This window comes from Hymenobacter sp. PAMC 26628 (genome assembly GCF_001562275.1).
Taxonomy (GTDB): Bacteria; Bacteroidota; Bacteroidia; order Cytophagales; family Hymenobacteraceae; genus Hymenobacter.
Genome location: NZ_CP014304.1, coordinates 3188406 through 3242738, shown reverse-complemented (window position 1 = coordinate 3242738; position 54333 = coordinate 3188406). Strand labels below are relative to the sequence as shown.

57 protein-coding genes and 2 pseudogenes (1 of these 59 cut by a window edge) are annotated in these 54333 nt (G+C 67.3%); 22 read left to right on the top strand and 37 right to left on the bottom strand.

The genetic code is table 11. From position 1 onward, the window contains the following. Nucleotides 1–329: the final stretch of an SMP-30/gluconolactonase/LRE family protein gene (locus AXW84_RS14185; RefSeq protein WP_068234436.1), read on the top strand. 697 nt of this gene lie to the left of the window's left edge; only the last 329 of its 1026 coding nucleotides appear in the window; its start codon lies beyond the left edge, outside the window; the stop codon is at nt 327–329. A gap of 44 nt (nt 330–373) precedes the next feature. Further along, complete coding sequence (locus AXW84_RS14180; RefSeq protein ID WP_068234433.1) at nt 374–916, top strand: 2'-5' RNA ligase family protein; 543 nt, start codon at nt 374–376, stop codon at nt 914–916. Here the strand turns inward: AXW84_RS14180 and AXW84_RS14175 are convergent. The 3 genes from AXW84_RS14175 to AXW84_RS14165 all read right to left on the bottom strand — a co-directional run bounded on the left by AXW84_RS14175 (nt 874) and on the right by AXW84_RS14165 (nt 3508). Beyond that, entirely contained in the window at nt 874–1575 is a 702-nt protein-coding gene (locus AXW84_RS14175) for a DNA-3-methyladenine glycosylase family protein (RefSeq protein WP_082773902.1), read from the bottom strand. The genes AXW84_RS14180 and AXW84_RS14175 overlap by 43 nt on opposite strands. Before the next feature lie 59 nt (nt 1576–1634). Continuing rightward, nucleotides 1635–2291: a metallophosphoesterase gene (locus AXW84_RS14170; RefSeq protein ID WP_068234430.1), complete on the bottom strand. Its 657-nt coding sequence runs from the start codon at nt 2289–2291 to the stop codon at nt 1635–1637. A 167-nt stretch (nt 2292–2458) separates the two neighbouring features. Beyond that, nucleotides 2459–3508, bottom strand: coding sequence for a threonine aldolase family protein (locus tag AXW84_RS14165; RefSeq protein WP_068239449.1), 1050 nt, complete (start codon nt 3506–3508; stop codon nt 2459–2461). 180 nt (nt 3509–3688) lie between these two features. On the opposite strand from AXW84_RS14165, the gene AXW84_RS14160 reads away from it, so the two are divergent. From AXW84_RS14160 to AXW84_RS14150, 4 genes are all read left to right on the top strand, one after another. Next, a complete protein-coding gene (locus tag AXW84_RS14160; RefSeq protein ID WP_068234429.1) occupies nt 3689–4381 on the top strand; it encodes a hypothetical protein in 693 nt (230 codons plus the stop codon). Between the two features lie 216 nt (nt 4382–4597). Further along, complete coding sequence (locus AXW84_RS14155; protein ID WP_068234428.1) at nt 4598–4819, top strand: hypothetical protein; 222 nt, start codon at nt 4598–4600, stop codon at nt 4817–4819. A gap of 6 nt (nt 4820–4825) precedes the next feature. Then, the gene (locus tag AXW84_RS26255) at nt 4826–4957 is read left to right on the top strand and encodes a hypothetical protein (protein ID WP_257722065.1); all 132 of its coding nucleotides are present in this window, start codon (nt 4826–4828) and stop codon (nt 4955–4957) included. Between the two features lie 30 nt (nt 4958–4987). Further along, a complete protein-coding gene (locus AXW84_RS14150) occupies nt 4988–5215 on the top strand; it encodes a hypothetical protein (protein WP_068234426.1) in 228 nt (75 codons plus the stop codon). A 76-nt stretch (nt 5216–5291) separates the two neighbouring features. On the opposite strand, the gene AXW84_RS14145 is transcribed toward AXW84_RS14150, so the two are convergent. Continuing rightward, entirely contained in the window at nt 5292–5801 is a 510-nt protein-coding gene (locus tag AXW84_RS14145; RefSeq protein ID WP_068234424.1) for a metallophosphoesterase family protein, read from the bottom strand. A gap of 105 nt (nt 5802–5906) precedes the next feature. Between AXW84_RS14145 and AXW84_RS14140 the strand changes: the two genes are divergently transcribed. Both AXW84_RS14140 and AXW84_RS14135 read left to right on the top strand, forming a co-directional pair. Beyond that, nucleotides 5907–6614: an NUDIX hydrolase gene (locus AXW84_RS14140; RefSeq protein ID WP_068234422.1), complete on the top strand. Its 708-nt coding sequence runs from the start codon at nt 5907–5909 to the stop codon at nt 6612–6614. A gap of 15 nt (nt 6615–6629) precedes the next feature. After that, nucleotides 6630–7103 carry a hypothetical protein gene (locus AXW84_RS14135; RefSeq protein WP_068234420.1) on the top strand — a complete coding sequence of 158 codons (474 nt, stop codon included), beginning with the start codon at nt 6630–6632 and terminating at the stop codon, nt 7101–7103. A gap of 117 nt (nt 7104–7220) precedes the next feature. On the opposite strand, the gene coaD is transcribed toward AXW84_RS14135, so the two are convergent. From coaD to AXW84_RS14115, 4 genes are all read right to left on the bottom strand, one after another. Continuing rightward, nucleotides 7221–7691, bottom strand: coding sequence for a pantetheine-phosphate adenylyltransferase (gene coaD, locus AXW84_RS14130; protein ID WP_068234417.1), 471 nt, complete (start codon nt 7689–7691; stop codon nt 7221–7223). A gap of 92 nt (nt 7692–7783) precedes the next feature. Next, the gene (locus tag AXW84_RS14125) at nt 7784–8665 is read right to left on the bottom strand and encodes a DUF3822 family protein (protein WP_157887027.1); all 882 of its coding nucleotides are present in this window, start codon (nt 8663–8665) and stop codon (nt 7784–7786) included. 56 nt (nt 8666–8721) lie between these two features. Then, nucleotides 8722–9234 carry an NUDIX domain-containing protein gene (locus AXW84_RS14120; protein WP_068234412.1) on the bottom strand — a complete coding sequence of 171 codons (513 nt, stop codon included), beginning with the start codon at nt 9232–9234 and terminating at the stop codon, nt 8722–8724. Between the two features lie 6 nt (nt 9235–9240). Then, nucleotides 9241–9927, bottom strand: a complete 687-nt coding sequence (locus AXW84_RS14115) for a DUF4126 domain-containing protein (RefSeq protein ID WP_071891346.1) — start codon at nt 9925–9927, stop codon at nt 9241–9243. 198 nt (nt 9928–10125) lie between these two features. Here AXW84_RS14115 and AXW84_RS14110 point away from each other — a divergent pair, with 198 nt between their 5' ends. The 4 genes from AXW84_RS14110 (at nt 10126) to AXW84_RS14095 (ending at nt 13239) form a co-directional block, all read left to right on the top strand. Continuing rightward, entirely contained in the window at nt 10126–10566 is a 441-nt protein-coding gene (locus AXW84_RS14110; protein ID WP_068234410.1) for a PaaI family thioesterase, read from the top strand. Then, nucleotides 10563–11039: a hypothetical protein gene (locus tag AXW84_RS14105; RefSeq protein ID WP_157887026.1), complete on the top strand. Its 477-nt coding sequence runs from the start codon at nt 10563–10565 to the stop codon at nt 11037–11039. Before AXW84_RS14110 ends, AXW84_RS14105 begins: the two co-directional genes overlap by 4 nt. Nucleotides 11040–11195: 156 nt before the next feature. Further along, complete coding sequence (locus AXW84_RS14100) at nt 11196–12626, top strand: ATP-dependent DNA helicase (RefSeq protein WP_068234405.1); 1431 nt, start codon at nt 11196–11198, stop codon at nt 12624–12626. A gap of 166 nt (nt 12627–12792) precedes the next feature. Beyond that, nucleotides 12793–13239 (top strand): DUF1573 domain-containing protein, encoded by a 447-nt coding sequence (locus AXW84_RS14095; protein WP_068234402.1) that lies wholly within the window; start codon nt 12793–12795, stop codon nt 13237–13239. Between the two features lie 92 nt (nt 13240–13331). On the opposite strand, the gene AXW84_RS14090 is transcribed toward AXW84_RS14095, so the two are convergent. From AXW84_RS14090 to AXW84_RS14075, 4 genes are all read right to left on the bottom strand, one after another. Next, a complete protein-coding gene (locus AXW84_RS14090; protein WP_068234400.1) occupies nt 13332–13706 on the bottom strand; it encodes a DUF423 domain-containing protein in 375 nt (124 codons plus the stop codon). A 136-nt stretch (nt 13707–13842) separates the two neighbouring features. After that, nucleotides 13843–14514 (bottom strand): YggS family pyridoxal phosphate-dependent enzyme, encoded by a 672-nt coding sequence (locus tag AXW84_RS14085; RefSeq protein WP_068234395.1) that lies wholly within the window; start codon nt 14512–14514, stop codon nt 13843–13845. 219 nt (nt 14515–14733) lie between these two features. Then, a complete protein-coding gene (locus tag AXW84_RS14080; RefSeq protein ID WP_068234392.1) occupies nt 14734–15762 on the bottom strand; it encodes a vWA domain-containing protein in 1029 nt (342 codons plus the stop codon). A gap of 213 nt (nt 15763–15975) precedes the next feature. After that, the gene (locus AXW84_RS14075; RefSeq protein ID WP_068234390.1) at nt 15976–16626 is read right to left on the bottom strand and encodes an MOSC domain-containing protein; all 651 of its coding nucleotides are present in this window, start codon (nt 16624–16626) and stop codon (nt 15976–15978) included. A 107-nt stretch (nt 16627–16733) separates the two neighbouring features. Between AXW84_RS14075 and AXW84_RS14070 the strand changes: the two genes are divergently transcribed. Then, entirely contained in the window at nt 16734–17459 is a 726-nt protein-coding gene (locus tag AXW84_RS14070; protein WP_068234386.1) for a CPBP family intramembrane glutamic endopeptidase, read from the top strand. Nucleotides 17460–17477: 18 nt separating this feature from the next. On the opposite strand, the gene AXW84_RS14065 is transcribed toward AXW84_RS14070, so the two are convergent. Together AXW84_RS14065 and AXW84_RS14060 are read right to left on the bottom strand one after the other, a co-directional pair. Continuing rightward, complete coding sequence (locus AXW84_RS14065) at nt 17478–18413, bottom strand: hypothetical protein (RefSeq protein ID WP_068234383.1); 936 nt, start codon at nt 18411–18413, stop codon at nt 17478–17480. Further along, nucleotides 18406–19308 (bottom strand): DUF58 domain-containing protein, encoded by a 903-nt coding sequence (locus AXW84_RS14060; RefSeq protein WP_068234381.1) that lies wholly within the window; start codon nt 19306–19308, stop codon nt 18406–18408. Before AXW84_RS14060 ends, AXW84_RS14065 begins: the two co-directional genes overlap by 8 nt. 37 nt (nt 19309–19345) lie before the next feature. Here AXW84_RS14060 and AXW84_RS14055 point away from each other — a divergent pair, with 37 nt between their 5' ends. Together AXW84_RS14055 and AXW84_RS14050 are read left to right on the top strand one after the other, a co-directional pair. Further along, the gene (locus AXW84_RS14055) at nt 19346–19750 is read left to right on the top strand and encodes a DUF4296 domain-containing protein (RefSeq protein ID WP_068234379.1); all 405 of its coding nucleotides are present in this window, start codon (nt 19346–19348) and stop codon (nt 19748–19750) included. 2 nt (nt 19751–19752) lie between these two features. Then, complete coding sequence (locus AXW84_RS14050) at nt 19753–20094, top strand: tRNA-binding protein (protein ID WP_068234376.1); 342 nt, start codon at nt 19753–19755, stop codon at nt 20092–20094. 106 nt (nt 20095–20200) lie between these two features. Here AXW84_RS14050 and AXW84_RS14045 read toward each other — a convergent pair whose 3' ends face one another. The 12 genes and pseudogenes from AXW84_RS14045 to paaA form a co-directional block, all read right to left on the bottom strand. Then, nucleotides 20201–20764: a DUF922 domain-containing protein gene (locus AXW84_RS14045; RefSeq protein WP_157887025.1), complete on the bottom strand. Its 564-nt coding sequence runs from the start codon at nt 20762–20764 to the stop codon at nt 20201–20203. 168 nt (nt 20765–20932) lie between these two features. Continuing rightward, entirely contained in the window at nt 20933–22321 is a 1389-nt protein-coding gene (locus AXW84_RS14040; protein ID WP_071891344.1) for an MATE family efflux transporter, read from the bottom strand. A gap of 179 nt (nt 22322–22500) precedes the next feature. Next, nucleotides 22501–26055, bottom strand: a complete 3555-nt coding sequence (locus tag AXW84_RS14035) for a PAS domain S-box protein (protein ID WP_068234370.1) — start codon at nt 26053–26055, stop codon at nt 22501–22503. Nucleotides 26056–26171: 116 nt separating this feature from the next. Beyond that, nucleotides 26172–28238 (bottom strand): phenylacetic acid degradation bifunctional protein PaaZ, encoded by a 2067-nt coding sequence (gene paaZ / locus AXW84_RS14030; protein ID WP_068234367.1) that lies wholly within the window; start codon nt 28236–28238, stop codon nt 26172–26174. Nucleotides 28239–28363: 125 nt separating this feature from the next. After that, nucleotides 28364–29572 carry a 3-oxoadipyl-CoA thiolase gene (gene pcaF / locus AXW84_RS14025; protein ID WP_068239445.1) on the bottom strand — a complete coding sequence of 403 codons (1209 nt, stop codon included), beginning with the start codon at nt 29570–29572 and terminating at the stop codon, nt 28364–28366. Between the two features lie 148 nt (nt 29573–29720). Beyond that, nucleotides 29721–30023 (bottom strand): annotated as a pseudogene (locus AXW84_RS14020) (hotdog fold thioesterase); the annotation flags it as partial. Between the two features lie 15 nt (nt 30024–30038). Beyond that, nucleotides 30039–30167: a hypothetical protein gene (locus AXW84_RS26250; protein ID WP_257722064.1), complete on the bottom strand. Its 129-nt coding sequence runs from the start codon at nt 30165–30167 to the stop codon at nt 30039–30041. Beyond that, nucleotides 30145–31323, bottom strand: a complete 1179-nt coding sequence (locus AXW84_RS14015) for a 3-hydroxyacyl-CoA dehydrogenase NAD-binding domain-containing protein (protein ID WP_068239441.1) — start codon at nt 31321–31323, stop codon at nt 30145–30147. The genes AXW84_RS26250 and AXW84_RS14015 overlap by 23 nt, the downstream gene beginning before the upstream one ends. Nucleotides 31324–31518: 195 nt before the next feature. Next, complete coding sequence (gene paaD / locus AXW84_RS14010) at nt 31519–32031, bottom strand: 1,2-phenylacetyl-CoA epoxidase subunit PaaD (protein WP_068234362.1); 513 nt, start codon at nt 32029–32031, stop codon at nt 31519–31521. Then, complete coding sequence (paaC, locus tag AXW84_RS14005) at nt 32025–32837, bottom strand: 1,2-phenylacetyl-CoA epoxidase subunit PaaC (RefSeq protein ID WP_082773899.1); 813 nt, start codon at nt 32835–32837, stop codon at nt 32025–32027. The genes paaD and paaC overlap by 7 nt, the downstream gene beginning before the upstream one ends. A gap of 11 nt (nt 32838–32848) precedes the next feature. Beyond that, nucleotides 32849–33136 (bottom strand): 1,2-phenylacetyl-CoA epoxidase subunit PaaB, encoded by a 288-nt coding sequence (paaB, locus tag AXW84_RS14000; RefSeq protein WP_068234359.1) that lies wholly within the window; start codon nt 33134–33136, stop codon nt 32849–32851. 174 nt (nt 33137–33310) lie between these two features. Then, on the bottom strand, nt 33311–34273 hold the full coding sequence (gene paaA, locus AXW84_RS13995; protein ID WP_068239435.1) for a 1,2-phenylacetyl-CoA epoxidase subunit PaaA: 963 nt from the start codon (nt 34271–34273) through the stop codon (nt 33311–33313). A gap of 131 nt (nt 34274–34404) precedes the next feature. Between paaA and AXW84_RS13990 the strand changes: the two genes are divergently transcribed. After that, nucleotides 34405–35397 (top strand): DUF1028 domain-containing protein, encoded by a 993-nt coding sequence (locus AXW84_RS13990; protein ID WP_068234356.1) that lies wholly within the window; start codon nt 34405–34407, stop codon nt 35395–35397. A gap of 117 nt (nt 35398–35514) precedes the next feature. Here AXW84_RS13990 and AXW84_RS13985 read toward each other — a convergent pair whose 3' ends face one another. Continuing rightward, the gene (locus tag AXW84_RS13985) at nt 35515–36588 is read right to left on the bottom strand and encodes an AI-2E family transporter (RefSeq protein WP_068234353.1); all 1074 of its coding nucleotides are present in this window, start codon (nt 36586–36588) and stop codon (nt 35515–35517) included. 140 nt (nt 36589–36728) lie between these two features. Here AXW84_RS13985 and AXW84_RS13980 point away from each other — a divergent pair, with 140 nt between their 5' ends. The 3 genes from AXW84_RS13980 to AXW84_RS13970 all read left to right on the top strand — a co-directional run bounded on the left by AXW84_RS13980 (nt 36729) and on the right by AXW84_RS13970 (nt 38616). Beyond that, nucleotides 36729–37124: a hypothetical protein gene (locus AXW84_RS13980; RefSeq protein WP_157887024.1), complete on the top strand. Its 396-nt coding sequence runs from the start codon at nt 36729–36731 to the stop codon at nt 37122–37124. Nucleotides 37125–37135: 11 nt separating this feature from the next. After that, complete coding sequence (locus AXW84_RS13975; RefSeq protein ID WP_162268269.1) at nt 37136–37378, top strand: hypothetical protein; 243 nt, start codon at nt 37136–37138, stop codon at nt 37376–37378. A 128-nt stretch (nt 37379–37506) separates the two neighbouring features. After that, nucleotides 37507–38616, top strand: a complete 1110-nt coding sequence (locus AXW84_RS13970; RefSeq protein ID WP_068239433.1) for an alpha/beta fold hydrolase — start codon at nt 37507–37509, stop codon at nt 38614–38616. Here the strand turns inward: AXW84_RS13970 and AXW84_RS25930 are convergent. From AXW84_RS25930 to purU, 5 genes and pseudogenes are all read right to left on the bottom strand, one after another. Continuing rightward, nucleotides 38579–40312: pseudogene (locus AXW84_RS25930) on the bottom strand (Na+/H+ antiporter). The gene AXW84_RS13970 and the pseudogene AXW84_RS25930 sit on opposite strands and share 38 nt — an antisense overlap. Before the next feature lie 65 nt (nt 40313–40377). Then, on the bottom strand, nt 40378–41457 hold the full coding sequence (paaE, locus tag AXW84_RS13950) for a 1,2-phenylacetyl-CoA epoxidase subunit PaaE (protein WP_068234333.1): 1080 nt from the start codon (nt 41455–41457) through the stop codon (nt 40378–40380). A gap of 91 nt (nt 41458–41548) precedes the next feature. Continuing rightward, the gene (locus tag AXW84_RS13945) at nt 41549–42133 is read right to left on the bottom strand and encodes a TetR/AcrR family transcriptional regulator (RefSeq protein WP_068234330.1); all 585 of its coding nucleotides are present in this window, start codon (nt 42131–42133) and stop codon (nt 41549–41551) included. A 53-nt stretch (nt 42134–42186) separates the two neighbouring features. Beyond that, entirely contained in the window at nt 42187–43527 is a 1341-nt protein-coding gene (locus AXW84_RS13940) for a phenylacetate--CoA ligase (RefSeq protein WP_068234325.1), read from the bottom strand. Nucleotides 43528–43608: 81 nt separating this feature from the next. Then, nucleotides 43609–44442, bottom strand: coding sequence for a formyltetrahydrofolate deformylase (purU, locus tag AXW84_RS13935; protein WP_068239430.1), 834 nt, complete (start codon nt 44440–44442; stop codon nt 43609–43611). A gap of 82 nt (nt 44443–44524) precedes the next feature. On the opposite strand from purU, the gene AXW84_RS13930 reads away from it, so the two are divergent. Then, nucleotides 44525–44908 carry a nuclear transport factor 2 family protein gene (locus AXW84_RS13930; protein WP_068239426.1) on the top strand — a complete coding sequence of 128 codons (384 nt, stop codon included), beginning with the start codon at nt 44525–44527 and terminating at the stop codon, nt 44906–44908. Nucleotides 44909–45139: 231 nt separating this feature from the next. Here the strand turns inward: AXW84_RS13930 and AXW84_RS13925 are convergent, their stop codons facing one another. Then, nucleotides 45140–45940: a head GIN domain-containing protein gene (locus AXW84_RS13925; RefSeq protein ID WP_068234323.1), complete on the bottom strand. Its 801-nt coding sequence runs from the start codon at nt 45938–45940 to the stop codon at nt 45140–45142. 254 nt (nt 45941–46194) lie between these two features. On the opposite strand from AXW84_RS13925, the gene AXW84_RS13920 reads away from it, so the two are divergent. After that, nucleotides 46195–47457, top strand: a complete 1263-nt coding sequence (locus tag AXW84_RS13920) for a hypothetical protein (protein WP_157887023.1) — start codon at nt 46195–46197, stop codon at nt 47455–47457. A gap of 195 nt (nt 47458–47652) precedes the next feature. Next, nucleotides 47653–48528 (top strand): oxidoreductase, encoded by an 876-nt coding sequence (locus AXW84_RS13915; protein ID WP_068234317.1) that lies wholly within the window; start codon nt 47653–47655, stop codon nt 48526–48528. Nucleotides 48529–48589: 61 nt separating this feature from the next. On the opposite strand, the gene AXW84_RS13910 is transcribed toward AXW84_RS13915, so the two are convergent. The 4 genes from AXW84_RS13910 to AXW84_RS13895 are packed head-to-tail and all read right to left on the bottom strand — an operon-like array spanning nt 48590 to nt 54240. Further along, on the bottom strand, nt 48590–50395 hold the full coding sequence (locus tag AXW84_RS13910; protein WP_157887022.1) for a hypothetical protein: 1806 nt from the start codon (nt 50393–50395) through the stop codon (nt 48590–48592). Between the two features lie 4 nt (nt 50396–50399). Further along, nucleotides 50400–52361, bottom strand: a complete 1962-nt coding sequence (locus AXW84_RS26310) for a DUF4175 family protein (protein ID WP_068234311.1) — start codon at nt 52359–52361, stop codon at nt 50400–50402. Between the two features lie 2 nt (nt 52362–52363). Beyond that, a complete protein-coding gene (locus AXW84_RS25005) occupies nt 52364–52696 on the bottom strand; it encodes a hypothetical protein (protein ID WP_068234309.1) in 333 nt (110 codons plus the stop codon). Beyond that, on the bottom strand, nt 52693–54240 hold the full coding sequence (locus AXW84_RS13895; protein WP_071891341.1) for a BatA domain-containing protein: 1548 nt from the start codon (nt 54238–54240) through the stop codon (nt 52693–52695). The genes AXW84_RS25005 and AXW84_RS13895 overlap by 4 nt, the downstream gene beginning before the upstream one ends. Nucleotides 54241–54333 lie beyond the last annotated feature (93 nt).

The window sequence follows — 54333 nt, the reverse complement described above, 5'->3', positions numbered from 1 at the left end:
AGGTGCCGCTCAGCGACCCCAGCACCTTCAGCCGCGTGGCCACCACCGGCCTGAACCTGACCGGGGCCGACGGCATGCGCCTGCAAGACAACAACACGCTGCAAGTGAGCACCAACGCCCAGGCCAAGGTGCAGCGCCTGACCACCGCCAACGGCTGGGGCGCCGCCGCGCTCGGCGGTACCTTCGCCACGCCGCCGCAGTACCCCACCACCCTGGCCGCCCGCACCGGCACCGACGGCTACGTGCTCTATTCCAACCTCAACGCCTTGCAGGCCAACCAACAGCCGCCGGTGAGCCAGTTCACCATCGCCCGGCTGCGGTTCCAGTAGGGGCCCGGGGCCCCAGGTTTTTGTCCGCTTTTTTGCCCGTTGCAATGCTCGCCATCACGTCCATGCTGCACCCGCGCAATGCCCAGCGGGTCAACAAAATCATTACCGAACTCGAAGCCAAGTTTGGCCTGAAGGCCGTGCAGGCCACGCCTGCGCCGCACTTCACGTTCATGCTGGCGGGGGTGCGCAGCATCGGCACGCTGCACCACTCCCTGGTTGAAGTGGCCGCCACCACGCCGCCGTTTTCGGCCTACACCACGGGCATCGGCATCTTCCCGGGGCCCAAGCCGGTGATTTACATCCCCGTGCTGCGCTCGTTCGACCTCAACCACCTGCACCAGCGGGTGCTGGATGTGACGCAGCCGCTCTGCAAGGGCACCGACCGCTTCAACGCGCCCTCGCGCTGGCTGCCCCACCTCTCGCTGGCCCTGCACGACACCACGCCCGAAACCCTGGGCCCCGTGTTGCACTTTTTGAACGAGAGCACCTACAACATGCGTCTGAACATCAACAACATCGGCATCATGCAGAAAAAGGGCAGCCACTACAAATGCGTCGAGCAAATCGAGCTGACGGGCCGGGACTGAGTGGGGTCAATTTTTAATTGCCTCGCACCCGTAAGCGACTCTAGTTCGGTTTTCTGGTCGAGGCTCTGCCAGAGGTACTTGCAGGCCAGGGTGCGGTAGGGGCGCCAAGCTTCGGCCAGGGCCAGCATTTCTTTTTGCAGGGCCCGCCCGGTGGTTTCGAGGCCGTAGTAGCGGCGCATGGCGTTTTGAACCCCCAAGTCGCCTTCGGCGAACACGTCGGGCTGGTCGAGGGCAAACATCTGCAGCATCTGGGCCGTCCAGCGGCCCACGCCCCGGATGGCCGTCAGGTGCTGGGTAAAGGCTTCCTCCGAAAGGCTGGTGAGGTGCTCGTAGTCGAGCAGGCCGCGCTCGTTGTACGCGGCAATGGCCTGGAGGTAGCCGGCTTTCTGGCGCGAGAGGCCCACCTGGCGCAGGTCGTCCTCACTCATTTCCAGCAAGATGCGCGGCTCGGGGTAGCCCTCGGGCCGGAACAGGGCTGTGAACCGCCCCCAGATGGCGGCCGCCGCTTTGGTTGAAATCTGTTGGCTGACGATGGCCCGCAGCAGGGCCAGGTACAGGTCTTCGTGGGCGCGGGGCGCAATGGCGGGGCCCCGGGCAATGAGGGCGGCCAGCACCGGATCGGTGGCGCTGAGGTGCTGGAGGGCGGCGGTTTGGGACATAAAACGGCGAATAAACGGAGCCTTGGTAAACCCCAACCCCCGCAAAATTGCTCCCGGCGTCAGGACAAATCGCGCGGGTCGGTGGGCAAGGAGATGATTTCCAGCACCTCGCCCGTTTCGCTCAGGCGCACGCCGGTGAGGGACTGGCCGCGGTAGGCGCCCGTGTCGAGGTACAGGGCCTGGGCGGCGGCGTCGAAGCGCGGGTGGCCGTCGTCGGTGGGGGTGTGGCCCACCACTTGCAGCTTGCCCAGGTTCAGCAGGGGGCCCCGGCGCCAAAGCGAGCCGTCGGAGTTGGTAGGGTCGAAAGGAAAAGCGGTGTCGGCCCGGCCGGCGTGCGAAATCAGCAGGTGGTCGCTCTCCCAAAAGTAGGGCCGCTCGCCGAGCCAGGCCGTGTGGGGCCCCAGCCAGGCTGGGTGGTTGAATTGGTATTGGTGCAGGGTTTCGCGCCCGCCCCAGCCCAGCCACTCGGACAGCGGCCCGCCGGGGCCCAGGTGCTGGGCCATGCCCCAATCGTGGTTGCCCATCAAAAACACCGCGTTGGCAGGGTTGTGCTGCTGGAGCTGGCGGGCCAGTTCCACTACGCCGGGGCTGTCCGTACCACGGTCCACGAGGTCGCCCACTTGCACGAGGCGCTCGGTGGCCGGCCGCCAGTGCCGCAGCAAGGCGCTGAACGTGTGGAAGCACCCGTGCACATCGCCGATAACAAATAAATTCATGCAGCCTTATTAACGGCAACGAAGAAAAAATGGCCGGCCCCGCGCCCCGCAGGCGCCGCAACCAAGGCCGCGCGCAGCCCCGGCTGCCCAACGGCGAGGTACCCTGGCAACTCGCGCCAGGGCAAGCCACTGCGCAACACCAGTTACCCATTCTTCCAATCACCAACTCAGTCCTTCACCAACTCACTCATTGCCAGCGCGGCTTCCACCCGGGCCAGGCCGGCGTCGTCCACGTCGAGATGCGTTACGAAGCGCACCCACTGGGGGCCAAACTCGCTGGCTTTGATGCCGTGGGCTTCCAAATGCGCCAGGAAGGTGGCGGTGGGCAGCGTGGCGTGCAGGCGGAAAATGACGAGGTTGGTTTCCGGCGCCAGCACCTCGGCCACGTAGGGCTGGCGGGCCAGGGCCCCGGCGAGGCGAGCGGCGCGGGCGTGGTCGTCGGCGAGGCGGTCCACGTTGTGTTCCAGCGCGTAGAGGCCCGCCGCGGCCAGGTAGCCGGCCTGGCGCCACCCGCCCCCGAAGGCCTTGCGCAGCCGCTTGCACTTCTGAATGAACGCCGCCGAGCCCAGCAGCACCGAGCCCACCGGGGCCCCCAGCCCCTTGCTCAGGCACACCGAAATGGAGTCGAACAGCTGGCCGTAGTCCTCGGTGCGCTGGCCGGTGGCCACGGCGGCGTTGAACACCCGGGCCCCGTCGAGGTGCAGCGGCAGCTGGTGGCGGCGCGCCACCGCGGCAATGGCCACCAGCTCGGGCCAGGCGTAGCAGCTGCCGCCGCCGCGGTTGTGGGTGTTTTCGAGGCAGATGAGGCGCGTGGTGGGGTAGTGGACGTTCGCGGGCCGGATGGCCGCTTCCACCTGCGCGGCCGTGAGGCGGCCCCGCTCGCCGGGCAGCAGCGCCACGCTGGCCCCCGAGTGGAAGGCGATGCCGCCCACTTCCCACAGGTACACATGGGCCGTCTGTTCGCAAATCACTTCGCTCAGCGGCTCGGTGTGGGCCTTGATGGCGATTTGGTTGGTCATGGTGCCGGAAGGGCAAAACAAGCCGGCTTCCAGGCCGAAGCGGGCGGCGGTGGCGGCTTCGAGGCGGGCCACGGTGGGGTCTTCCTCGTACACGTCGTCGCCCACGGGGGCCCCGAACATGGCTTCGAGCATGGCCGGGGTGGGGCGCGTCACGGTGTCGGAGCGCAAATCGACGAGGGGTAGGGCGGGGGAGGACATAGCGGGAGCAGCGAAGAAAAATCGGGCAATGGGCCAGCGGCGGCCCATTGCAAAAGTAGCCCGTGGGGCCCCAGGCCGGGCCCCAAACCCGTTAAATGCCCCCTCGTTTTTACTTTCCGAATTAAAACCGTACTTTTGCCCTCCATTTCCTAAGCAATAAGACCTTAACCGCCCGGCACCATGTCCGTTACCCGCCTCAAGCGCAAGCACCGCAAAAACATTGCCCGCGCCAACAACAAGCAGCACATCATCAAAAACCTGCTCCGTACCCCGGTGCTGAAAAACGTGGACCTGGACGAGCTGAAGAGCCGCTTCACCACGCCGGCGGGCGCTGCCCTGGCCGCTAAAGCCGATTCGCTGGCCGCTAAAGCCGATTCGCTGGTTGACAAAGCCAAGCAGGTCGTTACCGATGCCGTGGAAACCGTTTCGAACTCCGAGGTGGTCGGCAAAGCCAAGCAGGCGGTGAGCGACGCAACGGACGCCGTGGTGCACGCGCCCGTGGTTGAAAAAGCCAAGGACCTGGTGAGCGAAGCTGCTGCTCCGGCGGCCGGCGGCGAGTCGTTTTTTGACCGAGCTAAGCACGCCGTGAGCGATGCCGTGGAGGCCGTATCGAGCTCCGAAGTGCTGGAAAAAGCCAAGCACGCGGTGAGCGATGCCATCGACGCGGTTAGCCATTCCGAAGTGCTGGACAAGGCCAAAGAGGTGGCTGGCACCGTAATGGACACCGTAAAGCACGCCGTGGGCGCTGACGCCCCCGCCGCTGACAAAACTGCTGAGAACGCCGCCGATTTCGACGCCGCCGAAGCCGTAACCAAGCCCGTGAACGAAGACGGCCAGAGCGGCGAGCACCCCAAGCCCGAAATCGCGCTGTAAGGATTTTTGCCCAGCAGCTGCCATCGTTTAAAAGCGCCTTTCCCACGCGGGAAGGCGCTTTTTGCGTTTTATTCAGGCTCCTTACTTCCGGGGCCCCATTCCCGAAAGCGAACGAAGGAGCCGGGCAAGAACGCTTGGCCAGTTTTTCGGGCGCGAGGTCTTAATTTGGGTAAATAAAAATCCTTCGTTCACGCTGCCCTGCTCAGCGCGCTGGCCTTGCCGGCGGCAGCGCAGGCAAAGCTCAACCTCCGGCTCAAGCACGAGCTCGACAGCATTTACGCGGTGGACCAGCGCTACCGCGCCATGCTGTTTGACCCGCGCATCAACCGCAACCCAGATTCGTTGGCGGCCGCGCTGGGAGTGACGAAAGCCGTGCTCAACGCCACCCTCATGGACCGGATGCACCGGGTGGACGCCACCGACTTGGGGCGCATATAAGCCATTGTGAAGCAGGACGGCTGCCCTGGCAAGTCGCTGGTGGGCGCACCTACCAATGAGGCCGTGTGGAGCGTTATCCAGCACACCCCGGCCACAATCCCCCAGTACTTGCCGATGATGAAAGCGGCTGCCGAATAGGGGGAGCTGCCCTTCTTCCGGTAAGCCGCGATGCTGGACCGCCAGCTGATGAACGATGGCAAAGAGCAGCTGTACGGCACACAGGCGAGGGGCTACAACGGGCAGCCGCCCTTCGTCTGGCCCATCCAGAACCCGGCGCAGGTGAACCAGCGCCGCCGGCAGGCCGGGTTTAAAGACACGGTGGAGGAAAACGCTGCCGTGCTGGGGGTTGCCTACAAGGTGCTGACCCTTGGCGATGTAGCAAAAATGCCCAAGTAGGAACGCTCGTCCTCTGGCAAGCCAATCGGCTCCTGTCCGCGTGCCGTTTGCCTGGCCGCCTGCCCAAACTGCGGCACTACTCCAGGGCCCCCCGCTTGCCCAGTTCTACGGCCTGCAAGTCCACGACTTTGCCGGCCTCGACGCCGAAGCGCAGCAGCGTGCGCACCTGGTGGAAGCCGTGGCGGCCGGCCGCGCCGGGGTTGAGGTGCAGCAGGCCGCGGGCCTTGTCGGGCACGACGCGCAGGATGTGCGAGTGGCCCGTGACGAACAGGCCGGGCCGGGCGGCGTCGAGCAGGGGGCGGGCCGCCGGGGCGTAGTGGCCCGGGTAGCCGCCGATGTGGGTGATGAGCACGCGCAGGCCCTCGACCACAAAATCCTGCACCAAGGGCTCGGTGCGGCGCACGTCGGCCCCGTCGATGTTGCCGTACACGCCCCGGAACACGGGCGCCAGGGCTTCCAGGGCCCCCACCACGGCGGCGGTGCCGAAGTCGCCGGCGTGCCAAATTTCGTCGCAGCCGCGCAGGTGGTGCGCGATGCGCTCGTCGAAATAACCGTGGGTGTCGGAGAGCAGGCCAATGCGTTTCATGCGGCAAAGATGGGCCCCGGCCCACCCAAAGCGGCGCGGCCCCGTATCTTGCGGGGCGGGCCCCACGGCGGCCCGCGGCCCATTCATTCCCCGACCTTTGCTCCGATGAATCTCTTCATCAACGATATTCCGCTGGTTATCAAAAAGCTAAGCGAGAAAGTGTACAAGCACAAATACGACCTGGTGCTGGGCCCCGAGCAGCAGTTCACATCCAAGGACTTGGTGGGCGACGTGCTGGTGCGCGACGCCACCACCGCGTTCCTCGACCGCTTGCTGCGGCTGATGGAGGTGAAAAAGCTCAAAAAGCTGACCTCCCTCACCATGCTGGTGCGCAAGAAAAGCCTGCTCATCCAACACCTTAAGGACCAGTTTAAGATTGCCAAAGCCGCTGGTGGGCTGGTGGTGAAGAATGGCCAGGTACTGATGATTTACCGCCTCGGCAAGTGGGATTTGCCCAAGGGCAAGCTCAAAAGCGACGAAGACACCGTGCTGGGGGCCCTGCGCGAGGTGGAGGAGGAAACCAACATCAAGCTGGCCATCGGCGAGGAGCTGCCCAGCACCTGGCACAGCTACGCCTACAAGGGCAACAAGATGCTCAAGAAAACCAGCTGGTTTGTGATGCAGTGCCTCGACGACTCGGTGATGAAGCCCCAGGCCGAGGAATACATCGAGGAAGTGCGCTGGATGACGCCCCAGGAGGCCCTGGCCAAGCTCGACGATTCCTACGCGTCCATTGCCCTGGTGATGCGCCACTACCTGAGCAAGGCCGGCGGCGGCAAGTCCTCGAAAGAAACCGCCACCGCCGGGAAATAAATTTATCTTGCCGCCATGCGCCGTTTTGCTAAGTTCCTGCCGTTGCTTTTGCTGGGGGCTGCGGCGCAGCTGGCCTGCTCGCGGGCCCGCGAACGAGAAGATAGCTCCACTGCGCGCGTATCGGTACCGCCCGCCCGCACGGCGGCGGCCCCGGCTGTGAACCTGGCGGCCGTGGTGGGCCGTTCCATTGACGAAGTGCGCCGGCAGCTGGGGCCCGCCCGGGCCCTGCCCGCCGGCTTCCAGGACCCCGTGCGGCGGTCCGGGACCGACTCGACGCTGGCTTTCCAGCCGCGGGGCCTGACGGTGGTGGCCAGTTACGACGCCCGCACCCGCCGCGTGCTCGATTTGCTGGTGCTGGGCAACGACGAAGAGGCCCTCATGCGCCGCACCGGGCTGCTGGCCGAAGCCCCCGGCTACTTACTGTTGCCCGTGTTCGCCGTCAACCGCAGCACCCGGCTGGTGGGCCTGCGCATCGTGCCCCGCGGGTAGCCGGTAGGTTCTGGCTGGTTGCGGCATCAAAAGCAAGCAACAAGGCCGTCGTGCTTAACCTGGCGTCCACGCAGTGACGCACGAGTGTTCTCCGGGTTTGATGATTCAAAAACAGCGCTAAAAAGGCGGCGCGGGCGGCAGGGGGTAGGGCACAAAATCGTGCACGTCGCCGCCGTAGCGGTGGATGTCGCGGATGATGGTGCTGCTAATAGCCGCCAGCGGCGGGGCCGTGATGAGGAACACCGATTCCAGGCCGGGGTTGACGTGGCGGTTGGCTTGGGCGATGGTGTTTTCGTACTCAAAATCGGTGGTGTTGCGCAGCCCGCGCAGCAGAAACTGGGCCCCCACCTCGCGGGCGTACACCGCCGTGAGGCCCCGAAATGTGCGCACCGACACCCGCGGCTCGTCGGCAAACACGCCTTGGATGAGCGCCAGCATCTGTTCCAGCGGCAAGTAGCGCTGCTTGCTACTGTTGGTGCCCAGCGCCACAATCACCTCGTCAAACAGTGCCGTGCCGCGCCGCACCACATCAAGGTGCCCGTTGGTAAACGGGTCGAACGAACCGGGAAAAAGGGCAATGCGGGGCACGGGGAAGGGGTATGGGCCGGTGGGTTGTAAGCTGGGCGCGACGTGTTTAGCCGGGGCCGATGCCCCGCGCCTGGCCTACGCTCCACAGCCGGTTAGACAAAGTGTAGGCTGAACAAGTCGAAGTAGCGGTGCTCGAACACCTCGTTGAGGCGGTAGCTGTAGAACAAGTCGTAGGGCCGGGGCCCAAAGCGGACGTTGCGCACGTAGTTGCGCAGCAGCGTGAACAAGGCCGAGTCGTGCGTGAGCTCGCCCCACACGGTCAGCTCGTCTTGGTCGGGGTTCAGGCCCAGCTCCTGCATCACCAGCACGGTGTAGTAGAGCACGTCCTCGGCGGTGGCGAAGGGGAATACGTTGCAGTACTGGAGTTGGGGCCCCAGCACCACCAGCGTCAGCTCCTGGGCCCCCAGGCAGAGGTAGAGCCGGCGCGGGGCCCCGGCGTCGCGCTGGTGGGCCAGGCCCGCCAGCAGGCCGCTGGTGTGGTGCAGCAGCTGGCCGCTGGGCCCGTGGGTGGCGGCCAGCCAGGCGGCCAGGTCCGCGTCGGCGGCAAACACGTTCACCAAATCGAGGCTGGGGTGGGGGCGGGCGTAGGTGGCCTCGGCGGGCCCCAGGGTGTGGTGCAGGCGCAGGGCGGCGGCCTCGTCGCCGGGCCGGAACAGGGCCGCGGGCAGCAGCGTGAAGGCCCGGCCGGTGGTGGCCAGGCGCACGGCGTGCCAGCCGGCGCGCCCCAGGCAGTCGTGGGCGGCGGCCAGGGCGGGCAGGCCCCCGGGCGGCAGGGCGTAGTCTTCGAGCAGCACAAACGACTGGCGGGCCACCTCCACGGCGGCCACGCGCAGGCGGCCGGCCCCCACGGTCAGGTACAGGTTGTAGGCGGCGCGGTGGTTGGGGTCGAAGCTATCGTCGCGCAGGCGCAACAGTGCGGCCGGGGCAACGGGCGCGGCCGAAGAAGCAGGGAAAGGAGCGGTGGAAACGGGCACGGGCAAAGCAAAAAGCCGAACGGCTCCGCAAGATACAGCCGCGCGCCCCGCCCGCTTTACCCCCCAAACCGCAGCTGCGGCACAAATACGTCGTCGATGCTGAGCAGGCCGCGCAGCACCGGGTGCACGTGCGCCGGCGGCAGGGCCAGCAGCTGCCGGGGGGTGTGCCAGGCCAGCTCGGTGAGCAGCTGGGCATCGGGGGCGTGCTCGGGGTCGTGGCCCAGGCGCGGGGCGGGCGGGGCCCCGTCGGTGGTCAGCACCTCAAAAAACAGCTCCAGCGCCTGCAAGCCGTCGCGCCGAAACTCGTGCAAATGCAGGAAGCGGCCCACCCGCACCGCCAGCCCGGTTTCCTCCTGAAATTCGCGCACCAGCCCCTCGTGCAGGCTCTCGCCAAATTGCCAGCCCCCGCCCGGCGGCGACCAAAACGGGGCCCCCACGGGCAGCAGGCCCCGGTGGGCGGCCAGCAGCAGGCGGTTGTCGTGCAGCAGCAGGCCGCCCACGCGCACGCGCACCTGGCCGGCATACAGCGCCAGCAGCGTGTCAGATGGCGGAACGGAATAATCGGTCATTGCAACTCAAAAGAAGCCCGGCAGTTGGCCAGGCGCGCAGGCTGTACGCAAAAAATGCATACAAGGTGGCAAAACAGCCCCGGGGCCCTGCGCCGCCGGGGCCCCGGCGCGGCGCACCGCCCGCCGCTGCCGCCAGCGCCGCAGCCGTCCCAGCCCAAATAGTACCAGGGCCACGGCCCCCACGCCGGCCACCAGCGGCAGCGCCAGGGCCAGCACAGCGCCGCCCACGGCCAGCACGTTTTCGAGGGTGGATAATACCGGGTTGGCCAGGCCGCCGGTGGTGGCCGTGGCGCCGGCCCGCAGCAGCGCCGTGCCGCCCTGCACCAGCCCGGCCGTGCCGCCGCCCACCACAATGCCCAGCCCCCAGCGCAAGGCCGGGTCGAGGTGGGGTAGTGAGGAGGTCATCAGCAGGGCCCCCGCCACCACGGCCGCCGGCGTGGTAAGCGCGTCAAGCACGTTGTCGACCACCGGCAGGTAGTAGCCCAGCACCTCGAACACCGTGGCCGCGGCCAGCGCCAGCATGGCCGCCCACGAGCCCAGCCACGCGAAGCCCGGCGCCGCCGGTAGCCACCCAAAGTGGTGCGCCACGCTGGCCGCCAGCAGCGGCACAAACACCCGGAAGCCGCTGCTGGCGGCCAGGCCCAGGCCCAGGGCCCCGGCCACAATGTATTCGGTGAGAGGGAGGGTTTCCATGCCCGTTAAAGTAGGAAAAAAGCCACCGTTTCGCCGCTGTTCTACCGCGGCCGGCCCGCCACCTATCTTTGCCCGGGGCCCCCAGGGCGGGGCGAAATTGCAGAAATCCGCCGCGATTCAGTTCTTAAACGCCCTTAAAAATTACGACAAGTACAAAACGGTACATAGTCCCGTACCTCCACCCGCTCCGCTTACGCCTTGACACCTGACCTACCCAACCCAGCCCTCGCCGACGACCTCGAAGCCCGCATCCGCCGCAAGCTGCTGCGCCAGAACTTCATGCACCACGTGGGGGCCGACCTGACCCTAATTGCCCCCGGCCGCATCGAGGCCGAGCTGCTCATCGGCGAGCAGCACAAGCAGCAGCGCGGCTTCGTGCACGGCGGCATGGTGGCCACAATGGCCGACCTGGCCGCGGGCTTCGCCGCCGTCACCCTCGTGCCCGACGACCACGGCGTGGTCACGGCCGACTTGCGCGTGTCGTACCTGCACCCCAGCGTGGGCCACAAGCTCACCGCCGTCGGCTGGGTACTGAAGGCCGGCCGCCGCCTGCACTTCTGCGAAGCCGAGGTGTGGTGCGACGGCCTGCTGGTGGCCAAAGCCTCGGCCACGATGGCGGTGATTGAACCGGTCGCGTGAGCCAGTCGTTTGAAAATCCTCCGGTTGGCTACTTTCGGTTGTTTCAGGGGGACGATGGCAGCTTCGTCGATATGCACGAAACCCACGGCAAGCTGGAAAGCCGCCAAAATATTCCCATTGCCTTATTCTTAGCGGCTCTTGGGGAACGGGTTCGGCTGCTGCCGGTATACGATTTGCAGGGAGTCAAAAGCCCGGACGCCACCCGCGACGGAATGGAATGGGAATTTAAAGTACCTGAAGGCCGTACTGCCAATGCTATTGACAAAGCCTTGCGCGGGGCCAGCCGTCAAGCGGCCCGCGTGCTGATTCAGGTAGCGGAAGAGCTTGACCGCCAGTTATTGGAGCAGGCCATCCACGGCCGCGTTAGGCGCGCCGTAAATATTGCGGAAGTAGCCATCTTACTGCCTGGTGCGTTGCACCATTTCACGCGACAGGAAATCTTAAACAACACCTTCCGCGGAAAAATTGGCTAAAAAAATGGGGAGCGCAGCATGCTGCGTCTCCCCGGGGGGTCAGGGCTTTCACCCCATCCATTACAAATATAGTGCGCAGTTGCCTATAACAGCGCAGGTCTGCATCTATACAACACGCAAGGACCCAAGAAAAGTTGTTGCTCTACCAAGTTCTCTATGCTCTCCGTTCGTCACCCTTCCGTTCGCGACTTTTTCCCTTACGAGCCCACCGACGACCAGGCGCTGCTGTTTGCTAAGCTCGACGAGTTTTTGCGCGACCAGCTGCCGGGGCGCAAGGTGTTTGTGCTGCGCGGCTACGCGGGCACGGGCAAAACCACCGTCGTCAGCGCCCTGGTGCAGTGGCTGCACCAGCTCCAGCGCAAGTACACGCTGATGGCCCCCACGGGGCGCGCCGCCAAGGTGATGGCCGGCTACGCGGGCGTGCCCGCCGGCACCATCCACAAAAAGATTTACCGCCAAACCTCGGGGGCCCCGGCCGAGCGGCTCAGCTTCCAGCGGCAGCCCAACCGGGTGGAGCAGATGCTCTACATCGTGGACGAGGCCTCGATGATTTCCGACGAAAAGGCGTTCGGCGAAACCGGGCTGCTCGACGACCTGATGAACTTCGTGTTCGAGAAGCAGACCAATAAGCTGCTGCTCATCGGCGACACGGCCCAGCTGCCGCCGGTGGGCCAGCTCCTGAGCCCCGCCCTCGACCCCGAGGGCCTGGCCCACCGCTTCCGCGCCCAAGTGGCCACTGTGGAGCTGCGCCAGGTGATGCGCCAGGCCCTGAACTCGGGCATCCTGGTGAACGCCACGGAGTTGCGCGAGGAGCTGCGGCAGCCGGTGCCCAACATTCAGCTGCACACCCTGGGCTTCCGCGACATGTTTAAGATGGGCGGCGACAAGCTGGAAGACGGTCTGCGCTGGGCCTACCGCGAGTTTGGGCACGAGAACACGACCATCATCTGCCGCTCCAACCGCAACGCCAACCAGTACAACCAGCTCATCCGGAGGGCCCTGTTTGATGCCGAGGAGGAGATTGAGGGCGGCGACTACCTGATGGTGGTGCGCAACAACTACTACTGGCTCGATAAGGACTCGGAAATCGGGTTTTTGGCCAACGGCGACTTCCTGCAAATCAGCAAGATCATCCGGCGCGAGGAGGTGTACGGCTTCCACTTTGCCCAGGCCCGGGTGCGGCTCGTGGACTACCCCGACGAGCCCGAGCTGGAGGTGAAGCTGCTCCTCGACACGCTGCACACCGAGAGCCCGGCCCTGCCGTCCGACCGCAACAACGAGCTGTACCAGGCCGTGGCCGCCGACTACGCCCACCTCAAAACCAAGGCCGAGCGCTACAAGGAAATGCGCAAAGACCCGTACCTCAACGCCTTGCAAATCAAGTTTGCCTACGCCCTCACCTGCCACAAGGCGCAGGGCGGCCAGTGGCAGGCCGTGTTCGTGGACCACGGCTTCCTGAAGCCCGACGAGCCGCTGGCGGGCGAGTTTGCGCGTTGGCTGTACACGGCCATCACGCGGGCCTCGGAACGGCTGTTTCTGCTCAATTTCCAGCAGCGCCTGGTGAGCGACCCGCCGGTGGAGGACTGACGGCTAGCTGGGGGCCCTGGAATTTTCGCGGCGCGGGCGCTGTTGCGGCGGCGGTGCGGGGCCCCGGGCGGCGGCTTTGGCCCCGGATTTGCCAAGCCCGCCAAAACGCGTAATTTTACCCGTCGCCTTTCTGCTGCTCCTCAACCCATCCCGTTTCCTTACAATTATGAAAAAAGCCCTCTTGCTCGCCCTGAGCCTGACCGCCGCCGGCTTCACTGCCCAGGCCCAAACCGCGAAGCCCGCCGCGGCCGCCGCCAAAACGGCCGGCCCGGCCATCACCTTCGAAGAGTCGAAGTACGACTTCGGCTCGGTGGCCCAAGGCGGCATGGTTGACCACACGTTCAAATTCAAGAACACCGGCACCCAGCCCCTCATCATTTCCAACATCGGCGTGAGCTGCGGCTGCACCACCCCCGAGTACACCAAGGCGCCCGTGATGCCCGGCAAAACTGGTTCCATTGCCGCCCACTTCAACTCGGCCGGCAAAATGGGCATGCAGAACAAAGTGCTGACCATCGAGTCGAACGCCACCGCGGGCCCCACCACGGTGTCGCTCGTGGGCGAGGTGAAGGAAGCCGGCGCTGCCGCCGCCAGCACCACCAAAGCCAACTAAGCCAGGCTTTTGCAAAAGCTAAAAAGGGCGGCCCGCACCAGCGGGCCGCCCTTTTTGCGTGCGGTTCGGAACGGGGCGGGGGCCCCGGGGCCCTACAGGTTGCGCACGGCCAGCGCCAGCGCCAGCCAGCCGCCGATGAGCAGCAGGCCGCCCACCGGGGCCACCGCCCCCAGCTTCGTCACGCCCGTAAAGCACAGCGCGTACAGCGAGCCGCTGAACACCAGCACGCCCCCCAGCCACAGGTTGCCCACGAGGCCCAGGCGCAGCTCGGGGCGGAATACCCACAGCACACCTACCGCCAGCATGGCCAGCGTGTGGTAAAACTGGTAGCGCACGGCGGTTTCGAAAGTGTCGAACCGGCCCGAGGCTTCGAGCATGGGCCGCAGCCCGTGGGCCCCGAAGGCACCGATGGCCACGCCCAGAAAGCCCAGGGCGGCGGCAATTTGAATGAGAAGGCGAGCAGTCATTTAGGTGAAATAAAGTTTAGATTATTAGGTTGTAGCGTGGACGCTGCGAGCCCGCGCGGTTGAACGGTTGCCCAACGACAACCGGCAGGACGAAGCGAAACGCGCGGACTCGCAGCGTCCACGCTACGTTGTGCTGCTAGCCGCGGTGGCCGAAGATGGCGCTGCCCACGCGGATGAGCGTGCTGCCCGCGGCCAGGGCCAGGGCGTAGTCGCCGCTCATGCCCATCGAGATTTCGCGAAACTCGGCGTCGTCGGCAAAATGCTTGGCTTTTAGCGCGTCTAAGTAGCTGCGGAGCTGGCCAAATTCCTGGCTTACCTGCGTTGCGTCGGGCGTGTTGGTGGCGATGCCCATCACGCCGGTGAGGCGCACGTGTTGCAGGGCCCCAAACTCGGCGGAGGCCAGGATTTCCTCGGCTTCGGGCAGCGAGAGGCCGGTTTTGGCTTCCTCCTCGGCGATGTGGAATTGCAGCAGCCCGCGGATGACGCGGTTGTGGCGGGCGGCCTGGCGGTCAAGCTCTTGCAGTAGGCGCAGGCTGTCCACACTCTGCACCGTGTGCACGAACGGGGCGATGAGCTTGACCTTGTTGGTTTGGAGGTGGCCGATAAGGTGCCATTCCACGTCGGGCGGCAGCTGGGGGGCTTTTTCGGCCATTTCCGGGGCCCTGTTTTCGCCGAAGAGGCGGCTGCCGGCGGCGTAGGCTTCTTGCAGCAGCGGCACGGGGTGGGTCTTGGTGACGGCCACCAGCCGGGCCCCGGTGCCGGCTATTTTCTCTTCAAACGCGTGGATGTTGTCGGCAATACTGGGCATGGGGCAAAGGTAAGGTGGGGTAGGGGCGGACTGCCAACGCAGTCAAAGTTTGGCCATCACGTTCATTATCATTAGGCCGTCATGCTGAGCCTGTCGAAGCATCTCTCCCGCGGCGGTAATGAGTGAATAGTGAGCGGGAGGGATGCTTCGACAGGCTCAGCATGACGGCCCGATGATAACGGCCAAATAGCGCCGCAGCAATCATCCAACCAACAACAGCTAATCCTCCAGCGGGTTGCTGAGGAACGTGCTTTTCAGGGCCAGCCACAGCAGCCACAGCGCGATGCTGAGGGCCAGGTAGGGGCGGTAAAAATCCTTGGTGTTGCGGTAGCGCAGCTGGCGGATGTCAGACTTTTCGAGGCCGTCGATGCGGGCAAATACCTGGCTCAGCGCCGCGTTGTCGGTGGCCCGAAAGAACTGGCCGTCGGCGGCCTGGGCCAGCTCGCGCATCGTGGTTTCGTCGAGGCGGGTTTGCACGAAACGCGGGCGGCCCAGCGAGTCCTGGCCGAAGGGCACGAAGCCGTCTTTGCCCAGCCCGATGGTGTAGAGGCGGATGCCGTAGGCGTGGGCCAGGCGGGCGGCCAGCAGCGGGTCGAGGGCCCCGCCGGTGTTTTCGCCGTCGGACAGCAAAATGCAGACACGCGAGCGGGCCGTCGATTCGCGCAAGCGGTTGATGGCCACGCCCAGCGCCGTGCCGATGGCCGTGCCATCGTCAGCAATCAGGCCCAGCTTGAGGCTGGCCAGGTCTTCGCGCAGCAGGTCGTAGTCGGTGGTGAGGGGCGCCAGCGAGTAGGCCGTGCCGGCGAAGGCCACCAGGCCCAGGCGGTCGCCGGCGCGGCGGTTCACGAAGCGGGTGGCCAGGCGCTTGGCGGCTTCGAGGCGGTTGGGGCGCAGGTCCTGGATTTCCATCGAGCCCGACACGTCCACGGCCAGCACCAGGTCGATGCCGCGGCCGGTTTGCTCTACCCGCTCGTCGGTGCGCTGGGGGCGGGCCAGGGCCACCACGGCCAGCACCAGGGCCAGGCCCAGCACCGCATCGGGCACGAAGCGCAGCAGCGCCACCGCCCCGGCCCCGGGGGCCACGCCGGGCGCCAGCGTCACGGGCACCTGCGCGCGCCAGCGGTGGGCCAGGCCCCGGCGCAGCAGAAACAGCAGCGGCACCGCCCCGATGAGCAGCAGCAGCAACGGGTGCTGCCACTGGTAGCCGGCCAGGGTGGCGTAGCGCAAAAACTCGGGAAAGCTGCTCATTGGCGCAAAAGTACGGGCCGCCCCGGCGGAGCGGGCCATGCAAGCAGGGGCGGGGCCGCGGGGCCCCTACCTTGCGGCCGGCCCCGTGCCGGGGCCCCACCACCGCTTCATCCCCGTTCCGTATGCGTTCCGCTCTTTCGTACCTGGCCGGGGGGCCGCCAGGGCCATTGCCGTCGATGTGGCCCGGCCCGTGGGGCCCCGGCGGCCGGGGCCTCAGCGGCCGCTGGCGGCCAGCATTTGTTCGAGCCGCGCCCGCCAGGAAGGCGAGAGGTTGGGTAGCCGCAGCATGGCTGCGATTTTGGTGAAGTCCTTGTTAGGTAATTCGTTGCTATCTACCATGTCCTGGATGGTAACGTCCCCGGGGGCCCCGGGCTCGACAAGCGCGAGGGCGTCGCCGGCCTGGATTATTCCCTCTTGTACCACCCGAAAGTAGACGCCGCTGCGCCGTGCTTCTTCGAAGCGCCGGACCATGCTGGGGTCGTTCAGGCGGATGCCCAATTTCAGGCAGGGGCGGCGCGGCTGCACGGCCATCAGCACGGCGGTGCCCACGCGGTAGCGGGCCCCCACGGGCACGGCGCTTTCGAGCAAGCCGCTGGTGGTCAAGTTCTCGCCGAACGCGCCCGGCACCAGCAGCGCGGGCGGCAGGTGCTGCTGCCAGTAGGCGTAGTGCTCGTGCGGGTAGGCGTACACGGCCTTGTCGGGGCCCCCGTGCACGCGCAGGTCGGCTTGGCCATCGCCGGCCAGGTGCTCGGCCAACACGGCCACGGGCCCCGCGGCGGGCTGCTTGAAGATGCTGGTGCGCACGGTTTGGCCGCGCCAATCCACGTCCTGGGGCAAGCCGATGTTTACGGAGAGAAGGTGCATGGGCGAAGTAATGGATGGGCCGCTGCAAAAGTAAGCGGCCGCAACTAGGGCCCCGCGGGAGTACTTTGGGGCCGGAACCGCAACGCTTTTTTCGCTGGCGAATTTTTATGAACGGAGTTTTCTGGGGTCTGCTGTGCCTGCTGCTGTGCGCCCCACGGCTGGTGCGGGCCCCGCGCCCCATCGTTTTGGCGGCGCTCCTGTGCGCTGTGAGCGAATTTGTACTCATGGTGCCGATTTGGTGGCCGGCGTTGCTGTTCGGTTTGAAATACAACTGGACCGGCAAGCTGTTCAGCATCCTGGTGTCCCTGCTCGTCATCTACGGGGGCAAGTGGGTGAGCCCGCTGGAAACCGGCCTGGTGCGGCCGCTGCCCGGCGCGTGGCGCGCGGTGGGGCCGGTGGTGCTGGGGCTGGCCACGGTGCAGTTGGTGAGTACCGTCATCACCCAGGGCTACGGGCCCTCGCAGGCGTGGGAAAGCTTCTGGTACCAGTTGACCATGCCGGGCATTGCCGAGGAGCTGTTTTTTCGGGGCACGCTGCTGGGCTTGCTGAGCCGGGCGTTTCCGCGCAACCTGCCATTTCTGGGCACGCGGACCAGTTGGGGCGGCGTGGTCAGCGTGCTGCTTTTCGTGCTGGCGCACGGCATCACTTTTCGCACCAGCCCGCTGCAAGTGGTGCCGCAGGTGCAATTTTGGCCTGGGCAAGTGGCGGACCTGGTGTTGTGGGGCACCCTGTTTTTGTGGGTGCGCGAACGCAGCGGCTCTTGTTTTGCCGCCATGGCCACCCACAACCTCATCAATTCGTGCCTGGTGGTGGGCCGGGCGCTGGCGCGCTAGGGCCCCAGCGCCGGGGCCCTACTTGGCCTGCGCCAGCACGGCGTAGCGGTGCTCAGCAAATACGCGCAGGCGCTGGAAGGCGCGCTCGATTTCTACGCCGTCGTCGTCGGACAAGCCGTTGCCGTAAATCACCTGGTCGGTGGTGGCCAGGCCGCGGCGCACGTCGTCGTCGTGGCCGAAGTAGTCCACAATCTCGCGGGTGGTGAAGGAGTTGAGGGCGTTGTTTTCGAGGCCGGCGAGGTAGTTTTTCCACAAAGCCACGGCGCGCTCCACGTTGGCCGCCGACTGCGAGAGCGTGAACCGCTCGGCGTGGCGCGCAAACTGGGCCAGGAAGTAGCGGTGGTTTTTGCGCCGCTTGTAGGCGTCGTAGCGCCGCCGCAGGCCCCGCCGAAACAGCGCCGCGCCGCCCGCCAGCCCCAGCAGCAGGGCCCCCGTGCCGGCCAGCCAGTAGGGGTAGTTGAACAGCGGCGGCACCGGCGCCAGGGCCGTGGCCGCGCGCAGGGCCGGGGGCCCCGCCCCCGGGGCCAGCGCCGCGGCCGGGGCCGAAAGCAGCACGCGCACGGTGGCCGGGGCCGGGCGCAGCGTCAGGGTATCGGCGCCGCTGAGCACGGCCACGGGCAGGGCCAGGGTTTGCACCGGGGCCAGCGAAAACGTGCGCAGGTGGTACACCGCCCGGTCGAGGCTACGGCCCTGGCGCGTGACGGTGGGCGAGTAGCTGCGCCCGGCGTACTCAAACGGCGCGAAGCCGGCCAGCGAATCGGGAAACACCACTTCCTCGGCCGGGTCGTGCCGGTAGCTTAGCTCGTAGTCGAGCGGCTGGCCGATGCGCGTGGTGGGCTGCAAAAAGCGGCCCCGCGGCCGGTCGGGCCCGGGGCCCTGGGCCGCTGCCGGCCCGGCCAGCAATAGGGCCCCGGCCAGCGGTAGCGCCCCCAGCAGCGCGCGCGCCTTAGCCACGGGCCCCGGCGCGGTTGCGTTGGCGGATCAGGGCCACCAGCGGCGGCACGAAGTCTTCTTCGGTGCTCAGGGCCAGGTAGCTGGCGCGGTGGCGGCGGCACAGGGCGGCCAGCTGGGCAGCGTGCTGCTGGGCCCCGGCGGCGTAGCGCGCCCGAAAGCCGGGGCCCGAGGTGTTCACCCAGCGGGTGGCCCCGGTTTCGGCGTCGCGCAGGGGCACAATGCCCAGGCGCGGCAGTTGCTGCTCGCGTGGGGTGTGCACCTGGATGATTACTAGGTCGTGGCGGCGGGCCAGCAGGGCAATTTCTCGCTCGTAGTTCTGGTCCAGAAAGTCGGAAATGACCACCACCAGGCTGCGGTGCATGAGCAGCCCCAGCGCCTGCCGAATAGCCGCGCCCACCGCCGTGTGGCGGCCCCGGGGCACCAGCGCAAACAGCCGCTGCACCAGGGCGTAGGCCCCGCGCATGCCCTTGGCGGGGGGCAGGTACAGCTCCTTCTGGTCGGAAAACGCCAGCAGGCCCAACGGGATGTTTTGGCGGGCCGCCGACAGGGCCAGCAGCCCGGCCACGTCGCGGCCCAGGTCGAGCTTGCGGCGCGCGGCGGGCCCGGCGTCGAGCGAGGCACTCACGTCGAGCAGCATCAGCGCCTGCTGTTCTTTCTCTTCCTTGTAGGTTTTCACGAACGTGCCGTGGCCCTTGCTGCTCACCGCCCAGTCGATGGCCCGCACCTCGTCGCCGTATTGGTAGAGGCGCACGTCGTCAAATTCCAGCCCCGTGCCCTTGAGAATGGAGCGCGCGTTGCCCTGCACCTGCGCCTCAACGGCCCGGCGGATGCGGATTTCGAGGTGGCGCAGGCGGCGCACCAGGTCGGTGAGGGCCGAAGGGGCGGCGGGGTTCATGGCGGCGAAGCTACGCCCCGGGCGTAGCTTCGCCGCCATGAACCGCCGCTGCCGCCCCTGGCTGCTGGCTGGGGCCCTGGCCGCCGCCGGGGCCCTGCCCGCCTGCCAGCGCCCCGAAGAACCCCTGCGCCCCGCCGACCTCGTGCCCCGCCCCCAGCTGGTGGGGGCCCTCATCGACTTGCACTTGCTCGAGGCGCGGGTGGAAAACGCGGCCCTCAAGCCCGATTCGGCCCGGGCCTTGTTCTTGTCGCAGCAGAAAAACGTGTTCCGCACGTACCACATGACCGACTCTTCCTTTCAGCACAGCGTGCGCTACTACGGCGTGCACGGCAAGGACCTCGACGAGATGTACGTCGTCGTAGTCGACTCGCTCGAGCACCGCGTGAAGCGCCTCGACCCCACCAACCCCCGCTTCGGCCCGCCCGGCAGGGGGCCCCGCTAGCCATGCCCGCCGCCCTTACCTGGGAAGAATTTACCCGCGTCGACCTGCGCGTGGGCACCGTCGTCGAGGCCCGCGCCTTCCCCGAAGCCCGCCGCCCGGCCTACCAGCTGCGCATCGACTTCGGCCCCGCAATCGGCCTGAAAAACTCCAGCGCCCAAATCACGCACCACTACGCCCTCGCCGACCTGGTGGGCCGCCAGGTACTGGCCGTGGTCAATTTCCCGCCCAAGCAAATCGGCAAGTTCCTGTCCGAAGTCCTCGTCACGGGCTTTGCCGATACCGACGGGCACATCGTGCTGGCCGCCGTGGCCGCCCCCGTACCCAACGGTGCCCGCCTAGTGTAGAGCATTGGTTGTCAGTTGTTTGTTACTCGTCGTTAGGGCCCCCAGGCCGTCATGCTTCGGCTGCGCGGACGACAGATGAGCATGACGGCCTTTTGGTGCAATAGTTCTATTGCGCAAACGCCGCCATTTCAGCCAGCTGCTGCTGCACCTTCTTTTCCCACACGGCTTGCTTGGCGGCGTTGAGGCCGTGGTTAGTGTCGATGTCGTAGCGGTTTTCTTCGTCGCTCCACTGGTCGTACACGACCTGGGTGAGGCGGCCGAAGGCGGGTTGCAGCTTCTGGCAGTCGAGGTTGGCGGTCTTGAGCTTCTGGCGCAGGCGGCGGGCGTACACCTCCGTCAGGTCGAAGTGAAGCTGCTCGTGGCGCAGCAGCGCGGGCGACGACGATTTGGCGTCGCGCACCCACGAGGTGCTGGGGTCGAAAGTGGGCGTGACGGTGGCCGAAAACACAAAATCGGCGCACTTGGCGCCCGACAGCAAATCGGCCGAGGTGAGGGCCGCCTCGGGCTCGCCAAACTTCGGCCGGCCCTGGAAATCGGCCCACGTGAGGGGCCGGTTGGCAGCCCAGGCAATGCCCGCCGGCTTGGCCGCAGTGGGCTTGGCGGGGGCCTGGGCACGGGCCGCCAGGGGCCCTATCAGTAGTAAAGCAAATCCTAAAAAAGTAGTGCGCATAGCGAAATAGGCCATCAATTGGAAGGCCGCCAAAACAACAACCGGGCCCGAAAAGTGTCGGGCGGTAGCGTGGACGCTGCGAGTCCGCGGCTCTCGCTTCGTCGTGCCGGTTATCGTAGGGCGGCCGTTCAACCGCGCGGACTCGCAGCGTCCGCGCTACAGCCAGCGCTACGCTTTCAATAGCTCCGCTTCGGGCAAGAGCGTGGTGGGGCCAGTGGACAGCGGGACCCCGGGTTCGGTTTCGCGGCGGAAGCGCAGCAGCAGTACCCCGGCCACGATGGTGAGGCCCAGCAGCAGCGCCGCCCACACGCCCGGGGCCCCCAGGTGCAGGTGGAAACCCAGGAAATAGCCCAGCGGCAGCGCCACTGCCCAGTAGGCCAGCAGGGCCACTAGCGAGGGCACCTTCACGTCTTCGAGCCCGCGCAGGGCCCCCAGGCCCACCACCTGCAAGCCGTCGGACACCTGGAAGCCGGCCGCGATGAGCAGCAGCGTACTGGCCTGGGCCAGCACCGCGGGGTCGTGGTTGTAGAGCTGCGGCACCAAGTGGCGGGCCAACATCAGTACCCCGCCCATGCTGCTCATAAAACCAAACGCCAGCCAGTAAGCCGCGAAGCCCGCCTGCCGGGCCCCGGCCGCGTCGCCGGCCCCGCGCAGGTTGCCTACCCGGATGGTGGCCGCCGCCGCAATGCCGCTAGCCGCCATATAGGTCACGCCCGCCACGTTGATGGCGATTTGGTGGGCCGCCTGCGGTACGGCGCCCAGCCAGCCAATCATCAGCGCCGAGAAGGCGAAGGCGCCCATCTCAAACATCATTTGGCTGCCGATGGGGGCCCCCAGCGCCACCAGGCGGCGCAGGGCCGCCGCGTGGGGCCGCAGCCACTCGGCCGCGGTGGCGCGGTAGGGGCGCAGCGGCGCAGCGCGCAGCACGTAGGCGGCCATGAGGGACGCCATCAGCACGCGCGAGATGAGCGTGGCCCAGGCCGAGCCGATGAGGCCCATGCGCGGGGCCCCCCAGTGCCCAAAAATGAAGGCGTAGCAGAGCAGCGCGTTCACCACGTTGGCCCCGATGGACAGCCACATGGCCTGCCGCGTGAGGCCCAGCCCCTCGGCAAACTCGCGGAAGCCCTGAAACACCATCAGCGGGAGCAGCGACCAGCCCACCACCCGCACCCAGGGCGCGGCCATGGCCACCACCGCCGGGGCCTGCCCGAGGTGGGGCATCACGCGGGGCAGCAGCTCGCTGAGGCCGGCCAGCGCCAGGCCGGCCAGCGTGCACAGCCACACGCTGCTCACCAGCAGGCGGCGCAGGGCGGGCTCGTCGCGGCGGCCGGCGGCGGCGGCCACCAGCGGCACGGCCCCCATGCTCAGGCCGATGCCCAGGATAAGCAGCACGTTGGTGGTACTCACGCCCACGCTGATGGCGGCCAGCGAGGCCGTGCCCACCCCGGGCTGGTTGCCCACCATCACCGAGTCGCACACGCTCACCAGCATGTGGCCGAGCTGCGAGAGGACGACGGGGTAGGCTAACAGCAGGGTGGGGCGGAGGTGTTCTTTCACAACGGGCAGCGGGCAAAAGGGCCGGCGCCACGCGCGCCGCCCCCGCCGCAAAGGTAGCCCCGCGCCGGGGCCCTGGCCGGCCAGTAAGTTGTCCGTTATATAGTTGTTAGTTGCTTGTTGTCAGTTGTTAGCTAATTCATAAAATGTTGACTAACAACGAGCAACTAACAATAAACAGCTTAGGCATCGAAGCCCGGGGCGCGGGCCAGCAGCTGCACCAGCAGCTGGTAGAGGACGGCTTCCTTGTAGGGCTTGGTGAGGCAGGCGTCCATGCCGGCGGCCAGGTAGCCGGCGCGGTCGGTGTCGAAGGCGTTAGCCGTTAGGGCGATGATGGGCACGGTGGCGCGCACCGAATCGGGGTGCTGGCGAATGGCCAGGGTAACGTCCACCCCGCTCAGGCCCGGCATCCGGATGTCGAGCAGGGCCGCGTCGAACGGTTGGGTGCGCAGATAGTCCAGCGCGTCCGTGCCGTTGGCCACGGCCTGCACCTGCATGCCCCAGCGCTCCAGCACCACCACGGCAATGAATTGGTTGACGGGGTTATCCTCGGCCAGCAGCACGCGCCGGCCCCGCAGCCCATCGTAGGCCGGGGCGGCGGGCGGCGGGGCCAGGGCGGCGGGCCGGGCCGGGCGGGGTAGCGTGAGCTGAAACGCAAAGGTGGTGCCGTGACCGGGCGTACTGGTCAGGCGCAGCACGCCGCCCATCTGGGCCACCAGCTGCTGGCTGATGGCCAGCCCCAGGCCCGTGCCGCCAAAGCGCTGGCTGATTTCGGCGCCGGCCTGGGCAAAGGCCTCGAAGATGTGGGCCTGCTGCTCGGGGGCGATGCCGATGCCGGTGTCTTCCACCCAAAAGCGCACGGTGAGGGCCCCGGGGGCGTCGCGCAGCACGTCGGCCCCCAGCCGCACGCGCCCCCGCTCGGTAAATTTGATGGCGTTGCCGAGCAGATTAAGCAGCACTTGGTGCAGCCGGTATGCGTCGCCGAGTACGCGCGGGTCCAGGCCTTCGGGCCACAGGGCTACCGTCAGCTGCAAGCCTTTTTCTTCGGCCAGGGCGGCCACTGTTTGGCCGGCGCCTTGCAGCACCACGGCCAAATCGAAGGGCGCGTGGTCGAGCTGCAAGTGCTGGCCCGTGATTTTGGCCATATCCAGCACGTCGTTGAGCAGGGCCAGCAGGTGGCGGCCGGCGTGCTGCATGGTGTGCAGGTACTCGGCCTGCGACTCGGTAAGGGGCGTTTTCTGGAGCAGCGTGGCCATGCCCAGCACCCCATTCAGCGGCGTGCGAATCTCGTGGCTCATGTGCGCCAGGAAGGCCTCCTTGGCGCGGGCGTTTTCCTCGGCTTCCTGCTTGGCTTGTTGCAGGGCCCGCCGGTCCCGCACGCCCGCCGTCACGTCGTAGCCGGAGGCCACCACGTAGGGCGGCTGGCCGGGCTCGGCCACGCGGTGGGCGTAATAGTTCAGGTAGCGCCGCTCGCCGGTGGCGGTCAGGATCGTCATTACCTGGGGGGTAGGCGAGGAGAGGGTCAGGTTGTCGAGGTATTCCCGCAGCGCGGCGTGGTGGTCGGGCAGCATGGTTTCGTGCAGGAAGTGCCCCACCAGCTGGGCGGCTGGCAGGCCCAGTAACTGCTCGATGGCGGGGTTCACCGAGAGCAGCCGGCCCTGCAAATCGAGCGTGCAAATGAGGGCCTGCGAGTAGTACACCAGGTCGTGGTACTGCTTCTCGCGCTGCTCCAGGGCCTGCCGGGCCTGCTTTATCGCCGTCACGTCGTGGCTCACCGTGAGGATGCCCGGCTGCCCGTCGGGCTGCCGCATGGGCTGCTTTTGTACGTTGAAGTACCGCGTTTCGCCGGTGGTCAGCGTAAAGGTCAATTCCCGCGATTGGGACTGCTGGGTGCGCATAACCAAGTCGTTGAGGGCCCCAATCTGCCGCAGCTCGGCCTGCACAATGGCATTCTTTTCCGCGTTGGGCTGGGCGTGGGCACTGTGCCCAATCGACGCGCTGTAGGCCGCGTTGGCGAAGGCCGGGCGGCCGTCGGGGCCCATCATGTACAGTGCGTCTGGCAGGGCGTCCACCACCTGGCGGGTGAAGTCCTGCTGCTCCTGGAGCAGTGCCTGGGCCCGGCGCTGGCGCTCCTCGGCCTCGTGCCGGGCCGTGATGTCGATGCCCGAGCCCACGACCAGCCGCAACACGCCGTTGGCCGCAAAAACGGGCCGCAACCGGCGCAGTATCAGCTGCGGGCCGGGGCGCAGCTCTTCCCATGTCACGTCCTGCCGCGTGCGCATGGCCTCATCGAAGTAGTGCTGCCGCTGCTCGAGCAGGCCCGCCGGCTGGTGGGGGCGGCGGGCCAGGTATTCGGCCTGAGTCAGGCCAATCATTTGTTGGCGCACTTCGGGGTCCGAAACTGCTGCGGGGTTGACGAACAAAAAGCGGTGCTGGGCATCGAAAACGGCCACGTCCACCGGGAGCAGGTTCAGGATGGATTCGTAGAATTCCCGCTGCTTGGCCATCTGTGCTTCGGCCACCTTGCGCTCCGTAATGTCCACCCCCGTGGCAATGACCCACCGCGTGCCCGTGGGGCCCGGCACGGGCTGGTAGCTCACCAGCACGTGTTCCATCCCCGCGCAGTTCGCGCCCTGCTCGTCCCAGCTCACGGCCCGCTGCTCGCGCAGAGCTTCGGCGAAGGCGGCTTGCCGCTGCTGGGCCACGGCTTCGGCGCGCTGCCGGCGCAGGCAAACCTCCGCGCTGGTTTTGCCCAGCATCCAGGCGCGGGTAGCGGGGTCGGGCTCCACCATGGGGTTGACGAACAGGTAGCGGTGCTGGGCATCGAACACGGCCACCGCCATGGGCACCTGTTCCAGCACGCTCTCGTAGAAGGTGCGCTGCTCGGCCAGCTGCTGGGCAATTTGCTGTTGTGCCGTCACGTCGGTCAGGTACAGCGTGGCGTGGTCGTGGCCGGGCACGGCCACGGCGGTAAACAAGTAGTGCTGCTCGGCCACGGCCAGCTCCTGCGGGTGCGGCGCAGGCGTGCTCAAGGCGGCGTGCACCAGCGCGAGCATCCGCTGATACAGGGCCCCCGGCGCATCGGTGGCCAGGGCCCGCAGCAGGGGGGCAGCGGCGGGGTTGGCGTACACGACTTCCCCTGTGGAGGCCACCTGCAAAATGGGGTTGGGGTTGTGCTGCGGAATGTGGGCCAGCACGCGCAACTGCGCGTCGCGCCGGTGGCGTTCGGTCACGTCGCGGTAGCAAATCAGGCGGCCGGCCTGCGCCTGGTCCAGCACCAAGTAGTCGAGTTCGATGGTTCGGCCGTTGGCGAGGACGAATTCTTCTTGCAGCACCGTTTGCCCAGCCGCGTGCAGCGCCCAAGCCCGCGCCGCGAAGGCCGCCGGGTCTTGAAACGCGTCGTCGATGTACACGGCCGCCGGGGGAATCCCCGGGGCCCCGGCCGCCGGGTTGGCCACGGGCACCAAGCCGAACAGCTCCCAGAAATGCTGGTTGACGAACCGAATCTGACCTTCGTGGTCGACCAGCACCAGGCCCACGTGTAGGCGCTGCACCAGCGCCACCAACTGGGCGTGGTGGCGCTGGGCGCTGCCAGCGGCAGCTGCCAACTCGCCTTCGAGGGCGGCCACGCGGGCCTGAGCTCCGGCCAGCGCAGCCTCTGCTTCTTCGGCGCGAACCCGGGCGGCCGCTAGTTGCGCGGCCTGGTCGGCGGCGGGAAGGGAGAGGGCAGTAGGCATAACTAAAGCAACTATGGGCAAAACGTCCAGCGAAACAACCGCCCACCTATAAAACAACGGGCCATTCGGGCCAATAATATACCCCAGAGCGGGAATATCCAACGGTCGCCCGGCGCTTATCCCTGCGCCCGCTGCTTCACCATCGTCAGAATCGTGGCCACGGCCACCGTGTCGCCGGTTTCGTCGGTCACGGTCACCAGCCAGCGCACGATGCCTTTGGCCACATCCGCGTCGTCGCGTTTTTCCTGCCCAACTTTCTCTTTCACCGTGAGCTGCACACCGATGGTCATGCCCGGGTACACGGGCTTGGTGAAGCGGCACTCGTCGAGGCCGTAGTTGAGCAGCACGGGGCCCTTGCGCGGGTCCACGAACATGCCGGCGGCCTTGCTGAGGATGTAGTAGCCGTGGGCCACGCGCCCGGTAAACAGCGTGCCTTCCAGCGAGGTAGCGTCCACGTGGGCGTAGAAATTATCGCCCGACACCTGGGCGAAGTTCGTGATGTCGGCCTCCGTCACGGTGTGGCGGTGGGTAGTGTAGGTCTGCCCGATCTCCAGCTCCTCGAAGTAGTGCTGGAACGGGTGCTTGTCGCGCTCAATTTGCTGGGCCCCCGTTTGGTACACCTGCGTGATGGCGGTAAGCATGCTCGGCGAGCCTTGCAGGGCCACGCGCTGCATGAAGTGCTCCACACCCCGGATGCCGCCCATTTCCTGGCCGCCGCCGGCCCGCCCGGGGCCCCCGTGGATGAGCTGCGGCAGCGGCGAGCCGTGGCCGGTGCTCTCCTTGGCCATCTCCTCGTTCAGCACCAAAATGCGGCCGTGGTGGGTGGCCGCGCCCAGCACAAATTCCGTGGCCACGCCCGCGTCGGCGGTGGCCAGCGAGCAGACCAGCGACCCCTTGCCGAGGTTGGCCAGCTGCACGGCCTCGCCCAAATCGTGGTAGGGCATCAGCGTCACCACCGGCCCGAAGGCCTCGATTTCGTGCGAGTCGAGGTAGCGGAACGGCTCGTCGTTGCGCAACACGATGGGCGAGGCAAACGCGCCCCGGCCGGCGTGGGCCCCCAGCTCCTGGCCCCGGATTTCCACGTTGTCCAAGTCGCCGTACACGATGGGCGTGTGGCGGGCCAGCTCCTGCACCCGCGCCCGGAACTGCGCAGCCTGGGCGCGGCCAGCCAGGGCCCCCATGCGCACGCCCTCGGCCCGCGGGTGGCCGATAGTGGTCTGGGCCAGGGCTTTGCCGAGGGCAATCTGTATGTCCTCCAGCAGCTCGGCGGGCACGATGGCGCGGCGGATGGCGGTGCACTTCTGCCCGCACTTGGCCGTCATCTCCTTGCGCACTTCCTTCACAAACAGGTCGAACTCGGGCGTGCCCGGCCGGGCGTCGGGCCCCAGCACGGCGGCGTTCAGCGAGTCGGCTTCCATCGTGAAGGGCACGGCTTCTTCGATGATGCGCGGGTGGGCGCGCAGCAGCCGGCCGGTGGTGGCCGAGCCGGTGAAAGTTACCACGTCCTGGTAGGTGAGGTGGTCCAGAATGCCCTGGCCCGAGCCCGACACGAGTTGCAGGGCCCCGGCGGGCAAGATGCCGGAGGCAATGATTTCGCGCACCACGGCCTCGGTGAGGTAGGCCGTGGGCACGGCGGGCTTCACCACGGCGGGCATGCCGGCCAGCAGGTTCACGGCAATCTTCTCCAGCATGCCCCAAATGGGGAAGTTGTAGGCGTTGATGTGCACGGCCACGCCCTCCTTGGGCACCAGCAGGTGCTGGGCCACGAAAGTGCCACCCTTGCTGAGGCCCACCGGCTCGCCCTCTACATAAAACGGCTTGTCGGGAAACTTGCGCCGCAGCGAGGCATTGGCAAACAGGTTGCCAATGCCGCCCTCAATGTCAATCCACGAGTCGGCCCGCGTGGCGCCCGAGCGGTAGCTCAGCTCGTAAAAAACCTCCTTTTTCTCCTGTAAATGGAAGGCCAGCGCCTTCAGCATCCGCCCCCGTTCGTGGAAAGTCATTTTCCGCAGCGCGGGGTTGCCCACGCGCCGCCCGTAGGCCAAAACCTCTTCGTAGTCAACGCCTTCGGTATTGGCCAGGGCAATGGTTTCGCCGGTGCTGGCGTCGAGTAGTTCTTGCTGGGGCCCTCCGCCGGGCAGCCAGCGGCCAAGGGTATAGTTTTCGAGCAGTTGGGTGGGCATGGGGAAGGGGAGTTTAGAATGTAGCGCGGACTTTGTAGTCCGCGTTTTTGAACGGTCGCCCAACGGTAATTGGCAAGGCGGTAATCGGTAGGACGAAGCGAAAGCCGCGGACCACAAAGTCCGCGCTACACCCGCTCGATAATTGCGGCGTAGCCTTGGCCCACGCCGATGCACATGGTTACCAAGGCGTAGCGCTTGTGCTGGCGGTGCAGTTCCAGGGCGGCAGTTTGGAGCAGGCGGGCGCCGCTCATGCCCAGGGGGTGGCCCAGGGCAATGGCGCCGCCGTTGGGGTTGAGGCGCGGGTCGTTGTTGGCCAGGCCCAGGGCCCGGGTGCAGGCCAGCGCCTGCGCGGCGAAGGCTTCGTTGAGCTCAATCAGGTCGATTTGGTCGAGCGTGAGGCCGGCTTTTTTGAGCGCCATTTGGGTGGCCGGTACCGGGCCGATGCCCATGAAGCGGGGCTCGACGCCGGCCACGCCCATGCTCACCAGGCGGGCCCGGGGCGTGAGGCCGTGCAGCTTCAAGCCATCTTCCGAGGCCAGGAGCAGGGCGGCGGCCCCGTCGTTTAGGCCCGAGGCGTTGCCGGCCGTTATGGTGCCGCCGTTTTTGCGGAAGGCGGGGCGCAGCTTGGTCAGGCCTTCCGCAGTGGTGGTGGGTTTGATGAACTCGTCCTCCGCAAATAGCACTGGCGGGCCCTTGCGCTGCGGAATGGGTACGGGCACAATTTCCTGGGCCAAGCGGCCGCTGCGGTGGGCAGCGGCCGCCTTTTGCTGCGAGGCCAGGGCGAACTGGTCCTGGTCGGCGCGGCTGATGCCGTCGCGCTCGGCCAGGTTCTCGGCCGTTTCGCCCATGCTGTCGGTGCCGTAGAGCTCCTCCATGCGGGGGTTGACGAAGCGCCAGCCGAAGCTCGAATCAGCCATTTGCGCGTCGCGCCCGAAGGCGGCACTGGCCTTGGAAATCACCAGGGGCCCCCGGGTCATGCTCTCCACGCCGCCGGCGATGAACAGGTCGCCGTCGCCGCACTGGATGGCGCGGGCCGCCGCCACGCTGGCCGAGAGGCCGCTGGCGCAGAGGCGGTTCACGGTTTCGCCGGGCACCGAGGCCGGCAGGCCGGCCAGCAGCAGGGCCATGCGGGCCACGTTGCGGTTGTCTTCGCCGGCCTGGTTGGCGCAGCCCATTAGCACGTCGGCCACGCCGGCCGGGTCGGCCGTGGGGTTACGCCGCAATAATTCCTGGATGACCAGGGCCCCCAGGTCGTCGGGCCGCACGGTGGCCAAGGTGCCGCCGAAGTTGCCAATTGGCGTACGAATGCCGTCAACGATAAATGCGTCTTTCATGTACTTGTTCTTTCTTTTATCCCTGGCCGTCATGCAGCGCGCAGCGAAGCATCTCTACCGCTCACTAATTCATTGATTACTGACGCAGTGGAGATGCTTCGCTGCGCGCTGCATGACGGCCAGGAGCATTAATTGTAAGCGGGTATTCTCAAACCGGGATTTCCTTGTCCGAGCGGTAGGCGGTGCCTTTGAAAAGGGCCAGTACGGCGCCGTGCTGGTTGCTGACGCGCACTTGGTAGACGCCGATTTTGTGCTTGAGGCTTTCCTCGCGCGCTTCCACGGTGAGCACGTCGCCGGGGCGGCCGGCTTCGAGGTAGTCAATGGTTACGCTCAGGCCCACGGCTTGGCGGCCGTGGCTGTTGCAGGCCAGCCCGAAGGCCGTGTCGGCGGCCGCGAACGTGACGCCGCCGTGCAGGGCCCCGAAGCCGTTGAGCATCTCGGGGCGCACGGCTAGTGTGAGGCGGGCCTAGCCGGGGCCCACCGCGGCCACGGCCACCCCCAGCCAGCGGCTGAAGGCGTCGTGGGCCAGCATCAGGTCTTTAACGGCTTCGGCCGGGGTGGGGGCCCCGGCGTTAGGCTTGGGCAACGCGCTCATGCGGGATGAATAATTGGTTGGTGCGGGCCAGCTTGCGCAGCAGCGGGCTGGCGCGGTAGCGCTCCTCGTGGTACTCCTCGTAGAGGGCGTCGAGCCAGGCCAGCACGCGGGGCGGGCCCAGGGCGTCGGCCCAGGCCAGCAGGCCGTGGGGGTAGTTCACGCCCTGCGTCATGGCCTGCTCCAGGTCGTCGCGCGAGGCCACGCCGCGGTGCAGCGCATCGGCCGCCTCGTTGATGAGCATGGCCAGCACGCGGTACAAAATGATGTGGCCCAGCGTCTCGTCCTGGGTAGGGGCGGGCGCCGGGGCCCCGGCGGAATAATCATAAAAGCCGCGGCCCGACTTCCGCCCCAAAAAGCCAGCTTCCAGCAGGCGCTTCTGAGCAATGGCCGGCCGGTAGCGCGGGTCGAAGTAGAAGCCGGCGAACACCGCTTCCGTCACGCGGTAGTTCACGTCGTGGCCGATGAAATCCATCAGCGCGAAGGGCCCCATGCGGAAGCCGCCGAGCGTCGTCAGGGCCCAATCGATGGTGGGCGCGTCGGCAATGCCCTCTTCCAGGATGCGCAGCGCCTCGCCGTAGAACGGCCGCGCCACCCGGTTCACGATGAAGCCGGGCGTGTCCTGGGCCACCACGGGCTGCTTGCCCCAGCGCGTCACTAGGGCCCGCAGCTCGCCGGCCAGGCCGGTACGCGTTTGCACCGCCGGAATGATTTCGACGAGCCGCATGAGCGGGGCCGGGTTGAAAAAATGCAAGCCGATGAAGCGCTCCGGCCGCTGGCACGCCGCCGCAATGGACGCCAGCGAGAGCGACGATGTGTTGCTGGCCAAAATGCACTCGGGGGCTACCACCTGCTCCGCCTCCCGAAACAGCTGCTGCTTGGCGGCCAGGTCTTCCACCACGGCCTCAATCACCAACTCACAGTCGGCAAAATCGGGCAGGTAGGTGGTGGGGCGCAGGCGAGCGGCGGCCAGGCCGGCGGCTTCGGCCGAGAGCTTATCTTTTTCCACCAGCCGGCGCAGGTTGGCTTCGATGCCGGCCGTGGCTTTTTCGAGGGCCCCGGCGTGCTGGTCGAGCAGGCGCACGGGGTGGCCGGCGGTGGCCAGTACCTGGGCAATGCCCGCGCCCATGGCCCCGCTGCCGATGATTCCGATGGTCATGCTCATGGTTCTAAGTTTCTTGTTGTCAGCGGTTGGTCACCCGCGGTTGGCGCGCTGCCGTGGCAGTCACCATTGCAAAGTTAGGCCGCCATGCAGCGCGCAGCGCAGCGTCTTTCCCAAGGCATTAACCCATGATTGGTTACGCGAGAAAGATGCTGCGCTGTGCGCTGCGTGACGAATCCTTAAGCACCAAAATCAGTGGCACTTGAAATAATCGAACGGCTCGCGGCAGTCCTGGCACTGGTAAAGCGCTTTGCACGCCGTGGAGCCGAACTGGTTGACGAGCTGCGTGTGGGCCGAGCCGCACAGCGGGCAGGCCACGGCCGTGGCCTTGCCGAACAGGTTGAGCACGTGACCGGTGGCGGTGCCGTCCACGGGCGGGGCGATGCCGTAGGCGGTGAGCTTGGCGCGGCCCGCGGCGCTCATCCAGTCCGTCGTCCAGGCCGGGCTGAGCTGGTTGTGCACAGTGAGTTGCGTGATGCCCTCGGCCAGCAGGCGCAGGCGGATGTCGGTGGCGATGGTGTTCATGGCCGGGCAGCCCGAGTAGGTGGGCGTGATGGTCACCGTTACTTGTTCTCCAACCACTTGCACGGCCCGCACAATGCCCAGGTCGAGGATGCTGAGCACGGGCACCTCGGGGTCCGTCACTTCCTCCAGCAGCCGCCAGATTTGGGCTTCGGTGGGGGCCCCAGTGGCCGTGGCTACCACGTCAGGCCGGGGTAGGCGCGCTGCATGTACTGCAGCTCGGCGAGCAGGTAGCCCAGGTGCTCGGAGTGCTGGCCGGCCTTGCCGCCCTTTTGGGTAAAGGGCGCAATTTGGGGCGCGGGCACGGTGGCTTCGGCCAGCACGTGGGCCGCGTGGGCCTGCATGGCGGGCAGAATATCGGCGTAATCGGGCACGAGGCCGAGGTCTTGCAGGGCGGCTTCGGTGGCGGTGGCGGTGGTCAGCTCGGCGGCGTAGCGCCAGAGCGTGGCCAGGGCTTTGTCGAGGCGCTGGCGGCTTTCGGCGGTGCCGTCGCCCAGCCGAATCAGCCACTCCGAACTCCACTTGAGGTGGTAGGCCGCCTCCTTCACCGACTTTCCGGCAATGCCGGCCAGGGGCGCGTCGGGGCCCTCTTTCAGCGCCAACAGCAAGTGGTAGTGGTAGTTGTCGAACAAAAACTGGCGCACCACGGTGTAGGCGAAGTCGCCGTTGGGCTGCTCCACCAGCAGGGGGTTGCGGTAGGCGGTGGCGGGGCGCAGGTAGGCGAGGTCGTCCTCGGTGCGGCCCTGGCCTTCCAGCTCAGCGGCGTACTGGTAGAGGCTGCGGGTTTCGCCCAGCAGGTCGAGGGCAATGTTGGCCAGGGCCAGGTCCTGCTCCAGCACGGGCCCGTGGCCGCACCACTCGCTCAGGCGGTGGCCCAGCACGAGGCTGGTGTCGGCCAGTTGCAGCACGAATTCGAAGAGCTGCTGCCGCACGGTGGGCGCGTGGGCAATGGCGGCGGGGGCAGGTAGCAAATCAGCGGGGTGGTCCATAACCAGCAAGCTTACATGTGTTTAATAGAATCCGGCACGGTGTAAAACGTGGGGTGCCGGTACACTTTGTCGGCCGCCGGGTCGAAGAATTCGGCCGCCTCGCCGGGGTTGGAGGCGTGGATGTTCGTCGACTCCACCACCCAGATACTCACGCCCTCCAGGCGGCGCGTGTACACGTCGCGGGCGTTTTGCACGGCCATGGTGGCGTCGGCGGCGTGCAGGCTGCCCACGTGCTTGTGGTCCAGCCCCTGCTTGCTGCGGATGAAGACCTCCCACAGGGGCCACTCGGATTGCGACATTATACTGTTATATAACTAATTAATCGTCTTTCATGCTGAGCTTGCGAAGCATCTTCTCACGGTTGCTTTCGCCAGGATTAATAGCTCAATCGGCGCGAACGTGAAAAGATGCTTCGCAGGCTCAGCATGACAGACGGTAGATGTTGTTCTCGTTTGTAATGGGGCCCCGGGGCCCTAAACGGCCACTGCTGCTGCCTCGCGGGCGGCGCGTTTGGCGGCGTGGGCCAGGGCGGCCTCGCGCACCCAGGCGCCCTCTTCGTGGGCTTGCACGCGGGCCTGGAGGCGGTCGTGGTTGCAGAGGCCGTTGCCTTTTACCACGCTCCAGAACTCGTTCCAATCGACTTCGCCGAAGTCGTAGGCTTGGCGGGCTTCGTTCCACTTCGCTTTTTCGTCGGGCACGGTCAGGCCCAGGAATTCGGCCTGGGGCACCATCATGTCCACAAATTTCTGGCGCAGCTCGTCGTTGGTGAAGCGCTTGATGCGCCACTTCATGCTCTGCTCGGTGTTGGGCGACTCCGAGTCCTTCGGGCCGAACATCATCAGCGTGGGCCACCACCAGCGGTTAAGGGCCTCCTGGGCCATTTCCTTTTGCACGGGGGCCCCGGCGGTTAGCGTCTGCATGATTTCGAAGCCCTGGCGCTGGTGGAAGCTTTCTTCCTTGCACACGCGCACCATGGCCCGGGCGTAGGGCCCGTAGCTGGTGCGGCACAGCGGTACCTGGTTGAGGATGGCGGCGCCGTCCACGAGCCAGCCCACGCAGCCCATGTCGGCCCAGCTCAGGGTGGGGTAGTTGAAGATGCTGCTGTACTTGGCCTTGCCGCTGTGCAGGTCGGCCAGCATCTGGTCGCGGCTCGCGCCCAGCGTTTCGGCGGCGCTGTAGAGGTAGAGGCCGTGGCCGGCCTCGTCCTGCACCTTGGCCAGCAAAATGGCCTTGCGCTTGAGGCTGGGGGCCCGGGTAATCCAGTTGCCTTCGGGCAGCATGCCCACAATTTCGGAGTGCGCGTGCTGCGAAATCTGCCGGATCAGGGTTTTGCGGTAGGCATCGGGCATCCAGTCCTTGGGCTCGATGCGCACGTCGGCGTCGATGCGGGCTTGGAACTGGTCGTCGCGGCGGAGGTCTTTTTCGAGCGTTTCCATAAAGCAGTCAACAAAGGCTAACAAGCGTTAGTTTGTAAAAGTAAGGAAAAAATTCTGGGGCTCCGGAATCGGCCGTACCTTGGGCCCCGGCCGTAACGCGGCCCAGTGCCATTTTTTATCTCTTCCGCCATATGTTGCCCAAGCTACTACTTTTCGCGCTGACCTTGCTGGCGCTGCCCGCCGCCGCCCAGTCCGTGTACTCCGCTACCGACCCGCTGGCCCACACCTTCAGCATCGTGGCCCGCGACGCCAAAACCGGTGAAATGGCCGTGGCCGTGCAAAGCCACTGGTTTTCGGTGGGCACCTCCGTTAGCTGGGCCGAGGCCGGCGTAGGCGTAGTCGCCACCCAGTCTTTCACCAACAAGTCGTTCGGCCTGCGCGGCCTGGCCCTGCTGAAAAGCGGCAAAACCGCTCAACAGGCGCTGGATGAGCTGCTGGCCAATGACGAAGGGCGCGACGTGCGCCAGGTCGCCATCCTCGACAACCAGGGCCGCGTGGCGACGCACACCGGCAAAAAATGCGTGGACATGGCCGGGCACCAGCAGGGGCCCCAGTTCTCGGTGCAGGCCAACATGATGCTCAACAACACGGTGTGGGGCGCGATGGCCAAGGCCTACGAAGCCGGCGCCGCCCTGCCCCTGGCCGAGCGCGTGCTCGGGGCCCTCGACGCGGCCCAGGCCGCCGGGGGCGACATCCGCGGCCGGCAGTCGGCGGCGCTGCTGGTGGTGCGCGGCACCGCCACCGAGGGCCCCTGGGCCGACCGCCTCGTGGACCTGCGCGTGGACGACGCCGCCCAGCCGCTGCCCGAGCTGCGTCGCCTCCTCAAGCTGCACCGCGCCTACGATCACATGAACGCCGGCGACCTGGCCGTGGAGAAAAACGACATGCCGAAAGCCATCCAGGAGTATCAGGCGGCCGAAAAGATGTTCCCCCAGAACCTGGAAATGAAGTACTGGCACGCCATCACGCTGGCCAACAAGCAGCAGGTGCCCGCCGCCCTGGCTTTGCTGAAACCCATTTTTCAGCAGGAACCCAACTGGCGCGTCCTCACCGAGCGCCTGCCCAAAGTAGGCCTGCTCACGGTTTCAGATGCAGAATTGAAGCAGATTCTGGCGTTGAAATGAGGATGTAGCGTGGACTTTGCGAGTCCGCGACGAGCGCAGCGAGTGGGCTAATAGCCCGTTCAATCGTCATACTCGCTGCGCTCGTCGCGGACTCGCAAAGTCCACGCTACGGCCGGGCTACAGCTCTACCGAGTCGTCGCCCAGCACGTCCTGCACATAGAGCATTTTCACCAGAATCACGCCGATGGCGACGATGGGGGTGGCCAACGTGAGCCCCAGCAGGCCGGTGAACGAGCCGATGACCAGCTGCCCCACAAAAATGAGGGCGGGCGGCAGCAGGATGAGCCGCTGCTGCACCACCGGCGACACGGCCGCGCTCTCCAGCGTTTGCACGCCCAGGTATAGGGCCAGCACGTACAGCGCCTCCGTGGGGCCCCCGTGGAAAAAGGCCAGCAGCAGCGCCGGCACCATCGAAACGATGGGCCCGATGTTGGGAATGAACGTAACCAGCCCCGCAAACAGGGCCAGCACCCAGGCCAGCGGCAGGCCCAACGCCCACAGCCCCAGGGCCGTGAGCACGCCCACGGCCAGCATCGACACCAGTCGGCCCAGTACCCATTTCACCAGCGTGTCGCTGATTTTGTCGAGCACCTCGTGGGCGCGGGCGCGGCCGGGTTTGGGCACCAGCATCACCAGGCCGGCGCGGTACAGCTTGGGCTGCAAAGCAATAAACAAGGCCAGAAAGATGATAACGTAGGCATCGGCCAGCACGCTGAACGTGGTGGAAAACACGCCCGTGATGCGGCCCATCCAGGCCGAGCCGCCGCCCGTGAGGCGGCCAAAATCGAGGTTTTCGTTGGCTAGCCACTGGCCCCACTCGGTGCCGCGCGCGCGCGCCTGCACGTCGCGCAGGGCCTGCGGCAGCTGCTTTTGCAGCTCGGCCACCTGCTCGCCAATGCGCGTCGAAAACAGCCAGCCCGTGCCCACCAGAGCCCCCACCACCAGCAGCGTCACCAGCAGCAGTGCCAGGCCCTGCGGCAGGCGGGTGCGGCGGTGCAGCCACTGGGCCCCCGCTTGCAGTGGCAGGGCAATGAGCAGCGCCGCCAGTACCCGCAAAAATACCCCGAAGGCCATTCCCAGCAGCCCCGTCAAGAACAAGACAATGAACACGATGCCCGCCGCGATGCCCACGCGCCGCGCGTAGCTGGTGAGGGAGGCAGGTGGGGAGGTGGGAGCAGTAAGTTGGTCCATTGCAGAGGTGAATAAGTAGGGCCCCAGGGCCCCGTGGCGGCCGCGGGGATGTAGCCTTTACGAGTAACTGGACAAACGTGCTAAGGCCCGTACTTTTTGGTAACCGCCGCGGGCCTCAAAGCCGCCGTGCCACCGAAGCCATGCTCGACCAGAAGCGAAACGCGCCAAACCCCTGGTGGCAGCTGCTGCCGGCGGGCGGCATTTGCGCCTACTTTGCCTTGTACGTGGTGGCGGCGGCCTTGTACCCGGGCGGCTCGCAGGCCGATAGAGCGTCGGTGGGCTTCAGCTGGCTGCACAATTACTGGTGCAACCTGCTGAACACCGACGCCCTGAACGGGCAGCCCAACGCCGCCCGGCCGGTAGCCCTGGCGGCCGTGGGCGTGCTGTGCGCGTCCCTCGTCGTTTTTTGGTGTTACCTGCCCCAGCTGCTTGCCCTCGGCACCCGGGGCGCGGCAATCATCCGCGCAACTGGCATTCTGTCAATGGTTTCAGCAGGCTTTATTTTTACTGAATACCATGATTTGATTTGGCGATAAACATCGCCGGCTTGCTCGGGCTGATTGCGCTGGCAGGCACGTTTGTCGGCTTGTATAAAACCCGTTTGGTTGGCTATTTCTGGGTCGGCATTTTATGCGTGTTGCTCATGGTGGTGAACAATTACGTGTACTACACCAAGCACTTACTTTGCTACCTGCCCATCATTCAGAAAATAACCCAGGTCGTAGTGCTGGGTTGGATTTCGTCGCTCAGCGTTGCAATGTACCGCGCTGCGAAAGGGCGGGCGGTTTGACGCGGCCCGCCGGCAGCTGGTATTTGGTAATTGGGCCCAGCAACGCCAAGCCCCAATGCCGCTGGATGCCTTACTTTTCCTGCCACATCGGCCTCAAAACTTACCCGAACAACTTTCCACCGCTTCTCATGCGAAACCTTACTTACTACGGCCTGCTCCTGGCCTTGCTATTTGGGCTCGGGGCCCCCGCCGCCCAGGCCCAAACCAAACCGGCCGACCGGGTACCGCACCACTTTTTCACGCTGACGAACTTCCGCACCGAGGGCGGCGCGGTGCTGCCCCAGGCCCGGGTGGGCTACGGCACCTACGGCCACCTCAACGCCAAGCGCGACAACGCCATCCTGCTGCCCTCGCACTACATGGCCGGCCACCACGGCTACGAGTGGCTCATTGGCCCGGGCAAGTGCCTGGACACGACCAAGTTGTTCCTGGTCACGACGGAGCTGTTCGGCAACGGTAAGTCGTCGTCGCCCAGCAACACGCCCGAGCCTTTCCACGGGCCCCGCTTCCCCGTCATGACCATCCGCGACAACGTGGCGGCCGTGCACGAGCTGCTGACCAAGGAGCTGAAGATAAGCCACCTGCGCGCCGTCATTGGCTTTTCGATGGGGGCCCAGCAGGCGTTTCAGTGGGCCGTGAGCTACCCCGCCTTTGCCGACCGCCTGGTGGCCACCTCGGGCACGGCCAAGAACTACCCGCACGGCGTGGTGCGCCTCGAAGGCCAGATTGCCGCCCTCACCGCCGACGAAGCGTTTAAGAACGGCGACTACGCCGCCCCGCCCACCAAGGGCATCGAGGCCTTCGCCACGGTGTGGACGGCCTGGCTGTTCTCGCAGGAGTGGTGGCGCAAAGAGCTGTGGCGCAGCGACGAGAAGCCCGGCACCACCTTCGAGCAAGTGCTCAATAACTACCGCACCCACTTCATCCCCGGGGCCGACGCCAACGACCTCATCCTGCAAATGCGTACCTGGGAGCACCACGACGTGGGCACCACCCCTGGCTTCGGCGGCGACGTTGAGAAGGCCCTGCGCAGCATCAAAGCGCCCATCCTCTACATGCCCTCCGAAACGGATTTGTACTTCCCCGTGGGCGATGCGCGCTACGAGGCCGCGTTCATTCCCGGCGTTACGCTGCTGCCCATCCCGTCGCTGTGGGGCCACACCGCCGGCGCCGCCAGCAACCCCGCCGACGCCAAATTCCTCAACGAGAACATCGGCAAGTTTCTGGCCGGCAAGTAATCAGGGCGCGGGGCCCTACCCTCGCGGTACGGCCCCGCGCCCTGATGCCCTTTTCGTTGCGCCCGGGGCCCTCAGCTGCCGCCGCGCCGCTTTCCTCCAGCTGCGTTTGCAGGTCCAGCTCGGCCAAATCCAGCTCGCGCTGGAGCTTGCGGATGGTTTCGACCTCGGCGTGGCCCTGCTTGTGGCGCTGCACGAGCAGGCCAAGCTGGTGTTGCACCACGGCTAAATCGGTGCGTAGCACTTGCTGATGCCGGCGCTGCCCGGGGCCCGGTCCGGCTGCGTCGGGGGCCGCCTGGTCGTCGGCGTTGGCTTGCAGCAGGTCGATTTGCTGCGTGAGGCGCTGCTCCAGCGGGGCCAGCACCTTGGGGGCGGTGCAGGAGGCCAGGGTGCCGTGCAGGAACGCCAGCGAATCGGTGGCCAGCTCCAGGCGCAGGGCCTGCTCGTGGCGGTCGGCGGCGGCGGTTTCTTCGTGCACGCCCAAGCGGCGCACCAGCCACGGCAGCGTGAGGCCCTGCACCAGCAGCGTCACCAAAATGATGGCGAAGGTGAGGAACAGCAGCACGTTGCGCTGCGGGAAGGCGCGGCCGTCGGCCAGTGCCAGGGGCAGGGCCGTGGCCAGCAGCGACACCACCCCGCGCATGCCGGCCCACGACGTGACCAGCAGCTCGCGCCAGCTGATGAGCGGCGGGGCCGGGTCGCCGGTCGAGCGGCGGAAAAAGGTGACGAGTGCCGTGACCGGGAAAATCCACGCGATGCGGATGACGATGGCCACGGCGCTGATGAGCAGCCCGTACCCGCACAGCGCGGGCAGGATGCCGGGCGGCAGGCCGCGCAGCACGGTTGGCAGCTGCATCCCGATGAGGATGAACACGAAGCCATTCAGCAGGAAGTTGACCACGCGCTAGAAGCTGGCGTTTTGCAGGCGCGTGGGCCCCGAGTACACCTCCGGGGCCCGCCGCGACATCACCAGGCCCATGAACCCCACCGCCAGCACCCCCGAGGCCCCCACGTGCTCGGCCAGCAAGTACACCAGAAACGGCAGCAGCAGCGAAATAGCCGTGGCCGTAGTGGACTCGCGCACATGGGCTTGCAGCCGCGCCCTGAGGTAGCCCGCCGCTACTCCGAGGGCTACGCCGCCGGCCACCAGCACAAACTGCCCGCCCGCCCGCCACGCCACAAACCCGCCGCTGACCACGGCCGCCACGGCGTAGCGGTAAGCAATCAGGGCGGTGGCGTCGTTCACCAAGCCCTCGCCTTCCAGCGTTACGCTCACGCTCTTGGGCAGGCCCAGGCCTTGGGTGGCGCTGCTGGCCGCCACGGCGTCGGGCGGCGATACGATGGCCCCCAGCACGAACGCCAGCGGCCAGCCAAAGCCCGGCAGAAAGTAATGCGCCACCACGGCCACGGCCACCGTCGTGAACGCCACCAGCCCCACGGCCAGCAGCAAAATGGGCCAGCGGTAGTGGTTGAAATCCTGCTAAGTAAGGTTGAAGCCCGCGTAGTAGAGCAGCGGCGGCAAAATCAGCAGAAACACTACGTCGGGCTCCAGCTTGGTGGGCGGCAGGCCGGGCACGAAGCCCAGCGCCAGGCCCGCCGCCACCAGCAGCACCGCCTGCGGCAGCCGGCTCCGCTGAAACAGTACCGACAGGCCCGCGAGCAGGGCCAGCAACACCAGAATGGTTTCGAAGCTATTCATAACGAGCGGAATGCGGCAAAGCTAGGCCGCCGCCCAAACCGGGGCCCCGCTGCTCCGCCCCCGCGCTACTGGTCGAAATCGACCGCTACCTGGGCCGCGGTGGGGCGGGCCTGGCACGTGAGCACATAGCCGCGGGCTATTTCATCTTCTGATAACGAGTAGTTTACGTCCATCGCCGCGGTGCCTGCTGTGATGCGGGCGCGGCAGGTGCTGCACATGCCGTTTTTGCAGGAGTAGGGCGCGTCGGCCCCGGCGGCCAGGGCGGCGTCGAGAATCGTGTCGCCGTAGTACGACATGTCGAGGCGGTAGGCGCGGCCGTCGAGGTGCACGCTTACCTGGCTCTTTTGGTCGTCGGTGCTGGCGGGGCGGCCGGGGCCCCGGGCGGCCTTGGGGGCCCCGCTGGCAAACAGCTCGAAGTGGACTTTTTCCGGGGCCACGCCGGCGTCGGCTAGGGCCTCCCGCACGCCCATAATCATCTCCTCGGGCCCGCAGATGAAGCACTCGTCGATGCGCCCCGCGGGCACGATTTTTTGCAAGAACTGCGCGGTTTTTTCGCGGTCGATGCGGCCGAACAATAGGTCGGCGTCGCCCTGCTCGCGGCTCAGCACGTGGTACACGCTCAGGCGGTTCAGGAACTTGTTCTTCAGCGCCTCAATGCCTTCCTTGAAAATGATGGAGTTGCGGCCGCGGTTGCCATACACCAAATACACCTGGCTGTGGGGCTCGGCGAGGAGCACGGTTTTGGCGATGGAAAACACCGGCGTGATGCCGCTGCCCGCCGCAAAAAGCACGTACAGCTTAGCGTTCTCGGGGTGCAGGGCGGGCGGCGTGAAACGGCCCTGCGGCGGCATCACGTCGAGCCGGTCGCCGGGGCGCAAGCCGTCGCCGCCCACCATCAGGCTGGAGAACCGGCCGCCCGGCACCTGCTTGATGGCCACGCGCCACTCATCGTCCAAAGGGCTGCTGCACAGCGAGTAGGAGCGGCGCAGCTCTTCGCCGCCGTGGGTGCGGCGCAGCGTGAGGTACTGGCCCGGCACGTAGCGGAACGCCTCGCGCAGCTCGGCGGGCACGTCGAAGGCTACGCTCACGCAGTCAGGCGTTTCGCGGGTAATGCTTTTGACGGCGAGGGAATGGAATCGGCTCATGGGTGGGCGGGGGCCGGGCGGCGGCGCCTTGTGCGGCTGCGCCGCCCGGCCGCTGGGTAATGGTTTGGCAGTTAGGGCCCCGGGGCCCTGGTTACTTGCGCTCCAGGCCGTGCAGGAGCACGGTGATGATGTTGGCTTCCAGCTCTTCGGCCGACAGGTCGCGGCCCGGGCGGTACCACAGCTCGATCCAGCGCACGGCGGACAGGATGGTGAACAGGGCCACCGACACGTTCACGGGCTGGAACTCGCCGGCCGCAATGCCGGCCTCGATGAGGGCCGCGAAGCCTTTCTCGTAGGCTTTGCGGGCTTGCTTGAACTCGCCCAGCTTGGGCTCGGGCAGGTACTTCCAGTCGTGGTTGGCCACGGACACGGCCGGGCCGTCCTCCACCATCAGGCGGATGTGCAGGCGGATCAGGGCCTTAATTTTGTCGCCGTAGCTGGCCTGGGTGGCGGAAATTTCGCCCAGCTGCGAGATGTACAAGTCGGAAATCCGGAAGCAGATGCTGGCCAGAATTTCGTCCTTGGCCTTGATGTGGTTGTACATGCTGGCCGCCTCCATGCCCACCTGCCCAGCCAGGTCGCGCATCGACGTGCCGCCGTAGCCCCGGTCTTTGAAGAGCTTGGCGGCCTCGTCCAGGATCAGCTGGCGTTTCGATATTTTTTTAGTCTCTACCATTATAAGTGGCTAATTATTGCTAAAGTTAATTGTAATGTTCAGGGGCCCCAGGCTTAGAGGTGGCGCAGGTCCTGCACCCGGTTGAGCTTGCCGCCCTCGCTGCGCGGCAGCTGGCCGGGGCCCACCAGGTGCACGGCCATGCTGAGGCCGATGTTGTCCTTGATTTTTTTGGCCAGCGCGCCCTGCACGCGCACCAGTGTCTCGGGCGGCGGCCCCGGCGCGGCGCTGGGGGCCCCCAGGCCCAGGGCCTGCCACAGGGCGGCGGCCACTTCCACGTGCACCGCCACCTCGTCGAGGCGGCCGCGGCGGGTGGCCACCACCTGGTAGTAGGGGCTCAGGTGCTCCGCGTGCTGGAGCAGGTCCTCAATTTGGGTGGGGAAAAAATTGACCCCCCGAATGATGAGCATGTCGTCGGCCCGCCCCTGAATGGGGCCCATTTTCACGTGGGTGCGCTTGCCCGAATGCTCGTACGAGAGGTGCGTGATGTCGCCCGTCCAGTACCGCAAAATGGGCAGCGCCTGCTTGGTCAGGGTGCTGAGCACCAGCACGCCCGGTGCGCCGTGGGGGAGGGGCTCGCCGGTGAGGCGGTCCACTATTTCGGGGTAGAAGTGGTCTTCCCACACGTAGCTGCCCGTGCCGCGCTCGTCCACCTCTTCCTGCGACACACCGGGGCCCATGATTTCACTCAGCCCGTAAATGTTGGTGGCCGCCACCCGCAGCCCGGCCTGCACTTGCTGGCGGATGGCCTCCGTCCAGGGCTCGGCCCCCAGCACGGCGTATTGCAGGTTGAGGGCCCCCATATCCAGGCCGCGGCGCTGGATTTCCTCGGCCAGCACCTGGGCGTAGGAAGGCGTGGCGCAGAGGATTTCGGGCCGGAAGTCTTGCAGCAGTTGCAGCTGCCGGTCGGTGCTGCCGCCCGACACGGGGATGACCGTCAGCCCCAGCTTTTCGGCCCCGTAGTGGATGCCCAGGCCCCCGGTGAAGAGGCCGTAGCCGTAGGCGTTTTGCACCTTCATGCCCGGCCGGCAGCCGGCGGCGGCCAGCGAGCGGGCCACCAGCTCGGCAAACACGGCGAGGTCGGCGGCGGTGTAGCCCACCACCGTGGCCTTGCCCGTGGTGCCGCTGGAGCAGTGCAGCCGCGCCACCTCGGCCTCGGGCACCGCAAACAGGCCAAAGGGGTAGTTGTCCCGAAAGTCCGTTTTCTTGGTGAAGCCCAGCTTGGGCAGGTCCTCCAGCCCGCGGAAGCCCGCGGGCGTGAGGCCCGCCGCGGCCAGCCGCTGCCGGTAGAACGGCACCCGGGCGTGCACGTAGGCCACCTGCGCGCGCAGGCGCTCGTTTTGCAGGGCCCGCAGCCGGGGCAGGGGCATCCGCTCGGCCGCGGGGTTGAAAAGCATAAGCGCCAGGGTGGGTGGGAGATAACAAAGCTACTAGATTTAACTAACAAATGTTTGTTTATCTAGTAGTTTCCCGGCCCGTCAGTCGAAAATAACCGTCTTGTTGCGGTGCACAAACACCCGCTCGTCGAGCACCAGCTCCAGGGCGCGGGCCAGCACAATCTTCTCCACGTCGCGGCCGGCCTGGGCCATTTCGCGGGCGCTGCGGGTGTGGTCGGTGGGGATGACGCGCTGGGCGATGATGGGGCCCTCGTCGAGCTGCTCGTTCACGAAGTGGGCCGTGGCGCCAATGATTTTCACGCCCCGCGCGTGGGCCTGGGCGTAGGGGCTGGCCCCCACGAAGGCCGGCAAAAACGAGTGGTGGATGTTGACCAGTCGATTGGCGTAGGGCGCCACAAATTCGGGCGAGAGGATGCGCATGTACTTGGCCAGCACCACCAAATCGGGCCGGTAGCCGGCCAGCGCAGCCAGTACCTCGGCCTCGTGCGCGGCGCGGCTGCGGCCCGCGTGCGGCAGGTAGTGGAAGGGCACGCCGAACTGGCGCGTGAGGGGCCCCAGCACCTCGTGGTTGCTGACGACGGCCAACACGTTGGCGTTCAACTCGCCGAAGGCGTGGCGCACCAGCAGCTCGCTCAGGCAATGGTGCTCTTTGGTGACGAGCAGCACCACGTCTTTGGGCCGGTTGTCGCTCAGGCGCACGGTGGCCGCGGCGGGCAGGGCCCCCGCCAGCGCCGCGCCCAGGGCCCCGGCGTCGAAGGCGCCGGCAAACTCGGTGCGCATGAAAAACACGTTGCCCGCGGGCTCCACGAACTCGTCGTTGCGCAAGATGTTGAGGCCGTGGGCGAAGAGCACGGCGGTGATTTTGTAAATCAGCCCGGGCTCGTCGGGCGATTGAATGAGCAGCAGGTGCGGCATGGGGCGGACGGGCGCGAAGCCGGACGGGTAGTTTCTTTGCGGGGCCCCGGCCGGTTTGGCCGGGCGCATTTCCCTTTTTAAGATGACCGCCATTCAGGAAGTTGAACAGCTCGAACGCCAGCGCTTCGCCGCGCAAATATCCAAGGATTACGCCGTGCTGGAAAAAATCTTCGCCGACGACCTCGTCTACACCCACTCCAACGGCCACCAGGACAGCAAGGCGAGCTACATCGCCAGCATCCGCGCCGGCCAGAGCCGCTACGACCAAGTGGACATCGAGGCCCTGAGCATCCGCCCCTACAACGACGAGCGCACGGCCCTCGTGAACGGCACCGTGCGCATCGACTTGGGCCCCGGCCCCGACGGCCAGCCCCTCACCACGCGCATCAAGTACGCGGTGGTCTACATCAAAAACCCCCAGGGCTGGCAGCTGGTGCTCTGGCACGCCCAAAAACAAGCTTCTTAGGGTTAGTTGTTGGTTGCTCGTTGTCAGTTGTTAGTGAATGGTCAATGATTAGAATATCATGTAATAGCCAGGCCATCATGCCGAGCGCCGTGAAGCATCTTTACTGCGCCAGTAATCAATAGTTACTGCTGCGGTAGAGATGCTTCGCTGCGCTCGGCATGACGGCCTGCTGGTGAACTGACGACATTCAGTTCACTGACAACTAACAACTGACAACGAACAACTAAAAACCTATCCTTGGCGCACGCCGCCGCTGCCGCTGGTGCGGCTCGTGATTTTGGGGTTGCCGGTTACGATGACTCCGCCCGAGCCGCTGATGCGCGCGTCGAGCGTTTCGGTGGCCTGCACGCGGCAGCTGCCCGAGCTGCTGATGCGCGCCTCGCAGGTGGCCGACCGCAAATCGGGGGCCGTTACCGAGCCCGAGCCGCTGATGGCCACCTCGTGGCGCGGGCAGGTGCCGCCCCCTACCTTGATGCTGCCCGAGCTCGACAGGGCCGAGTGCAGCTCGGCGGCCTGCAGCTGGCCGATGCCGAGGTGGCCCGAGCTGCTTACCGCCGCCCGCACGTTGGTGGCCTGCACCTGCGCTACCTCCACCGAGCCCGAGCTGCTCACGCCCAGGGTTAGGTTTTCGGCCCGCACGCTGGGGGCCCTGAGCGAGCCGGAGCTGCTCACCGACAAGGCATTGATGGTGGGCATGGTGATGCGCACGGTCATGTTGCCCAGGCTGGAATGGTTGCGCAGGAACGCTTTCCAATCGGAGCCCGATTTGGTGTCGATGATGAGGCGGCCGCCGTCCACGGTGGTGCGCAGCTCGGCCAGGTCGTCGGGCGCGCCCTCCACCACCACTCGCTGCGGGCTGCCCTGCCGCACCTCCACGGCCACCGACGTGGCCAGGTTTACCTGCGTGAAGGCAGGCACGTCGCGCACCTCCTGGGCGGCGGGCGCGGGGGTGGCAATGGGGGCCGCGGGCGGCACAGCGGCCACGGCGGTGCCCAGCACCAGGGCCGGCAGTAACAGGCGGAAGAATTTCATAAATAGTTAGGTAAAAGGGTGAAAGGAGGGGAAAAGCGGCGGACGTGGTTGCCAGGCCAAAACTACCCGCGTCGAACCGCCGCCGGTAGTTTATTATCCCAACGCCCGGTTTCCCGGGAGCAACCCGCCCGCCGCGGTTACCGGGCCGGGGGCCCCGGCGTTACAGCCAATTTGGGGCGGTTGGGATAATATTTTTGCAGGGGGCTGGGCCGGCCGGGCACCTTCGCCCCGTCAACCATCTCTTCGCCTGCCCCATGCCGCCTTTTTTGCGCCTCGCTGTCCCCGCTGGGGGCTCTCGCTTTTTGCCCGCACTGCTGCTGGTGCTGCTGGCCTGGTGGCCCGCCGGCCACGCCCGCGCCCAGGACAGTACCCTCACGCGCCTCATTCGGCAGCACCAGTACCCCCTGGTGCCCGCCGGGGCCCAGTTCGCCGGCGCGGGCTGGGATAAGTTGCAGCAGAGCATCCAGCAAAGCCAGTTCGTGCTCGTGGGCGAAGACCACGGCCTGGCCCAGGTGCCGGGCTTCACGGCGGCCGTGGCGCAGGTGCTGCGGCCGGCGGTGTTCGTGGCCGAAATCGACCCCTACGTGGCCGCCGAGCTTACGGCCCTGGCGGCCCAGCCCGGCCTGCCCACGGCCCACAGCCAGCAGTATCCCGAGGCGCTGTGCTTCTACAACTGGGCCGAGGAATTTGAGTTGATTCGGACGCTGCGGGCCCGGCGCGTGCAGGTCGTAGGGCTCGACCAGGTGTACGCGGCCACCGCCGGCCGCTTCTACGCCCGGCTGGCGGCGCTGGCCAAGGGCAAGGCCGCCAAAGCCTATTTGCAACGTCAGGCCGCCGTGTACCAAGCCCAGGGCCAGGCCTTTGCGCGGGAAAAAAAGAACCGGTCCAGTATGACCGAGCAGCGGCCCGCGGCCGTTGATAGCCTAGTGGCCGCCACCCGCCGGGAGGGCCCCGAAGTACGGCAAATGGTGCAGGACTACGTGCTGAGCTACCGGATTTACCAGAGCCAAATCCATGGCACCGGCGGCCACCAGGAACGCCTGAACCTGATGCGCCGCACCCTGCTGCGCACCCTGGCGCCCTACCAGGCCGCCGGGGCCCCACCGCTGCCCAAGGTGCTGTTCAAGTTCGGCGCCAACCACCTAGCGCGGGGCCTTAGCCCGGTTACGTTCGGCGAGTTTTACGACGTGGGCAACCTGGCCCAGGACCTGGCCGAGGCCCAGAACCAGCAGTCGCTACACGTGAAGGTGGTGGGCAAGCAAGGCACGCGGGCGGGTACGCTAAATCAGTTGGACCGTAGCAACCAAGCCGCCCCTTACTCCGCCGCCGACAACGCGCGCCTGAAGCCCTTCTTCGACCAAACCACCGGCCCCGCCTGGAACGTGGTGGACCTGCGCCCCGCCCGCCGGGCCCTCAGCGCGGGCAAGCTAGTAGTGGGCCAACCCGTGCAGCGCGTGCTGCTGGGCTACGATTACCTCGTGGTCATCCCCGAAACTACCGCCAGCCATCCGTATTAAGTTGTTAAAATAAAACGGCCATGCGCATCTGGCGTCCGCGCGGTCGCAGCATCTCTCCCGCTGACCAACCAGCCGATTGGAGTAGTTCAGCGGGAGAGATGCTGCGGCTGCGCGGACCCTAGAGGAGCATGGCCGGTGGCTAATCGGTTGCCTATGAGGCTACGTGGGTGATGCTGCCGCCGAACAATTCGGGCCATGGAAGCGTCTTACGGCTTCCATTTCAAGCAAATTTATCATGCTCGAAGCAACAAAAATTGGTTTATTACCGGCGCCTCCACCGGGTTGGGCGAGGCACTGGCCACGTACTTGCTGGAGAAAGGCGACCGGGTAGCGGCCACGTTCCGGCAGCCCGCGCAAGCCGACGAATTCACGAAAAAAGCCCCCGGCCAAGCCCTGGGCGTACTGGTTGACGTCACCGACGCCGCGCAAATCGCCGCCGCCGTGCAGCAAAGCGTGGACGCTTTTGGGCGCATCGACGTGCTGGTGAACAATGCCGGCTACGGCTCGCTGGGCAGCATCGAAGAAGTATTGGAGGAAGAAGTGCAGCGCCAGTTCGACGTGAACGTGTTTGGGCCCCTGCGCCTGGTGCGGGCCGTGCTGCCGCACCTGCGGGCGCAAAAATCGGGCAACATCCTCAACATCACCTCCGTGGGCGGGCTGATCGGCATGGCCCACGCCGGCATCTACAACGGCTCGAAGTTCGCCCTCGAAGGCCTGGGCGAGTCGCTGGCCGCGCCGCTGGGGCCCCTGGGCATCCACGTTACCAACGTGGAGCCGGGCCCGTTCCGCACCAACTGGGCCGGGGTTTCGGCCACCTACACCGAAACCAAAATTGCTGACTACCAGGCTACTGTAGGCGAGGGCCTGAAAGCCTCGCTGGGCCGCGACGGCAACCAGGCCGGCGACCCCGTGAAGGCTGCCGAGGCCATGTACCAGCTCGTGCGCCTGCCCAATCCGCCCGTGCACCTGCTGCTGGGCGCGTTTGCCTACAAGCTGACCCGCCAGAAATTCCAGGGCCTCCTCAAGGAAATCGACGACTTCGCCTACCTCGGCGAGCCCACGGATTTCTAGGGCCCCACACCTCAGCCCAGCCGCTGTTCAGTAACTTTACCGTTGCCGGGCAGCGGCTTTTTTATAGCTTCTCTTCCAACCACAAGTACCCCGCTGCCAGCAGGAACAGGCAAAAAAACCAGCCCGCTGGCCAGGACTCCCGCACCTCATTGGCCGTGGTGGGCGCAGCGGCGGGAGCAGCGTTGGCGCGCTGCGCGGCGGCCAGCTGGCGCTGCCGGGCCGCGGGGCCCTGCCAGTCGTCGGGCCCGAAAACGTAGAACGCAAAACTGGTTTTGCCGGGGCCCTGCACTTGGTGCCAGCCGGCCGCGGCGGGCCAGAACACGGCGGTGCTCCACTCGGGCAGGCGCGGGTCTTGGCGCAGCGGCAGGGCCACGCTGGGGCCCCCAGCCAGCGCATGCACGGTGGGCGGCGCAGTTGGAAAAGCGCCCGTTTCCAGCTGCAACACCGTGGCCTCCTGCGCTTTGGGCCAGGCCGTGGCTACGCGCCAGGTGGCGGCGGTTGGTGCGGCCGGCGTGGCCGCCGCCAGCAGCCGGTTCCAAAACGAAGCATAAACGGCGTCCTGCCCTTGCAGGGCCCAGCGGAAGGTTTCGGGCACCACCGACACCACCACCGCGCCCAGCCCGAAGCGCCGCTTGGCGGCCACCAGCGCCGCGCCGGGGCCCTGCACCAGCGGCTGGAGCGCGGTACCGGGGCGCAGCGTGGCGGGCAGCGGGGCCCGCACGGCCGCGGGCGCATCGGGCCACGTCAGCAACTGAGGCACCGCCGCCGCGGGGCGCGGCACCACGGCAAAATCGGCCCGCGCGGGCGTGGCGGCGGGCAGCGGCGCGGCATCGGCCAGTAGTACCAGGCCCAGGTGGCCGGCTTGCAGGGCCCCGCGCAGGGCCTGGCTTTCGGCGGCCGATAGGCTGGCGAGCGTGCCGGCGTCGGCCACCACCACGGCGTAGCGGGCCAACAGGGCGGGCGTGAGGCGGTCGAGGGCCTGGGCGGGCTGGTTGAGGAATTCGGTTTGCGTCAGGCCCCGGCTCACGCCCGTGCGCACGGCCACGGCCCGCGGCTGCCCGGCGAGGTGGTTCTTCAAAAACTTAAACTCGAACGACGGCGCGGCGCTCAGCAGCAGCACCGGCGGGTGCAGCGCGGCGGCCACTTCCAGCGGCACCGGCTCGGCCCAGGCGGCGTGGCCAGCTTGGCGCAGCACCAGCTGGTAGCGCGCCAGCCCGGCCGCCTTGGGCTGGTAGCGCAGCCGAAACGGCCCGCCACCGGCCGGCACCCGCACCGAGTCGCGCCCGGCGCCGTCGGCGCGCAGGCTCACCCACGCCGGGGCCCCAGCGGGCGTGGCCGCGGTGCCTTCCACGAGTAGCGGCTCGCCCAGCCGCACAAGTTGTGGCCAGGTGGCCGTGGCAAAACCCAAAAAGGCCGGCGCGACGTGCGTCTGCACCGCCAGGGCCCCCAGTTGCGGCAGCGCAGCAGCGGGCAGGCCCTGGCCCAGCACGTGCACGCGGCGCAAAGCCGGGCGCTGCTCGGCCAGGGCCAGCAGGCTGCCCAGCGGCCGGGCGCCGGCCGGGCCTGGGGCCCCGGCGTAGCGCCACACGGGCGTGCCGGCCCCGAGTTGGCGCCGCAGCTGAGCCAGCGTATCGGGCTGGTAGCCGGGCGTCAGCACGATGGCCTCGGCGCGGGCGGCGGGCACGGCGCGGCGCGGCGGGTAGGCCGCGAGCCACAGGGCCGCCGCCGCCAGGGCCCCGGCCAGCGTCCGCAGGCCGCGCTGGCGGCGGCTGGGGCGGCGCCAGGCGGCCGCCACCAGCCCGAGGCCCAGTAGCAGGCACGCGCCGGCCAGGCCGTTATAAATCAACGTCGGGGAAGGAATGGCCAAGCAATCAACGGCTTAAATTCTGGAAATAGCGCCGCGCCAGCCGGTCGGGGGCAGGCGGGGCCGCGTCGGCGGGCGGGGGCGGGGGCAGCAGGTCGGTGAGGGCGCGGGCCACCGTGCGGCGGCAGTCGGGGCAGGGCGGGCGGGCGGCGCGCACGTCGCTGAGCAAGCGGCGGAGGTCGCGCAGGGCGGCGAGGTAGGCCCCCGGCTGCTGCACGGCAGCCTGGGCCAGGGCGGCGCCGGCGGACTCTAGCAGGCGGGCGTCGGCGGGGCGGGCGGGCTGGCCGGCGGCGCTGGCGGCCAGCCAGGCCAGGGCCCCGCGCACGGCGGGCTGGGCAGCGGGCGCGGGCACCTGCGCCTGCAAATGCGGGGCGGCCGCGCCCTTCAGGTCGCCGGTGAGGCGCAGGTTGGGCTCGGGCGCGGCCGGCGGGGCGAAGCCGGCTTTCTTGACGAAGGCGCGGGTTTGCTGCTGCACTTGCTTGAGCAGGCGCAGGGCCCGGTACTCGTAGGGCAGGGCGGCGGCGGGCTGGGCGGTGCGCAGGCGCAGCTCGGCGGCCCACATCTGGTCGAGCACGGCGCGCAGCTTGGTTTTCACGGCGGGCTCCAGGAAATCAGCGGTTTCCGCGTCGTCGTGCTTGTGGATGTAGGGCTGGAGCAGGGCGTCGGTTTCGGCCGTGGGTGAGGCGTTGCCACCCATCGGCGCGCTGGCCTCGTGGTCGTGGTCGTCGTGGCCCGCGGCCGGCGCGGCGGCGGGCGCGGGCGTGTCGTCGTCCTCCGCAATGGGCGCGTGCGACTCGGCGCGGGGCGCGGGCTGGGCTTCGGTTTCGGGGCCCGCCGTCACGCCCAGGCCGGGCTCCAGCTCCTCGCCCATGAACTTGCCGTAGCGCAGGCGCAGCGCCTGCTGGTCGGCTCCCAGCTCGTTGGCACGGCTGGTCAATTCGCTTGGCGTGAGTTTTTTACGATCCGCCAGCAGCTTCTGGGTGTCGATGATGAGCTGGCGCTGGCTGCGGAAATACGCCGGGGCCACCTTGGGGCCCCCCATCAGGCCCGACACGCCGGCGGCCTGGGCGGTGTCCTGCCACTGCACCAGGTAGGCGTCGGAGCGGGCGTTGTGGCCGTTGTTGTCGCGGGCCGAAATGTAGAAGTACAGCTCGTCGCCATAAGTCAGGCCCAACTGCTTCAAATTGAGCAGGCTGCCCACCGTGGCTTGCGCCGGCAGGGCCCCCAGGGCCGTGCTCAGGTCGCGCCGCACTTCGCGAAATTTCACCGCCTCGCCCGCGCCCTGGGCCACGGTGATGACCAGCTCGGCGCGGCTCAACCCGTAGTCGTCGCGCAGCAGGGCGCGCACCGGCACCTCGGGCCGGGCCCCACGGGCGGGCACCAGCGTGTAGGCTTTGGGCGTGAGGATGCGCACCGCGGGCGCTTGGTCGGCCTGCACGTCGATGGCGTAGTCGTCGGACACGGTGCCCGCAAACCGCAGCCGGTACAGCGCCGAGGCGTTCATAACCTGTTCGGCCTCAAACATATTGGCCGCGCCCGCCACCGGCCGGAAGGCCACCCGGCGCCCGCCCATCTCCAGTACCGGGGCCCCACCGGCCACCGGCCGGCTCACGCGCACCCGCCAGCGCACCCGTGCTCCCTGCGGGCACCGAAACGACGCCTGCGCCGGGGCAAACGCCGCCCGCCGGGTGTAGGCCGGGGGCGTCACCAGCAGCTGGGTTTCGAGGAGGCGGGCCGGCGCGGGGGCCCCCGGCCGGACCGGCGGCGCGTTGAAGTGCACAGGTACGGCGGCCGGCGCTACCGCCTGGGGCCCCGCCGCTGGCCAGGCCCAGGCGGCGGCCCCGGCCACTAGCAGCCCCAGGGCCAGCAGGCCCGGCCGGCGGAAGTCAACGGGCAACAATTGTTCTTTGCCCTCAGCAAGTTGCGTAAAGCGCCCGGCCACGCGCTGCTGCTGGAATTGCTCCAGCAAGCTCAGGTTTCGGTGGGTAGCAGGAGCAGGCCGGTGCTGTCTTCGAGGGCGGGGTAGCAGCGGTCGAGGCGGCGGGCCACGGCGGCGGCGGGCAGGGGCCCCAGCGGCGCCAGGTGCCACGCGGCAAAGCCTAATATAATGATTGCCAGGCCCGCCAGCGGCCACGTGGCGCCGGGCCAGTGCCGGGCCAGGCCGGCCAGCAGCAGGGCCCCGGCCAGCGCCGGCAGCAGCAAGGCGGCGGCCCGGCGCAGCGCGTAGCGGCGGCCCAGGGCCCCCAGCTGGTGGCGCGACGCGGCCAGCGCGGGCGTTTCGGCAACGGAAGCAGTGGGCGTCATGCGGCGGAAGTTGAGGATGAGGCGGCCGTGCGCCGGGCCACCCAGCGCTCCACGGCGAACAACAATGTGGCCAGCAGCACCAGCCACGGCCGCAAATCAGCGAAAGTAAAAGCGGTGACGGGCAGGCTACTAGCCGCTATTCGGGGCCCCAGGGCGACGGACAGCTGGGCAGGGTCGAAGCGACGCTGATCGTGGGCGTCGAGGGCCGCCGGGGCATCGGCCGCGGGCCCGGGGCGGAGCACTTCCAGCAGCAAGGCGGGTAAGGCCGGGCTATCAGCCAGCTCGCTCCAGGCGGGTTGCAAGCGGGTCGTGAGCTGGTACAAAGCCCCCTGGCCCACGGCTTGCCGCACCAATACCGGCCGGCCCCGGCCATCGGCCCACAGCGGTGCGCCGCCGGCTAGCGCGGGCCCTTGGGCGCGCCGAAACAGCGCGACGGCTGCGGCCCCGGCGGCCGGGGCCACCAACCGGGCAGTGTCGGCGGCGCCGGGCCCCGCGGCGGCTTGCCACACGTGTACGCCCCGCGCCGCCGCGGCCCGCCAAGCAGCCGGTACGGGCGCATCGGAAAGCCAAAACAGCCATTCAACACCGGCTGCTGGGGCTGGCGCGGCCGTGGTAGTAGCCAACTGCAACGGCACGGCCAGCCCCAGGGCGGCCGCTTGCAGCGCAGCCCGCAGGTAGCGGGCCTCTTCGGCGTGGCCGGGCGTGGCGTACAGCACGGCGCGCAGGGGCCCCGCCACGGCGAGGCCGGGGCCCTGGGCGGCGGAATCGGGCCGCAGCTGGCCGGTGCCGTCGGCGGCGGTAAGGTAGCGCAGGGGCCCCAGGCCCGGCGCGCGCAGCGGCGCGCCGCCGGCCGGGCGGGCCACGGCCAGCGTCAGGAAAGTGGTTTGGGTGGCGATGCTGCGGCCCACCAGCAGGCGCAGGCTATCGGGGGTGCCAGCTGCTTCGGCCAGCCAAGTAGCTTCTGGAACGGCCGGGTTCAGCAGCTGCCAGCGCACGGCAGCGGGCAGCGGCGGGTGGGGCCCCTGCAAGCCGCGCAACGTGCTGGCTACCAATACGCGCAGCGGCTGCCCGGGAAACGAATCCACCGCCTGCTGCACCCGCGCCCAGGCAAAGTCACCCGCTGCCGGGCCCCGGTAGCGGCCCAGCGAATCGGCCGCTACCGCCGGCAGGCCGGGCGCCAGCCAGCGCAGGGCGTAGCCGCGGCGGCGCAGCGAGTCGAGCCCTGGGCGGGCGGCGGCTAGCGCCGGGGTGCCGGCCAGCTCGGGGCCTACCAGCACCTGGCCGCGGCCGGCCGGGCGCGCCTGCCGCCACGCCGGGCCGGCCACCGCCACCGCCAGGGCCCCCAGCACGGCGGCGCGCAGCAGCAGCAGCGCCAGCTGCTCGGGCTTCAGGTTGCGCAGGCGGCGGTTGGCGCCCGCGGCCAGCCAGCGCAAGCTGCCCACCGCTACCTCGGGCCCTGGCCGCCGGTTCCAGAGGTAGATGGCCAGCGGCACCAGTAGACCCAGCAAAGCCAGCAGCGCAGAAGGGGAGGTGAAGGTGAGCAAATTCTCTTGTTGTTATGGGTTTTGGCTGTTCAGCTGTCATTCCGAACGAAGAGAGGAATCTGAATTCAACTGGGCGGGGAAGTAGTCCAGATT

Bases quoted from the DNA above. Each gene is read 5' to 3' on its own strand.
- AXW84_RS14180 (WP_068234433.1), top strand. From the start codon at position 374: ATGCTCGCCATCACGTCCATGCTGCACCCGCGCAATGCCCAGCGGGTC.
- AXW84_RS14175 (WP_082773902.1), bottom strand. From the start codon at position 1,575: ATGTCCCAAACCGCCGCCCTCCAGCACCTCAGCGCCACCGATCCGGTG.
- AXW84_RS14170 (WP_068234430.1), bottom strand. From the start codon at position 2,291: ATGAATTTATTTGTTATCGGCGATGTGCACGGGTGCTTCCACACGTTC.
- AXW84_RS14165 (WP_068239449.1), bottom strand. From the start codon at position 3,508: ATGTCCTCCCCCGCCCTACCCCTCGTCGATTTGCGCTCCGACACCGTG.
- AXW84_RS14160 (WP_068234429.1), top strand. From the start codon at position 3,689: ATGTCCGTTACCCGCCTCAAGCGCAAGCACCGCAAAAACATTGCCCGC.
- AXW84_RS14150 (WP_068234426.1), top strand. From the start codon at position 4,988: ATGCTGGACCGCCAGCTGATGAACGATGGCAAAGAGCAGCTGTACGGC.
- AXW84_RS14145 (WP_068234424.1), bottom strand. From the start codon at position 5,801: ATGAAACGCATTGGCCTGCTCTCCGACACCCACGGTTATTTCGACGAG.
- AXW84_RS14140 (WP_068234422.1), top strand. From the start codon at position 5,907: ATGAATCTCTTCATCAACGATATTCCGCTGGTTATCAAAAAGCTAAGC.
- AXW84_RS14135 (WP_068234420.1), top strand. From the start codon at position 6,630: ATGCGCCGTTTTGCTAAGTTCCTGCCGTTGCTTTTGCTGGGGGCTGCG.
- AXW84_RS14120 (WP_068234412.1), bottom strand. From the start codon at position 9,234: ATGACCGATTATTCCGTTCCGCCATCTGACACGCTGCTGGCGCTGTAT.
- AXW84_RS14115 (WP_071891346.1), bottom strand. From the start codon at position 9,927: ATGGAAACCCTCCCTCTCACCGAATACATTGTGGCCGGGGCCCTGGGC.
- AXW84_RS14100 (WP_068234405.1), top strand. From the start codon at position 11,196: ATGCTCTCCGTTCGTCACCCTTCCGTTCGCGACTTTTTCCCTTACGAG.
- AXW84_RS14095 (WP_068234402.1), top strand. From the start codon at position 12,793: ATGAAAAAAGCCCTCTTGCTCGCCCTGAGCCTGACCGCCGCCGGCTTC.
- AXW84_RS14090 (WP_068234400.1), bottom strand. From the start codon at position 13,706: ATGACTGCTCGCCTTCTCATTCAAATTGCCGCCGCCCTGGGCTTTCTG.
- AXW84_RS14085 (WP_068234395.1), bottom strand. From the start codon at position 14,514: ATGCCCAGTATTGCCGACAACATCCACGCGTTTGAAGAGAAAATAGCC.
- AXW84_RS14080 (WP_068234392.1), bottom strand. From the start codon at position 15,762: ATGAGCAGCTTTCCCGAGTTTTTGCGCTACGCCACCCTGGCCGGCTAC.
- AXW84_RS14075 (WP_068234390.1), bottom strand. From the start codon at position 16,626: ATGCACCTTCTCTCCGTAAACATCGGCTTGCCCCAGGACGTGGATTGG.
- AXW84_RS14070 (WP_068234386.1), top strand. From the start codon at position 16,734: ATGAACGGAGTTTTCTGGGGTCTGCTGTGCCTGCTGCTGTGCGCCCCA.
- AXW84_RS14060 (WP_068234381.1), bottom strand. From the start codon at position 19,308: ATGAACCCCGCCGCCCCTTCGGCCCTCACCGACCTGGTGCGCCGCCTG.
- AXW84_RS14055 (WP_068234379.1), top strand. From the start codon at position 19,346: ATGAACCGCCGCTGCCGCCCCTGGCTGCTGGCTGGGGCCCTGGCCGCC.
- AXW84_RS14050 (WP_068234376.1), top strand. From the start codon at position 19,753: ATGCCCGCCGCCCTTACCTGGGAAGAATTTACCCGCGTCGACCTGCGC.
- AXW84_RS14045 (WP_157887025.1), bottom strand. From the start codon at position 20,764: ATGCGCACTACTTTTTTAGGATTTGCTTTACTACTGATAGGGCCCCTG.
- AXW84_RS14035 (WP_068234370.1), bottom strand. From the start codon at position 26,055: ATGCCTACTGCCCTCTCCCTTCCCGCCGCCGACCAGGCCGCGCAACTA.
- paaZ (WP_068234367.1), bottom strand. From the start codon at position 28,238: ATGCCCACCCAACTGCTCGAAAACTATACCCTTGGCCGCTGGCTGCCC.
- pcaF (WP_068239445.1), bottom strand. From the start codon at position 29,572: ATGAAAGACGCATTTATCGTTGACGGCATTCGTACGCCAATTGGCAAC.
- AXW84_RS26250 (WP_257722064.1), bottom strand. From the start codon at position 30,167: ATGAGCGCGTTGCCCAAGCCTAACGCCGGGGCCCCCACCCCGGCCGAA.
- AXW84_RS14015 (WP_068239441.1), bottom strand. From the start codon at position 31,323: ATGACCATCGGAATCATCGGCAGCGGGGCCATGGGCGCGGGCATTGCC.
- paaC (WP_082773899.1), bottom strand. From the start codon at position 32,837: ATGGACCACCCCGCTGATTTGCTACCTGCCCCCGCCGCCATTGCCCAC.
- paaB (WP_068234359.1), bottom strand. From the start codon at position 33,136: ATGTCGCAATCCGAGTGGCCCCTGTGGGAGGTCTTCATCCGCAGCAAG.
- paaA (WP_068239435.1), bottom strand. From the start codon at position 34,273: ATGGAAACGCTCGAAAAAGACCTCCGCCGCGACGACCAGTTCCAAGCC.
- AXW84_RS13990 (WP_068234356.1), top strand. From the start codon at position 34,405: ATGTTGCCCAAGCTACTACTTTTCGCGCTGACCTTGCTGGCGCTGCCC.
- AXW84_RS13985 (WP_068234353.1), bottom strand. From the start codon at position 36,588: ATGGACCAACTTACTGCTCCCACCTCCCCACCTGCCTCCCTCACCAGC.
- AXW84_RS13980 (WP_157887024.1), top strand. From the start codon at position 36,729: ATGCTCGACCAGAAGCGAAACGCGCCAAACCCCTGGTGGCAGCTGCTG.
- AXW84_RS13970 (WP_068239433.1), top strand. From the start codon at position 37,507: ATGCGAAACCTTACTTACTACGGCCTGCTCCTGGCCTTGCTATTTGGG.
- paaE (WP_068234333.1), bottom strand. From the start codon at position 41,457: ATGAGCCGATTCCATTCCCTCGCCGTCAAAAGCATTACCCGCGAAACG.
- AXW84_RS13945 (WP_068234330.1), bottom strand. From the start codon at position 42,133: ATGGTAGAGACTAAAAAAATATCGAAACGCCAGCTGATCCTGGACGAG.
- AXW84_RS13940 (WP_068234325.1), bottom strand. From the start codon at position 43,527: ATGCTTTTCAACCCCGCGGCCGAGCGGATGCCCCTGCCCCGGCTGCGG.
- purU (WP_068239430.1), bottom strand. From the start codon at position 44,442: ATGCCGCACCTGCTGCTCATTCAATCGCCCGACGAGCCCGGGCTGATT.
- AXW84_RS13930 (WP_068239426.1), top strand. From the start codon at position 44,525: ATGACCGCCATTCAGGAAGTTGAACAGCTCGAACGCCAGCGCTTCGCC.
- AXW84_RS13925 (WP_068234323.1), bottom strand. From the start codon at position 45,940: ATGAAATTCTTCCGCCTGTTACTGCCGGCCCTGGTGCTGGGCACCGCC.
- AXW84_RS13920 (WP_157887023.1), top strand. From the start codon at position 46,195: ATGCCGCCTTTTTTGCGCCTCGCTGTCCCCGCTGGGGGCTCTCGCTTT.
- AXW84_RS13915 (WP_068234317.1), top strand. From the start codon at position 47,653: ATGGAAGCGTCTTACGGCTTCCATTTCAAGCAAATTTATCATGCTCGA.
- AXW84_RS25005 (WP_068234309.1), bottom strand. From the start codon at position 52,696: ATGACGCCCACTGCTTCCGTTGCCGAAACGCCCGCGCTGGCCGCGTCG.